Below are 56,878 nucleotides of genomic sequence, written 5' to 3' on the forward strand. Positions count from 1 at the left end.
GCGGGGAACTGCGCGACCGGCCACACGAGGCCCGCAGCGGAAGTCCCGGCCGGTTTCCCGTCGCACGGACGCCGCTGAGCTTGGAAGTCCACGGCACGGTGACCTGCCCGGGGGCGGGGAACTGCGCGACCGGCCACCGCGCGCCCGCAGCGGACGTCCCGGACGCGCCCCCCAGTACTGTCATCCCGTGGATAACGACGACATCACGCTGACCGCAGGAGAAGCGGAAGCACGCGTCAGCCCCGCCAACGGCGGCCGTGTCAGCGGCCTCAGGATCGGCGACCTGGAACTGCTGAGGCAAGGGCACCGCTACGGCTGCTTCCCCATGGTCCCCTGGTGCGGCAGGGTCCGCGACGGCCGTTTCCTGGACGGCGCCACCGTGCGCCAGATGCCCCTCAACGCGCCGCCGCACGCGATCCACGGCACCGCACGCGACGGCGCCTGGCGCACCGCCCGCACCTCCGCCGGCGAGGCGGTCCTCACCTACGACCTGACCGACCCCTGGCCGCATCCCGGCCGGGTCACCCAGATCGTCGCCCTGGCCGAGGACAGCCTGACCCTGACCATGTCCGTGGAGACGTACGGCGACTCCTTCCCGGCCCAGATCGGCTGGCACCCCTGGTTCCACCGGAACCTGGGCGGCGCGGACGTGACCCTGGACTTCGAGCCCGCCTGGCAGGAGGAGCGCGGCCCCGACCACCTGCCCACCGGCAACCGGGTCGCGCCGAAGCCCGGCCCCTGGGACGACTGCTTCGGCATGCCCGGCGGCGTCGACGTCACCCTCACCTGGCCCGGACAGCTGGAGCTGAAGGTGACCAGCCGCGAGGAGTGGGTGGTCGTCTACGACGAGCAGGCCGAGGCCGTCTGCGTCGAGCCGCAGACCGGCCCGCCCGACGGGCTGAACACCCTGCCCCGCCTGGTCACGCCCCTGGAGCCGCTGGAGGCCACGACCGTCTGGAGCTGGCGGCGCCTCTAAGCTGGCTGCCATGACGGACGTGCGTGCTCAGCTGCTGCAGCAGATCAAGGACAAGGCCGTGGTGCACGGCAAGGTGACCCTCTCGTCGGGTCTGGAGGCGGACTACTACGTCGACCTGCGCCGCATCACCCTGGACGGCGAGGCCGCGCCGCTGGTCGGCCAGGTGCTGCTGGACCTGACCGCGGACCTGGAGTTCGACGCGGTGGGCGGGCTCACCATGGGCGCCGACCCGGTCGCCGCCGCCATGCTGCACGCCGCCGCCGCGCGCGGCCGGAAGCTGGACGCCTTCGTCGTGCGCAAGGCGGCGAAGGCGCACGGGCTGCAGCGGCGCGTGGAGGGCCCGGAGATCGCCGGCCGGCGGGTGCTGGTCGTCGAGGACACGTCCACCACCGGCGGTTCGCCGCTCACCGCGGTGGAGGCCGTGCGCGAGGCGGGCGCCGAGGTCGTCGCCGTCGCGACCATCGTGGACCGGGCCACGGGTGCCGCGGAGAAGATCGAGGCCGGCGCGGGCGTCCCGTACCGGTTCGCCTTCTCGAAGGATGAACTGGGTCTGGACTGACACGCCGGTTTGGCCTGGACTTGGGGGGCACCGACCAGCACCCCGTGTCTGGAAGGATGGGGGCGACGATGACGTCACCCACCAGGTCTAGGTCAGGGCCGTAACGCACGAACCCAACCCGCAACAGCAACACGAGGAGCGGACAGATGCCCATCGCAACCCCCGAGGTCTACAACGAGATGCTCGACCGGGCGAAGGCAGGCAAGTTCGCCTACCCGGCCATCAACGTCACCTCGAGCCAGACCCTGAACGCGGCGCTGCGCGGCTTCGCGGAGGCGGAGAGCGACGGCATCGTCCAGATCTCGACCGGCGGCGCCGAGTTCCTCGGCGGCCAGTACAGCAAGGACATGGTGACCGGCGCGGTCGCGCTCGCCGAGTACGCGCACATCCTCGCCGAGAAGTACCCGGTCAACGTCGCGCTGCACACCGACCACTGCCCGAAGGACAAGCTCGACGGGTACGTACGCCCGCTGATCGCGCTCTCCAAGAAGCGCGTCGACGCCGGTCTCGGCCCGCTGTTCCAGTCCCACATGTGGGACGGCTCCGCCGAGACCCTGTCCGACAACCTGGAGATCGCGCAGGAGCTGCTGGAGCAGGCCCGCGCCGCCCAGATCATCCTCGAGGTCGAGATCACCCCGACCGGCGGCGAGGAGGACGGCGTTTCGCACGAGATCAACGACTCCCTGTACACCACGGTCGAGGACGCGATCCGCACCGCCGAGGCGCTCGGCCTGGGCGAGAAGGGCCGCTACCTGCTGGCCGCCTCCTTCGGCAACGTGCACGGCGTGTACAAGCCGGGCAACGTCGTGCTCCGCCCCGAGCTGCTGAAGGAGCTGGCCGACGGCGTGTCCGCCCGGTTCGGCAAGCAGTCGCCGTTCGACTTCGTCTTCCACGGCGGCTCCGGCTCCACCGAGCAGGAGATCCTGACCGCGCTGGAGAACGGCGTCGTGAAGATGAACATCGACACGGACACGCAGTACGCCTTCACCCGTCCGGTCGCCGACCACATGTTCAAGAACTACGACGGCGTCCTGAAGGTCGACGGCGAGGTCGGCGACAAGAAGACCTACGACCCGCGCACCTGGGGCAAGCTGGCCGAGGCTTCCATGGCCGCGCGCGTCGTGGAGGCCACGCAGAACCTGCGCTCGGCTGGCAACAAGATCAAGTAAGCGGTGCCTTCCGCGGGCCCGGCGCTGTCCGCAGCGCCGGGCCCGCTGTATACCTGAGGGCATGCCCGACGTCCGGCTGGCATCACCCCGCGGCAAGTGGATCCTGCTGACCACCGTCCTCGGCTCCAGCATGGCCATGCTGGACTCCACCGTCGTCAACGTGGCGCTCCCGCGCATCGGCCGCGACCTGGACGCGAACCTGTCCGCGCTGCAGTGGACGGTCAACGCCTACATGGTCACGCTCGCCGGGCTGATCCTGCTGGGCGGTTCGCTGGGCGACCGCTACGGCCGCCGCAGGATCTTCGTCCTCGGCGTCGTGTGGTTCGCGGCCGCCTCGCTGCTGTGCGGGCTGGCCCCGACGTCCGGCATCCTCATCGCTGCCCGCGCGCTGCAGGGCGTCGGCGGCGCGCTCCTCACCCCGGGCTCCCTGGCGCTCATCCAGGCCTCCTTCCACCCCGACGACCGCAGCCGGGCCGTCGGCCTGTGGTCCGGCTTCGGCGGCATCGGCGCGGCCGTCGGCCCGTTCCTGGGCGGCTGGCTGGTGGACGGCCCCGGCTGGCGCTGGGTGTTCCTGCTCAACGTGCCGCTGGCCGCGGTGTGCGTGCCGGTCGCGCTGCGCCACGTGCCGGAGTCCGCCGACGGCGGCTCCCACGGCCGCTTCGACGTCCTCGGCGCGACTCTGGGCGCCCTGGCCCTGGCCCTGCTGACGTACGCGCTCATCGAGGCCCGCGGCGGCACCTGGGCGGTGGTCGTGAGCGGGATCGCGGGCCTGGCGGCGGCGGTGGCCTTCGTGCAGGTCGAGCGGCACCGCGCGGACCCGATGCTGCCGCCGGACATCTTCGCCTCGCGCCAGTTCACGGCCGTCAACCTGGTCACCCTGTGCGTGTACGCGGCCTTCGGCGGCTTCTTCTTCCTCACCGCGCTCCAGCTCCAGGTCGTCGCGGGCTACTCACCCCTCGCCGCCGGCACGGCCCTGCTGCCCACGACCGCGCTGATGCTGCTGTTCTCCGCCCGCTCCGGCGCGCTGGCCGACCGCACGGGCCCGCGCCTGCCGCTCACCGCCGGGCCCCTGATCTGCGCGGTGGCGATGCTGCTGATGCTGCGGGTGGGCCCGGACGCCGACTACCTCACGGACGTCCTGCCCGCGCTGCTGGTGATGGGCGCCGGCATGGTCACGCTGGTCGCCCCGCTGACCGCCACCGTCCTCGCCTCCGTCGACACCGCCCGGGCGGGCCTGGCCAGCGGCATCAACAACGCGGCGGCGAGGGCGGCGGGGCTGGTGGCGGTGGCCGCGCTGCCGCTGCTGTCGGGGATGACACCGGACGCGTACCGCTCGCCGGCCGCCTTCGACGCGGCGTTCGACCGGGCGATGCCGATCTGCTCGGCGGTGCTGGTGCTCGGCTCGGCCCTGGCCTTCCTCCTGGTCCGCCCCACGGCCCGGGGATGCCGCCGCCTGGAGTGCCGGACCCACGGCAACGTCACGGCACCACCGCTGGAACCCGAGCGCCGGACGTAGGGTCCCGTCGCCGCACGTGGCTCCGGGCAGGCGGGTGCGCGAGACTGTAGCCATGACGATGCACGAGAACCTCCTCGGCGGCCCGCCCCCGACCCACCTGCCCGACGACCCGGAGCCCCGCGAACTGCTCGCGAACGGCACCGCGCCGGCGGACGTCGCCGCCAAGTACCCCACCTCCTCTCTCGCCTGGGCCCAGCTGGCAGACGAGGCGTTCGAACGGGGCTCGGTCGTGGAGTCGTACGCCTACGCCCGGACGGGCTACCACCGCGGCCTGGACGCGCTGCGCCGCGGCGGCTGGAAGGGCCACGGCCCGGTCCCCTGGGAGCACGAGCCCAACCGCGGCTTCCTGCGCGCCCTGCACGCCCTCGCCCGCGCCGCGCAGGCGATCGGCGAGCAGCAGGAGTACGAGCGCTGCAGCCAGTTCCTGAAGGACTCCTCCCCGACGGCGGCCCAGACCCTCGGCTGACCCTCGCGGAAGAGACGCGTGTGGCCCGTCTGGCAGCAGACGGGCCTTGCCGACACAAGAGTGATTGCGGAGGATGCGGGGTGGGGACCGGGGCCCCCGTGTCGGCATCGGCAGGGGCGGACCGCTACCCGGAGTGACAACAGGAGACAGCGATGTCCCATGAGGCTCTCGAGCCCGAGACCCCGCATCTCGACTTCGCCGGCACGACACCGTACGAGGACTACGTCCGGGCGGACGTGCTCACCCACCTCCAGCACCCCCTCTCCGACGACCCCGGAGAGATGGTCTTCCTGGTCACCACCCAGGTCATGGAGCTGTGGTTCACCGTCATCGTGCACGAGTGGGAGACCGCCGCCGAGGCCCTGCGCCGGGACGACGTCCCGACCGCCGTCGCCGCGCTGAAGCGCTCGGTACGGGAACTGGAGGCGCTCAACGCCTCCTGGAAGCCGCTCGGCCAGCTCACCCCCGCCCAGTTCAACTCGTACCGCAGCGCCCTCGGCGAGGGCTCCGGCTTCCAGTCGGCGATGTACCGCCGCCTGGAGTTCCTGCTCGGCGAGAAGTCCGCGTCCATGCTCGTCCCGCACCGCGGCGCCCCGCGCGTCCACGCGGAACTGGAGAAGGCCCTGCACCAGCCGAGCCTGTACGACGAGGTCGTCCGGCTCCTCGCGCGCCGCGGCCACGCCATCCCGGACGAGGTCCTGCACCGGGACGTCACCCAGCGCCACGAGCACGCGGACGCCGTCGAGGCCGCCTGGACGGCCGTGTACTCCGGTGACGAGCACGCCGAACTGGCGCGCCTGGGCGAGGCGTTGACCGACGTGGCCGAACTGGTCTGGCGCTGGCGCAACGACCACCTGGTCGCCACCCGCCGCGCGATGGGCGCCAAGGCCGGCACGGGCGGCTCCGCCGGCGTGGCCTGGCTGGAGAAGCGCGCCCGCAAGAACGTGTTCCCCGAGCTGTGGACGGCGAGGTCCCATGTCTGAGCTCGCCGTACGCGCCGAAAAGCTGGACGGGGCCGACGAGTTGGCCCCGCTGAAGTCCCGTTTCGTCCTCGACGGCGCCGTCTACCTGGACGGCAACTCCCTGGGCGCCCTGCCCGCGCACGTGCCGGGGCGGGTCGAGGACGTCGTCCGCCGGCAGTGGGGCGAACTGCGCATCCGCTCCTGGGAGGAGAGCGGCTGGTGGACGGCGCCGGAGCGGATCGGCGACCGGATCGCCCCGCTCGTCGGCGCGGCACCGGGCCAGATCGTGGTCGGGGACTCCACCAGCGTCAACGTCTTCAAGGCCCTCGTGGCCGCGGTCCGCATGGCGGACGAGGGCCGCGACGAGATCCTGGTCGACGCCACCACCTTCCCCACGGACGGCTACATCGCCGCGTCGGCGGCCCGCCTGACCGGCCGCACCCTGCGCGCGGTGACCCCGGCCGAGGTGCCCGCCGCGCTGGGTGCCCGGACGGCGGCGGTCCTCCTCAACCACGTCGACTACCGCACCGGCCGCCTGCACGACCTGCCCGCCCTGACCGCCGCGGTCCACGCGGCGGGCGCCCTCGCCGTCTGGGACCTGTGCCACAGCGCGGGCGCGCTGCCGGTGGGCCTGGACGAGCACGGCGTCGACCTGGCGGTGGGCTGCACCTACAAGTACCTGAACGGCGGCCCGGGCGCACCGGCGTACCTCTACGTCCGCAGTGACCTCCAGGACCGCTTCGACTCACCGCTGCCCGGCTGGAACTCGCACGCCGATCCGTTCGGCATGGACCCGTCCTACGCCCCGGCGCCCGGTGCCCCGCGCGGCCGGGTGGGCACCCCGGACATCCTCTCCATGCTGGCCCTGGAAGCCGCCCTGGAGGTGTGGGACGGCGTCTCGGTCGAGGCGGTCCGCCGCAAGTCGCTGGCGCTGACGGACTTCTTCCTGGAGTGCGTCACGGCCTGCACCGAGCCCGGCCGGGTCGAGTCCGTCACCCCGGCGGCCCATGAGGAACGGGGCAGCCAGGTGGCCCTGCGCTGCGCGGACGCCGGCGACGTCATGAAGCGGCTGATCGACCGGGGCGTCATCGGCGACTTCCGGCACCCCGACGTCCTCCGCTTCGGCTTCACGCCGCTGTACGTCGGCTTCGCCGAGGTGGAGCGGGCGGCCCGGATCCTGGGGGAGGTGCTGGGCTGACGCCGGGCCGGCCGGCGTCCCCTGGAACGCGCCCGGGTCCGCCCGGCGGTCACGGGACCCGGCCGGCGGCCGCGATCCGCCGGTCCACGAGCGCGATCAGCACGTCCCGGCACGACGCCCGCTCGCGCGCGTCGCACAGCAGCACCGGCACGTCCGCCGGCAGGCTCAGGGCCTCCCGGATCTCCTCCGGCGGATACGGGTGCTCCCCGTGGAAGCCGTTGACCCCGACGACGAACGGGATGCCCCGCCGCTCGAAGAAGTCGATCGCGGCGAAGCTCGTGCGCGGCCTGCGTACGTCGACGAGGACCACGGCTCCCAGCGCGCCGAGCGCCAGGTCGTTCCACATGAACCAGAACCGCTGCTGCCCGGGCGTGCCGAACAGGTACAGCACCAGGTCGTCGCCGATCGTGATCCGGCCGAAGTCCAGGGCCACGGTGGTGGCCTTCTTGTCCTCGATGCCGTCGAGGTCGTCGACGTCCAGGCCGGCGGCGGTGAGCGGCTCCTCCGTGCGCAGCGGGGCGATCTCGCTGACCGAGCCGACCATGGTGGTCTTGCCCACGCCGAATCCCCCGGCGATGAGGATCTTCACCGCGTCGGGCGCCGGAACCGCGGGGGCGGCGGTGTCAGAGCCGGCCAAGGCCGTCCCTCACTTTCTGCAGCAGGTTCGGGTCGGGGCTGCCGGAGACGGGACGCGGCTGCCGGACGGTGATCCGGCCGGCCTCCAGCAGGTCGCACAGCAGGATGACGACCACGCTGACCGGCAGGTCGAGATGGGCGGCGAGTTCCGCCACGACGACGGGCCGCGCGCACAGCCGCAGGATGCGGGTCTGCTCCGGCTGCGGCCGCGGGCCGTGCTCCGGTGGCGGATCGACCGCGGTCACCGTGGTGATCAGGGTGAAGTCGGCGCGGCTGGGCCGGGTCCGTCCGCCGGTCAGGGTGAACGGCCGCACCAGACGGCCCCCGGCGTCATCGCCGCTCACCTCACTCGCCGGGGCCGGCCGGGGCGGCGCCGGTCCGAGGGGCCGCGCTGAGGTGCTCGCCGATCTTCTTCACCAGCATGTTCATCTGGTACGCCACCACACCGACGTCCGCGCCCTGGCTGGTGAGGACGACGAGGTGGGCGCCGGGGCCGGCGGCGGTGAGGATCAGGTAGCTGTGCGCCATCTCGATGAGCGCCTGGCGCACCGGCCCGCCGCGGAAGTCCATGCTCACGCCCCGGCTGAGGCTCATCAGACCGGACGCGGTCGCCGCCAGGCGCTCGGCGTCGTCGCGCGGGAACCCGGTGGACTTGCTCACCACCAGCCCGTCCTCGGAGAGCACGACGGCGTGGTTCACCTCGGCGACCCGGTCCACGAGTCCGGTCAGGAGCTGGTCGAGCTGGGTGTGCGTGGCGGGGGCGGGGCGTGTCATGTCACGGTCCTTCATGAGCGGTCGGCGGGCGGGGTCACGGTGACGGGCGGGCATGCGGCGGCCGGGGACCGCGGGGGGTGCGGGGCGTCTTGCGGTGCGTCCGCGGGGGCGTCTTGCGGTGCGTCGCCCGGTGCGGCTTGCGGTGCGTCTGCTGCGGGTGCGGCTTGCGGTGCCGCGTCCGGTGCGGCTGACGGCGCCTCGTGCGGTGCGTCTGCCGCAGCGTTCGCCGGTGCGGCTGACGGCGCCTCGTACGGAGCGTCCCCCGGCGCGACTGCCGGTGCGTCTGCTGCCGGTGCAGCTTGCGGCGTGTCGTCCGGTGCGGCTTGCGGTGCCGCGTCCGGTGCGGCTGACGGCGCCTCGTGCGGTGCGTCTGCTGGAGCGTCCCCCGGCGCGACTGCCGCTGCGTCTGCTGCCGGTGCAGCTTGCGGCGTGTCGTCCGGTGCGGCTTGCGGTGCCGCGTCCGGTGCGGCTTGCGGTGCCGCGTCCGGTGCGGCTGACGGCGCCTCGTGCGGTGCGTCTGCTGGAGCGTTCGCCGGTGCGGCTGACGGCGCCTCGTACGGAGCGTCCCCCGGCGTGACTGCCGGTGCGTCTGCTGCCGGTGCAGCTTGCGGCGTGTCGTCCGGTGCGGCTTGCGGTGCCGCGTCCGGTGCGGCTGACGGCGCCTCGTGCGGTGCGTCTGCTGGAGCGTTCGCCGGTGCGGCTGACGGCGCCTCGTACGGTGCGTCTGCTGCCGGTGCGGCTTGCGGCGTGTCGTCCGGTGCGTCTGCCGGCGGGGTTCCCGGTGCGGTCTCCGGTGCGGTGGCCTTCTCGTCGCCGGCGTACGGCGGCGGGGCCTCGTCGTCGCGGGCCCGGAGTGTTCCGCGCTGGAAGCCGGACAGGGAGGCCGCTGCCCGTTCCGCCGTGAAGTCCTCCTCGCCGGGCGGCCCGGTCTCGCCGGCCGGGGCCGGTTCCTCGCGCAGCTCGGCCGCGAGGCTCGTCTGCGGCACCCGGCGCGGCAGCGGCGCGAGCCCGTGCCCGGCCGTGCCTGCGCCGGAGGCCTTCGCGCCGGAGGTCTCCGCCTCGCGGGCGGGCGCCGCGGCGGGCCGGGGCGTCCGGGCGGGTGTCGCAGCGGCGGTGGCCGCCCGCGCCGGTTCCGCGGCCGGTTCGTCGGCGGGGCCGGGCGCCTCGCGGACCACGATGTCGTGCGGGATCAGGACGATGGCCGTGGTCCCGCCGTACGGCGAGGGGCGCAGCGTGACGGCGATGCCGTGCCGGTTGGCGAGCCGGGCGACCACGAACATGCCGAGCCGCAGGTCGTCGCCGAGCGCCACCACGTCGAACTGCGGGTGCACCGCCAGGTGGGCGTTGAACGCGGCGTAGTCCTCCTCGGACAACCCGAGGCCGCGGTCCTCGATCTCGATCGCCAGCCCCTTGGCCACCAGCGCGGCCCGCACCCCGACCGGGCTGGGCGCGGGGGAGTAGGCGGTCGCGTTGTCGATGAGCTCGGCCAGCAGGTGGATCACGTCCGCCACCGCCGGCGGGGCGATCCACAGCTCCTCGTCGGTGTGCACCTCCACCCGCTGGTACTCGGCGACCTCGCCGACCGCACTGCGCAGGATGTCGATCAGCGCGACCGGTTCGCTCCAGCTGCGCCGGGGCTGCTCGCCGCTGATGATGACGAGGTTCTCCTCGTAGCGGCGCAACTGGCTGGCGGTGGAGTCCAGTTCGTACAGACCGGCCAGGACGTCCGGGTCCTGGTGCGCGCGCTCCAGCGCGTCGAGCTTGCTGAGCTGCAGGTTGACCAGGTTCTGGCTCTGCCGGGCGATGCCCAGGATGACCTTCTGGAAGCCGCGCCGGGTGTCGGCGAGTTCCACCGCGGTGTGCACCGCCGTGCGCTGGGCGGTGTTGAACGCCTGCGCCACCTGGCCGAGTTCGTCGCCGCCGTAGTCCAGCGGCGGGGCCGCGAGGTCCACGTCGACCTTCTCGCCGCGGTCCAGCCGGGCCACCACGTCGGGCAGCCGTTCCTCGGCGAGGCTCAGCGTGGCCTCGCGCAGGCCGCGCAGCCGCCGGGACAGGGAGCGGGTGATCCGCCAGGACATGACGACGCACACCAGCAGGGCGAGCAGCCCGCCGGCGCTGAGCGAGGCGGCCGTGATCAGCAGCCCGCTCGCCTCGTCGGCGCTGCGGGCGAGCAGGTCCGCCGTCTGCTGCCGGATCAGGGCCGAGTACTGCTGCGAGACGCGCTCCAGCGCGGCCGTCCACTGCTGCCGCGCGTCCGGCAGCGCGACCCCGCGCGCCCCGTTCCCGGCCGCGCGGGCCGCGAGCACCCGGCTCTCGACGCGCTCCAGGGTGGCCCAGTCGCCGCCCTGGAGGATGCGCTCGGTCTGCGTCTTGGCGGTGCCGCGCAGCGAGGGGACGATCTGGTCCTCGACGAGCCAGCGGCGCGCGTGGACCAGTTGGGCGAACTCCTCCCGCCGCGCGTCGTCGAGGTGCCCGGCCGGCCAGGCCAGGGTGAGCAGCGCGTTCTCCTGGGAGACCAGCTCGGCGGCGTGCTCCAGCGCGACCAGCGGGCCGGCCTGCGAGGTGAGGTCGCCGTCGTCGACCTGGGACAGCTCCTGGAAGGCCTGGATCTGGTCGTCGATGATCGAGGTGTACTGGTCGAGGGCCTGCCCGGCGGTGATGTCGGTGGGATCGTCGACCTGGTCGCGGTAGTACTCCAGGCTGCCCACCGAGGCGACGACCGAGTACATCCGGTCCCTGATGCGGGCGGGCGCCCGGCGGATCGCCGCCGACCGGCCGACCAGCTTCGCGACCGCGGCGTCCGTCTGCCCGCGCGCCGCGTCCAGGGCGGTCCGGGCGCCCTGCGCCCGGGTGGCCAGCCACGCGGCCGACAGGCTGCGCTCCCGCTGCAGCGCGAGCGTCGCCTCGGTGCCCATGGCGCCGGTCGACCGGCTGAGGGCCGTCTGCGACCTCAGCCGCAGGCCCTCGGAGAACATCTGCGTCGTCGTCACGCCCCACACCGCGGCGAGGGTCACGCTGGGGACCAGCGCCAGCAGGATCAGGGAGAGACGTATGGAGCCGAGGCGGCGCCGGGCACCTGTCCGTGGAGGCATCGTCGTCCTAGGCGGTCATCGTGGGCGGGGGCGGTCAGCGGGTGCCGTGGGCGGCGAACCGCGCCACCGAGGAGACGTTCGCCTTGGTGACGAACGCGGGGCCGGTGAGCACCGGAGCCGTCCCGCCGCCGCTGAGGTTGCCGTTGGTCCGGTAGAGCCAGAGCGCGTCCACGGCCAGATAGCCCTGGAGGTAGGGCTGCTGGTCCACCGCGAACTGCACGTCGCCCTTCCGGACGGCGGTCACGAGGTCCTCGTTCAGGTCGAACGTGGCGATCCGGGCCCTGCTGTCCGCCTGCCGCACGGAGGTGACCGCGGTCAGCGCGTACTGGGCGCCCAGCATCACCACCTCGTCGATGCCCGGGTCCTGCCGCAGCCGGGCCGTGATCGCGTCCCGTACGGCGGTCATGTCGGTGCCGTCGACGTAGAGCAGGTCGGTCCGGCCGCCGAACGCCTTCTTCACGCCCGCGCAGCGCGCCTCCAGGGCGACGTTGCCCCGCTCGTGGATGACGCACAGGGCGTGGTGGGCCTTCAGATCGTCCAGCTTCTGGCCGACGGCGCGGCCGGCGACGCTCTCGTCCTGCCCGAAGTACTCCAGCACGCCCTCCGAACGCCAGGCGTCGATACCGGAGTTGAGGCCGACCACCGGGATGTCCGCGGCCTTGGCGCGGGCGATCGGGTCCTTCATCGCGCTGGGCTTGGCCAGCGTGAGGGCGATGCCGTCGGCCTTGTTCCGGATGGCGTCCCGGACCAGTTCCGCCTGGCCCGCCGGGTCGGGATCGCTGGCGTAGGTCAGCTCGACGCCGTCCTTGGCCGCGGCCGCCCGGGCCCCCTTGCGCACCAGTTCCCAGAAGGCGTCGCCGCCGGCGCCGTGCGTGACCAGGGTGACCTTCATCCGGGCGGCGCCCGCCCCGTCGGAGGCCTCCGTGCCGTCGGTGCCGGTGGCACCGGAGCATGCGGCCAGGAGCAGGCAGACGGCGGCGGCCAGGGCCGTGCCCCGCGCGCGTCTTGGTGTGCTGTCGGGCGGGGGAGTGTTCATGAGGAGCGGACCTCGCTGTGCGGCCGGGCCGGTGGTACGGGGAGAGCGGCCGGCGCGCGTGGCGGACGCGACGGCCGGGTGGCTTTCACTGGCTCGGAGCCAATCGCGTGTCACCCCCCGTAGTCAAGGGAGTGGCCACGTCAGGTGAGATGCCGCTGCCGCATCGTGATGATCCGTCCGACCGGTCGAACGCCGGTCCGTGGACTGCGACTTCGCGGGCGCCGGGAAGGTGACCGACGGTGAACCGCACACGTCACCACCCTGATACCGTCCCCGCCAACGGCCGACGGAAGAATCCCTGGTCCGCCACCCCCGTCCCGCCCCTGGAAGGTTGGAGCATGCCGGACGACGCCGCAGCAGCCCGCGCCGCCGCCGAAGAGGAATCGGCCTTCTCGCACCCCCCGGTGGACCCGGACGCCACCGCGGCCTACGGCGGACACCCCGACCAGGTGATCGACTTCTACGCCCCCCGCACCACCGCGGAGTCACCCCTCGCCCCCCTGGTCGTCGTCCTGCACGGCGGCGCCTGGCGCGCCCGCTACGACCGCCGCCACATCACCCCCTTCGCGGACCACCTCGCCCGCGCGGGCTTCGCCGTGGCCAACGTCGAGTACCGGCGGGGCGGCGCCCCGGGCACCGAGGCGGCCGGCCGCTGGCCCGACACCCTCGACGACGTGGCCGCCGCCCTGGACGCCCTTCCCGCCCTGGTCCGCGAGGCCCTGCCGCAGGCCGACTCCCGCCGCACGGTCCTCACCGGGCATTCGGCCGGCGGCCACCTCGCCCTGTGGGCCGCGGCCCGCCACGTCCTGCCCGCCGACGCCCCCTGGCGCACGGCCGGTCCCGCCCCCCTGCGCGGTGTGGTCGCCCTGGCCCCCATCGCCGACTTCGAGGTGGCGGGGAAACTGAACGTCTGCGGCAACGCGGCCCGCCAACTCCTCGGCGACAAGGACGAGTTCGCGGCACGACGGCCGTACGCCGACCCGGCGCTCCTGCTTCCGACGGGCATCGCCACCACGCTGGTCCAGGGCCGCACCGACCTGGTGGTGCCGCAGGCGGTGGCGGAGTCGTACGCGGACGCGGCGGCGAAGGCGGGCGAGATGGTGGGCCTGACGCTGCTGGCGGACGTGGGCCACTTCCCGCTGATCGACCCGGCGGCGGACGCCTGCGCGGTGGTGACGGAGGAGATCGCCCAACTGGCCTGGTGAATGGCGGTCGCCGATTGCCCCCGCGGATGCCTCTGCCTTGAGGGGAGTGGGAAAACGGACTCACGCGGAGCAGAGCGTCGGATCGTAGTGCCCTGACCCGCGGGTTGGCGTTTACAGGTGGCCGCACTAGTTTGTGAGCGTGACCGCGAGCCGTGTGAAGCGGGCCTTCAAGTACCGCTTCCATCCGACCGATGCGCAGGCAGCCGAGCTGTCGCGCACGTTCGGATGCGTGCGGAAGGTCTACAACCTCGCCCTCGCCGCCCGCACCGAGGCATGGGCGAGGCAGGAACGGGTCAACTACAACGCCACCTCGGCCATGCTGACCATGTGGAAGAAGACCGAGGAACTGGCGTTTCTCAGTGACGTCTCCTCCGTGCCGCTGCAGCAGACTCTGCGGCACCTGCGGTCGGCGTTCACCCATTTCTTCGCCAAGCGGGCGAAGTGTCCGCGCTTCAAGTCGCGGAAGAGGTCGCGGAAGTCCGCCGAGTACACCACCAGCGGTTTTCGCTTCCGGGACGGCGCGCTGACCCTGGCGAAGATGGCTGACCCCTTGGACGTCATCTGGTCCCGGCCCCTACCCGAAGGCGCCAGGCCGTCCACCGTGACCGTGTCGCAGGACTCGGCGGGACGATGGTTCGTGTCCCTGCTGTGGGAGGACCCGGCCGTCAAGCCCCTCCCCGTCACAGACACGGCAGTCGGGGTCGATGTCGGTCTGAACCACCTCCTGACCCTCTCCACAGGAGAAAGGGTCGCCAATCCCAGACACGAGCGCCGTGACCGCGTCCGTCTCGCCAAGGCCCAGCGGGAACTGTCCCGCAAGGCCAGGGGTGACGGAGCCAGCGTGCGGACCGCACCCAGGCGGCGGTGTTCGCCTACGAGTCGGGCCTGGTGCGGCCGTCCGGATACTGACTCCCCGCCGTCCCGTAGTACTTGAGGAGGACGGCCGAGGACCCTTCTCCCAGGTGACGACCGCGCCCCGCGCCGCGGCCTACCGTGTGGCCCGTGACCGAGACGACGCACACGCAGACGACCCCGGCGGGCGGAGCCGAGCGGCCGCGCAGCCCCGAGTGGCGGCTCACCGCGGACGCCCTGCGCGGCCTGCGGCAGGACCTGTTCGACGACGCCTTCGCCTACCGCCCGCTGCCCCGGGCGCGGTCCGGCGGCCGCTCGGGCCGTACGACGCGGTACGCGGGCTGGACACCGCACGCCGCCGTCGTCGCCCTCGGTGCGCTGGCGATGCTGGTCGCGCTGGCGAGCACGAGCGGCTCCGGACTGCCGTCGCTGCTGTGCGGGCTGCTGGCGCTGGGCCCGGTGCTGCTGACCCTGGCGCGTCCGGTGGGCGCGTTCTGGGCGTCGCTCGGCGCTACCACGGTCGCCTCCGTCGTCGGCGGGGCGACCGGCATGGACTGGCCGTGGGGGCCGGGCAGCTTCGTCTCGCACCTGGTGGTGCTCACGGTCGTGGCGATACGTACCCGCCCGCGAACCGCCGCCTGGATGTGGGTGCTCACCGCGCTCTACGGCTTCGTGACCGACACCCTCCTGGGCTGGGACCGCTACGACACGGACGTGGCCCCCATGCTGATCCTGTCGGCGCTGATCCTGCTGGCGGTCACCGTCCGGCACATCCGGCAGGAGGCCCGGCAGGAGGTGACCGCGCAGCAGACGGTGACCGCGGTGGAGCGGTCGCGGCGCACGCTGCTGGAGGAGCGCACCACCATCGCCCGCGAGCTGCACGACGTGGTCGCCCACCACATGTCGGTGGTCGCCATCCAGGCCGAGGCGGCCCCCTACCGGGTGCAGAACCCGCCGCCGGAGCTGGAGAAGGCGTTCGCCACCATCCGGGAGAACGCGGTCGCGGCCCTGACCGAACTGCGCCGGGTGCTGGGCGTCGTCCGCGCGGAGGACCAGGAGGCGCCGGACGCCCCGCAGCCCACCCTCGCCGACCTCGACGCGCTGCTCGCCAACGTGCGGGAGACCGGCCTGGACGTGGCGAAGGCGGTGACCGGCGCGGTGCGGGAACTGCCGCCGGGCGTGGAGCTGTCGGCGTACCGGATCGTGCAGGAGGCGCTCAGCAACACGCTGCGGCACGCGCCGGGGGCGAGCGCCCGGGTGGAGATCGGGTACGTCCTCGGCGGCCTGGGCCTGCGCGTGGTCAACGGCCCGCCGCCCGCCCCCGGTTCGGTGGAGCCGTCACCGGGCGCCGGGCACGGCGTCACCGGCATGCGGGAGCGTGTCTCCATGCTGAACGGTGAGATGACGGCGGGCCCGACGGCGGACGGGGGCTACGAGGTGACGGTGTTCCTGCCGGTGCCGGCGGCCGCCCCCGCGGCCGGGGACACCGGCGACGCCGACGGCATCGAGGACCGGGCATGACGATCCGCGTACTCGTCGCGGACGACCAGATGATGGTCCGCGAGGGCTTCTCCGTCCTGCTGAACGCGATGCCGGGTATCGAGGTCGCCGGCGAGGCCGTGAACGGCCGGGAGGCGGTCCGGCAGGTCCGCGAACTCGCCCCGGACGTGGTCCTGATGGACATCCGCATGCCGGAGCTGAACGGCATCGAGGCGACCCGGGAGATCGTCGCCGCCGACGCGGCCGCCAAGGTGCTGGTGCTGACCACGTTCGACCTGGACGAGTACGTCTATCAGGCGCTGCGGGCCGGGGCTTCCGGGTTCCTGCTGAAGGACGCCTCCGCGCGGCAGCTGGCGGACGGGGTGCGGGTGGTGGCGGCCGGGGAGGCGCTGCTCGCGCCGTCGGTGACGAGACGGCTGATCACCGAGTTCTCCCGGCTGGGGGAGGCCCGGCCGATGATGCCGGGGGCGCTGGCCGCGTACGGGGAGCTGACCGAGCGGGAGACGGAGGTGCTGGTGCTGATCGCGCAGGGCCTGTCGAACGCGGAGATCGCCGGGCGGCTGGTGGTGGCGGAGTCGACGGTCAAGACCCACGTGAGCAGGATCCTGGTGAAGCTGGGCCTCAGGGACCGCACCCAGGCGGCGGTGTTCGCGTACGAGGCGAGGCTGGTCACGCCGGGGTGAGCCGGGCTAGCGTCCGTCCATGGCAGCTGCTGCGGACCTCGCCTTCGACCCCTGGGACCCGGCGTTCGTCGCGGACCCGTACCCGGCCTACGCCGGGCTGCGGGCGCACGGCCGGGTGATCCGGTACGAGCCGACGGACCAGTGGCTGGTCCCGCACCACGCGGACGTCTCGGCCCTGCTGCGGGACCGCCGGCTCGGCCGCACCTACCGGCACCGCTTCTCGCACGAGGAGTTCGGCCGGACCCCGCCCCCGGCGGAGCACGAGCCGTTCCACACCCTGAACGACCACGGCATGCTCGACCTGGAGCCGCCGGACCACACCCGGATCCGGCGCCTGGTGTCCAAGGCGTTCACCCCGCGCACGGTGGAGCGGCTGAAGCCGTACGTGCACGAGCTGGCGGACGGCCTGGTGGCCGCCCTGGTCGAGGCGGGCGGCGGCGACCTGCTCGCGGACGTGGCCGAGCCGCTGCCGGTGGCGGTGATCGCCGAGATGCTCGGCATCCCCGAGGCGGACCGGGCGCAGCTGCGCCCCTGGTCGGCGGACATCTGCGGGATGTACGAGCTGAACCCGTCCGGGGAGACCGCGGCGAGGGCGGTGCGGGCGTCGGTGGAGTTCTCCGGCTACCTGCGGGAGCTGATCGCGGCCCGCCGCGCGGAGCCCGGGGAGGACCTGATCTCCGCTCTGATCGCCGCCCACGACGAGGGTGACCGGCTGACCGAGCAGGAGATGATCTCGACGGCGGTCCTGCTGCTCAACGCCGGCCACGAGGCGACGGTGAACGCCACGGCGAACGGCTGGTGGGCGCTGTTCCGCCACCCCGACCAGCTGGCGGCCCTGCGCGCCGACCACTCCCTCGTCCCCTCGGCCGTGGAGGAGCTGCTGCGTTACGACACCCCGCTGCAGCTGTTCGAGCGGTGGGTGCTGGACGACGTCGAGATCGACGGCACGACGGTCCCGCGCGGCGCGGAGATCGCCCTGCTGTTCGGCTCCGCCAACCACGACCCGGCGGTGTTCACCGACCCCGGCCGCCTGGACCTGACCCGCCGCGACAACCCGCACATCTCCTTCAGCGCCGGCATCCACTACTGCATCGGCGCCCCCCTGGCCCGCATCGAACTGGCGGCCTCGACGAGAGCCCTCCTCGACCGGGCCCCCACGCTGACCCTGACGGCGGAGCCGGAGCGCAGGCCGAACTTCGTGATGCGGGGGTTGCGGGGGCTGGGGGTGGAGGTGCGCTGACCCTCACCCCACCAGATCCCTGCGCCGCATCCCCGCGAGCCCCGCCGCCACCAGCGCCGCCGCCACTCCCGTCAGGACCAGCACCGGCGGCCACTGCATCGTTCCGCCCGGCAGCTTGGGCAGGTGGGCGAAGGGGGAGGTGCCGAGGACGGACCGGGGGAGGTCGAGGGCCGGGCCGATCCAGCCGAGCAGGAGGGCCGCGCCCGCTACGGCCCAGGCCGCCGGGGCCAGCCGGGGCAGCACGCCGTGGAGGAGGACCGCGGCCCCGCCGATCACCCACACCGCCGGGACCTGCACCAGGCAGCCGCCCAGGATCGAGCCGGCCTGCCGGCCGTGGCCTGCCGCGAAGCCCAGCCCCGCCAGCAGCATCAGCCACGCCGTGCCGGCGAAGGCGATCGTCAGGTGGCCGGCCGTCCAGCGCAGCCGGCTCACCGGCCCCGCGAGCAGGGGCTCCGCCCGCCCCGAGGTCTCCTCGGCGTGCAGGCGCAGCACCGCCGAGACGGCGAACAGCCCGGCGAGCAGTCCCATCAGGCCGGTCATCGAGGCGAGGAACGCGTCCGTGATCCCGGCCTGCCCGCCCATCCGCTCGAAGACCTGCCGCGCGCCCGGGTTGTCGCCGACCAGGCCGGCCACCCCGTCGGCCATCCCGCCGTAGACCACCCCGGTGAGGAGGAAGGCCAGCGACCAGCCGAGGACGGCGCCCCGCTGGAGCCGCCAGGCGAGGGCGGCGGCGGAGCCGAGGCGCCCGGTGGCGGGCCCCGGCCGGGTGGGCAGGAAGCTCATGCCGAGGTCGCGGCGGCCGGCGAGGACGTAGGCGGCGGCGGCCTGGACGGCGGTCGCCGCCGCGAGGAGCAGCAGCACCCACCAGCGGTCGCCCGCGAAGGCCCGCGCGTTCTCCAGCCAGCCCAGCGGGGACAGCCACGTCAGGACGGACGACCCGCCGGCCGAGGAGGCGTCGCCCGCCGCGCGCAGCGCGAAGGCCGCGCCGAGCAGCGCCGCCGTCAGCCCCCGGGCGAGCCGGGCGCTCCCGGTCAGCTGGGCCGCGACCGCCGCGGCCGTCGCGAAGACCAGCCCGACGCCCGCCACGCCGAGCCCGAACACCACCGCGCCGCGGGCGCCGAGCGCGGCCAGCCCGGCGGTGATCAGCAGGGCGAGCACGGCGTTCGCGGTGGCCGCCGTGAGCAGGGCGGCGGTCAGCGGGGCCCGGCGGCCGAGCGCGCCGGCGGACAGCAGTTCCTGACGGCCGGACTCCTCCTCGTCCCGGGTATGGCGCACGACGACGAGCAGGCTCATCACGGCCGCGAGGACGCCCGCGTAGACGCCGACGCGCCAGGCGGTCAGCGCGCCGAGGGAGTCGTCGAAGACGGGGCCGACGAGGGCGCGCAGGGAGCCGTCGGCGTTCATCTGCCGCATCAGCGCGGCGCGTTCGGGGGCGGTGCCGTAGAGGCCGGCGAGCGACTTCGGCATGGACAGGACCATCAGCGCGTTGACGGCGATCCAGACCGGGAGCAGGGCCCGGTCGCGGCGCAGCGAGAACCGCAGCAGCGTACCCGTGCCGGCGAGGGCGGTCATGCCGGAACCTCGCTGAGGTCGGTGGCCTCGTCCCGGTAGTGCCGCAGGAACAGCTCCTCCAGCGTCGGCGGGGTCGAGGTCAGCGAGCGGACCCCGGAGGCGGTCAGCGAGCGCAGGACGCCGTCCAGCCGGTCGGTGTCGACCTGGAGCCGGACCCGGCGGCCCTGGACGTCCAGGTCGTGCACGCCGGGCAGGTCCGCCAGGCCGTCGGGCGGGCCGGCGAGTTCGGCGGTCACGCTGGTGCGGGTCAGATGGCGCAGGTCGGCGAGCGAACCGCTCTCCACCGTCCGCCCCCTGCGGATGATGCTGACCCGGTCGCAGAGCTGCTCCACCTCGCTGAGGAGGTGGGAGGAGAGCAGGACCGTGCGGCCGCGCGAGCGCTCCTCCTCGACGCAGGAGCGGAAGACGTCCTCCATCAGCGGGTCCAGGCCCGAGGTCGGCTCGTCCAGGATCAGCAGGTCCACGTCGGAGGCGAAGGCGGCGACCAGGGCGACCTTCTGCCGGTTCCCCTTGGAGTAGGCGCGGCCCTTCTTGGTGGGGTCGAGTTCGAAGCGCTCGGTCAGCTCCGCGCGCCGCCGCGCGTCCAGGCCCCCGCGCAGGCGGCCGTAGAGGTCGATGACCTCGCCGCCGGAGAGGTTGCGCCACAGGGTGACGTCGCCGGGGACGTAGGCGATCCGGCGGTGCACCTCCACGGCGTCCCGCCAGGGGTCGCGGCCCAGCACCTGCGCGGCGCCCGCGTCGGCGCGCAGCAGGCCGAGCAGGACGCGCAGGGCGGTCGACTTGCCGGCGCCGTTGGGGCCCAGGAAGCCGTGCACCTCACCGGCCTCGACGGTCAGGTCGAGGCCGTCCAGCGCGTGCGTCCGGCCGAAGGACTTGTGCAGCCCGCGGACCGTGATTGCCTTCGTCATGGCTCCGAACGTACGCGTCTTTCACAAATTTGTGAAGTTACCGAAGGTCCCTAACGGTGGGTACGGTGGACCCATGACGGAAGCGGTGGGGCGGGACCCGGAGGCGGTCTCGGCGTTCGTGGAGCACTTCGCGGCCCAGCTGGTCGAGGCGGGCGTACCGCGCATGCCGGCCCGGGTCTTCGCCGCGCTGCTCGCCTCCGACACCGGCACCCTCACCTCGGCCGAGCTGGCCGGACAGCTGAGGATCAGCCCCGCCGCCGTCTCCGGCGCCGTGCGCTACCTCGCCCAGGTCCACCTGATCTCCCGCGAGCGCGAGCCCGGCTCGCGCCGGGAGCGGTACCGGGTGCACAGCGACCAGTGGTACGAGGCGCTCACCAGCCGCGAGGCGATCATCAAGCGCTGGGAGGCCGCCCTGAGCGAGGGCGTGGCCCGCCTGGGACCCGAGAGCCCAGCGGGCCGCAGACTGGCCGAGACGCTGGACTTCTTCGAGTTCATCGAGAAGGACGTGGCCGGGATGATGGAGCGCTGGCGCGCCTACCGGGACCGGAAGTACGGCTGAGCGCGCCGCGGCCCCGGCTCAGGAGGACGGCAGCACCAGTCCCCAGGCCTGCTCCGCCACCCGCCACGTCCTGCGCCGCACCGGGCCCGAGACCGCCGAGTCCGCCCGGTAGCGGAAGTCGGCGCCCACCACGGTCACCGTGCGGCCGGAGGCGTGCAGCGGCGTCGCCTCCGCGCCCACCGACACGGGGTGGACCTCCACCCGGGCCAGGCCGCCCGGGCCCGGGGTCACCGACACCGTCTCCACCGGGTGGTCCAGGTCCACCACCGTCGCGCCGTCCACCTCCACCCGGACCCGGGCCGGCCCGGGGGAGGGGATGGTCGCCAGACGGGGCGGGCGCGGGGCCAGGGTGCGCACCAGGGAGCGGTACCAGGGGCGGCCCGAGGAGACGGCCACCGGCTCGGCGACGGCCACCCGCGCCGGCGCCGGCGGAATGCCGAGCGCGCCCAGCACCACCCCGTCGCTGTCGTCCACCAGCAGGTCCAGGCGCCGCTCCGCCCCCTCCAGCACGGCCCGCGCGGCCGCCACGGCCCCCGTGGGCACGCCCAGGGACCCCGCCAGGCCCACCGCGGCGCCCACCGGCACCAGCGACAGCGCGCATCCGGCCAGTTCCCGGTGGCGGTGCAGCAGCGTCACGGCGCGGACCAGCGCCCGGTCGTCGCCGACCACGACCGGGCGCCGGGACCCGCGCCTGCGAAGCGCCCGGGCGAATTCCTCGGGCCCCTCCGGCAGGCACACCTTCATGGCCGCACCCGCGCTGAGCACGTCTTTCGCGATCCGTACGGACTCCCCGTCCCTCTGCCGGGCCGCCGGGTCGATGATCACCAGCAGCTGATCGGACGTCGCGAAAGTCGCCACCTCGGTCCTGCCTCGCTTCCTCGGGTAGCATCTTTGTGCAAGAGCCCCTTGCGCTATTGCGCCAGGGGCTTCGTCTATTCCGGGGCATCCGGTCCGACGGTTGTGCGACCAAAGGCGGTCGCGGTGGTGCGCGGCGGTGAACCTTACGCCCAAGCCCCCGACCTTGGACATGCCCCGCCCGGAAGGGGTGTACGCGCGTGCCCGCACTTGTGCTGCTCGGTGCTCAGTGGGGTGACGAAGGCAAGGGAAAGGCGACGGATCTTCTCGGTGGCTCCGTCGATTATGTGGTGCGGTACCAGGGCGGCAACAACGCCGGTCACACGGTCGTCGTCGGCGACCAGAAGTACGCACTCCACCTCCTCCCTTCCGGAATCCTCTCGCCCGGCTGTACGCCGGTCATCGGTAACGGTGTCGTCGTCGACCCGTCGGTCCTGCTCTCCGAGCTGAGCGGTCTGAACGAGCGTGGCGTCGACACGTCCAAGCTCCTGATCAGCGGTAACGCGCACGTCATCACGCCGTACAACGTGACCGTCGACAAGGTGACGGAGCGTTTCCTCGGCAAGCGCAAGATCGGCACCACCGGCCGCGGCATCGGCCCGACCTACGCGGACAAGATCAACCGCGTGGGCATCCGGGTGCAGGACCTCTACGACGAGTCGATCCTCACCCAGAAGGTCGAGGCGGCCCTCGACGCCAAGAACCAGATCCTCACCAAGCTCTACAACCGCCGCGCGATCGCCGCCGGCCAGGTGGTCGAGGAGCTGCTGGGCTACGCCGAGCAGATCAGGCCGTACGTCGCCGACACCGTCCTGGTCCTGAACCAGGCGCTGGAGGAGAACAAGGTCGTCCTGTTCGAGGGCGGCCAGGGCACCCTCCTGGACATCGACCACGGCACCTACCCCTTCGTCACCTCCAGCAACCCCACCGCGGGCGGTGCCTGCACCGGCGCGGGCGTGGGCCCGACGAAGATCAGCCGCGTGATCGGCATCCTCAAGGCGTACACCACCCGCGTCGGCGCCGGCCCCTTCCCCACGGAGCTCTTCGACGAGGACGGCGACGCACTGCGCCGCATCGGCGGCGAGCGGGGCGTCACCACCGGCCGTGACCGCCGCTGCGGCTGGTTCGACGCGGTCATCGCCCGCTACGCGACCCGCGTGAACGGCCTGACCGACTTCTTCCTCACCAAGCTCGACGTCCTCACCGGCTGGGAGCAGATCCCGGTCTGCGTGGCGTACGAGATCGACGGCGAGCGCGTCGAGGAACTCCCGTACTCCCAGAGTGACTTCCACCACGCGAAGCCGGTCTACGAGATGCTGCCGGGCTGGTCCGAGGACATCAGCAAGGCCAAGTCGTTCTCCGACCTCCCGAAGAACGCGCAGGCCTACGTGAAGGCGCTGGAGGAGATGTCCGGCGCCCCGATCTCCGCGATCGGCGTGGGCCCGGGCCGGGACGAGACGATCGAGATCAACTCGTTCCTGTAAACCCGCACCGCCTGCCGCCCGCCGCCGCGCCCCCCGGGGCGTGGCGGCGGGCGGCTCGTCGTGTGCCGCACGATCATTCCAACAATTGACCTGGACATGGCCTGTTCCTGGTTCCCGGCCGATGGGGCGCCGAGAAGCATCTACGCGGGTAGCCCCCCGCACGGCACGTCATCCACTCGCGTCCACGCCAGCCTCCCAGGAGCACCGCATGACCCACAGCCCCATGAACCGCCGGGAGTTCGTGAAGAAGTCGGCCGTCACCGGGGCGGCCGTCGCCGCCGCCGGCACCGTCGCGGCGGGCCCCGCCCAGGCGGCCGAGCAGGAGCCCGCATGCAAGCCGCGCACCTGGTCGTTCTCCGTCCTCGGCACCACCGACCTGCACAGCCACGTCTTCGACTGGGACTACTACAAGGACGCGCCCTACACCGACAAGGCGGGCAACTCGGTGGGGGTGGCGCGGGTCGCCACGCTCATCAAGCAGCAGCGGGAGGCCAAGGGCGAGGACCGGGTCCTGCTCGTCGACGCCGGTGACATCATCCAGGGCACCTCCCTGGCCTACTACTTCGCGCGCGTCGACCCCATCACCGGCGGCACCGAGCACCCGATGGCCGCCGCCATGAACCACATGCGCTACGACGCCGCCGCCCTCGGCAACCACGAGTTCAACTACGGCATCGACGTGCTGCGCAAGTTCGAGAGCCAGTGCCGTTTCCCGCTGCTGGGCGCCAACGCCCTCGACGCGAAGACGCTGCGGCCCGCGTTCCCGCCGTACACCGTGAAGACGATCCGCGTGCCGCACGCGCCCGACATCAAGGTCGGCATCCTCGGCCTCACCAACCCCGGCATCGCGCTGTGGGACAAGGACAACGTCAGCGGGAGGATGGTGTTCCCCGGCCTCGTCGAGCAGGCGAAGAAGTACGTGCCCAGACTCCGTGCGCTGGGCTGCGACGTGGTGTTCCTGACCGACCACTCCGGCCTGGACGGCTCCTCCTCCTACGGCGACGAACTGCCCTACGTGGAGAACGCCTCCAACCTCGTCGCCGAGCAGGTGCCCGGCATCGACGCGATCCTCGTCGGCCACACCCACGTCGAGGTGCCGTCGTACACGGTGAAGAACGCGGAGACCGGCGAGGACGTCCTGCTGTCGGAGCCGTACTGCTGGGGCTACCGCCTCAGCGTCTTCGACTTCGAGCTCGAACTCCACCACGGCCAGTGGAAGGTGACGGGCAAGAAGGCGCAGACCCTCAACCCGAACACGGTGGACGAGGACCCGGAGATCAGGAAGCTCCTGGAGGCCGACCACGAGCTGGTCGTGAAGTACGTCAACACGGCCGTCGGCACCTGCACCGCGGACCTCTCGGCGGCCGACTCCTGCTGGCGGGACGTGCCCATCATGGACTTCATCCACAAGGTGCAGGCGGACACGGTGAAGGCGGGGCTGTCCACCGCGGACGCCGCCCTGCCGCTGATCTCGGTCGCCGCGCCCTTCAGCCGCACCGCCGACATCCCCCAGGGCAGCGTCACCATCAAGGACATCGCCGGGCTCTACATCTACGACAACACCCTCTACGGCAAGAAGCTGACGGGTGCCCAGCTGAAGGACTACCTGGAGTACGCGGCGAAGTACTACCACCAGGTGCCGGCAGGCACGAAGGTCGACACCGCGACCCTCACCAACGCCAACAACTTCTGGGACTACATGTACGACACCGCGGCGGGCGTCGACTACGAGATCGACATCGCGCAGCCCGAGGGCTCGCGCATCAGGAACCTGACGTACGGCGGCGCGCCGGTCGCCGACGACCAGGTCTTCGTCGTGGCCGTCAACAACTACCGCGCGAACGGCGGCTCCGGCTACCCGCACATCGCCTCGGCCGACATCGCGTACAGCTCCACCAACGAGATCCGCCAGCTGATGATCGACTACGTGACGGCGAAGAAGACCCTCGACCCGGCCGACTTCGCGGTCACCAACTGGAAGCTGACCCAGGACGGGACGCCGGTGTTCTGAGCCTGCCCTGATCAGGCCCCGCCTGATCAGGAGTTCGGCCCGGTCAGCTGAACACGATCATCGACCCCTGCGCCAGGGACCGCGTCGCCGCCGCGTGCAGCCCGAGCCACACGTGCCGCTCGCGGGCGAAGGGGCTGGGGTCGTACGGCGCCGGCGCGGCCGGCTGCTCCAGCTCCGTCGGGGCGGTGGGGGGCGCCGGCGCGGCCGGGGGGTTGGCCGGGTCGATGCCGATCGTGGGGGCCACGTACTCCAGCTCGCGCAGCAGGGCCTGCGAGGAGCCCAGCGGGCCCCCGCCCTCCAGCAGTTCGTCGGTGGACAGCGGGTGCGGGAAGTCGACCGGGACGTACGCGCCCGCGTGGTCGTAGTGCCAGACCAGGTGCGACTGCTGGGCGGTGGACTCGAACATCTCCAGCAACTGCTCGTAGTCGCCGCCGAGTTCGTCCACCGGGGTGACCGGCAGGCCGCACACCTGGAGCAGGTAGACCCGGCGCAGGAAGTGCAGCGCGTCGTAGTCGAAGCCGGCCACCGGGGCGACCTCGCCGGACAGGCCCGGCATGTACTGGTAGACCGGCACCGGCGGCAGTCCGGCCGCGGCCAGCGCGTCGTTGTAGTGCGCGAGTTCCTCGGCGAACGGGTTGTCCGGGGTGTGGCACAACACGTCGACGAGCGGTACCAGCCACAGGTCACAGGCCAAAGAGGGCTCCTCGCATCGGCGGGCGCGCGGTTCACGCACGGCAGCGGGTGGTCAGGGAAGGGTAATCGGTCGGGCCCCGGCTCAGCTCCTCCCGTGCGAGCCGTGCAGGTCCCATACCCATACACCGTCGGTCCACCTGCCGTCCCGGCCGGTCAGCTTGCGCAGGGTCGTGCGCAGGGCGTCGTCGTGGGGCTGGGGGGTGAGCACCAGGGCGCCCGCCCGCCAGTGGGCGAGGTCCCGGGCGGCCCGGGCCCGCTCCCGCTCGCCGATCAGCGGGACCAGGCCGGTCCAGCCGACCTCGCGGAGCAGGCCGGAGGTGAAGCGCGGGGCGGCGCCGTAGGTGCCGGTGCGGTCCGTGCCCCGGGGGCCGTTGAAGTAGCCGCCGGGCAGCTTGAAGGCGAGGTGGGCGGCTGTCTGCCAGTGCAGCGCCTCCGCGTCGCCGGAGTCCGGCAGCGGCACGGGGACCAGGGTCTCGCCGTCGCGGACGTGCCGGCGCCAGGAGCCGTCCGCGACGAACGCCGGCACGGCCGCCCGGTCCGCGGACCGCAGCGGCGCCGGAACCAGCGGCAGCAGCGCCACGGCGACGCCGAGCAGGCCCAGGTACCGGCTGCCGGGCTGCGGGGAGGCGGCGGCGCGGTCGACGGCGAGCGCCAGCAGGATGCCGAGCGCGGGGGCGCAGATCATCGCCAGCCGGCCCTCGATGACCGACTCCAGCAGCGGCAGACGGCCGAGCAGCGCCCAGGGGCCGGGGCAGACGACTCCGGTGCCCGGCAGCGGGATCCGCGGGCCGAGGGAGAGCACGGCGGCGGCCACCGCCGTGAACGCCAGCGCCTTGACCAGGGCACTGCGCCACAGTCGCACGACGATCGCCGCGGCGACGGCGGTCAGCGGCCAGCCGTAGAAGGCGTTCTGCTCGGTGGGGTTGAGGGAGAGCGAGCCGGCGGTCGTCCGGGGGCCGCCCGCGAGCAGCGAGCGGTCGGCGAAGGCGATCAGGGACAGGGGGCTGTTGCCCGCGTCGTCGCCGTGCGCGATGCTCCCGTAGCTCTGCGGCCCGGCGAACTGCCAGTACAGCGGGTACGCCACCAGGGGCAGGCAGACCGCCGCGGCGATCAGCAGGCCCGTCAGCAGCGGCCGCCAGGCGCCGCGGGCCACGTCCCGGCGTACGGCCCCGTACGCGGCCGCGAACAGCAGCATCCCGAGCGACGCCAGCAGCAGCGGCTCCTCGCCGAGGAAGACCTGGTAGGCGCTCATCAGGCCGAGGACGATCCCGTTCCGGACCACGCCGGCGCCCGCGGCCAGGCGCAGGGCGCGATCGACGATCAGCGGGATCATGAAGAGGACGACGAAGTTGGGGTGCGCGTTGGCGTGGCTGACCATGGGCGGCGCGAACGCCGCGAGGGACGCGCCGGTGAAGGCCGCCCAGCGCCTTCGTACGACCCGCTTCACGATCAGCCAGTACCAGGCGGCGGCGGTGGCGGCCAGGCCCAGCGTCATGCACAGGCTGAGGGAGACGGCCGGGCCCCACAGCAGGGTGACCGGCGTGAGGGGCACCGACAGGCCCAGCATCACCGTGTTGGCCATCAGGTTCACGCCGTCGGGGAAGCCCTGGAGGTCGGTGAACAGGGGATCGCGCAGGTGGGCCACGTTGTCCGCGGTGACCGCGAAGAACCACTCCCACTGGTTCTGGTCCTGCAGGGAGTCGGTGAGGTACCGGTGGGCGGGGTCGAAGAAGCGGCCCGCGTACAGCGCCACCGACATGAGCAGGAACAGGGTGGCGGCCAGCAGGTCGGCGGGGCGCGGGACGCGGGCGGCCCGGAGCCGGGCCAGGTCGGTGAGGGCGCGGGCGTAGTCGAGGGGGCCGACCTTGGAGCCGGGCCGGTGGCTCCAGCGGACCGGGACCTCGGCGACGGGCCAGCCCGCGCGCTGGAAGTGGCGCAGCACCTCCACGTCGATGCCCCAGCCGTCGAGCCGGGCGGCACCGAAGGCCGCGCGGGCGCGGTCGCCGTCGAACAGCTTGAACCCGCACTGGGTGTCCCGGATGCCGGGCACGGCGGTCCGCCGTATCAGCACCTTCCCGGCCCGGCCGAGCAGCTCGCGGACCCGGTGCTGGCGGCCGGCTATGTCGGCACCGGCGACGCAGCGGGAGGCGATCGCCGCACGGGCGCCCTCGGCGAGCGCCTTGTCGAGCCGGTCGAGCTCCTCGATGGGAGCGGAGAGGTCGGCGTCCGTGACCAGCACCCGGCGCCCCCGGGAGGCGGCGACGCCGAGGCGCAGGGCGTGGCCCTTGCCCCGGTGCCGGGAACTGCCGACCAGGCGCACGCGCGGATGGCCGAGTGCCGGAAGACTCCGGGTGCCGTCGGTGGACCCGTCGTCGACGACGACCACCTCCCACGGCCGGGGCTCGTTGCCGGTCAGATGGGCGGTGATGGCGTCGAGGGTGGGGCCGAGGCGGTGTTCCTCGTTGTAGGCGGGGATGACGACGGTGAGGTCCACGGGGGCGACAGGGTCGGCCGGGTCCGCGAGGGCGTCCGGGTCTCCCGGGTCCGCCGCCGGGCCTGCCGGGACCCCAGGGGCCTCCGGGGCCTCCAGGACCCCCGTCCCCAGGCCATTCGGGTCCACCGGGTTCATCTGGCCGCTCGGGTCCACCGAACCGGCCGGGTCTCGCGGGCCGAATGGTCCGGCCGGAGCTGCCGGGGCTGCCGGGTCTGCCTGGACCGGGACCCCAGGGACCTTCAGGACCGCCGGGCCATCCGGGACCGCCGGGTTCAGCGGGTCATGCGCGTCCGCCGAATCGGCCGGGTCCCGCGGATCGACCGGGTCTTCCGGGCCCGTCGGGTCGATCGGTTCGGTCGAGTCGGACGGGCGGTCCGGAACGACCGGGTCGCCCGGGTCCGCGGGGGCCGCCCCCCTCATTCCGCCGCCACGCGTTCCAGCAGGGACAGGGAGTGGGCGTTCGCGGCGGCGACGATCGCCTGGGCCGAGGCGGTCTCGCGGTGGGCCAGGGCGTCGACCAGGTCGGTGTGGCGGGCCCACAGGCAGCCCCGGACGTCGGGCAGCCGGCGCAGGTGCTGGACCGCGCACACCCAGGACCGCACGCGCAGCCGGTCCAGGAAGTCGGCGAGGTAGGGATTGCCGAACAGGCCGCTCAGCTCGCGCCAGAATCGCAGGTCGTAGCCGATGAGCACGGTCAGGTCGCCGGACGCAGCCGCCCGCTGGGCCTCCTCGCCGCGCCGGCGCACCGCGGCGAGGGACGCCGCCGTGCGCGGGCCGCCCAGGTCGGCGAAGACCGGATGGCCCGCGGTGAGCGCCTGGAACATGCCGTCGGTGACCAGGCTGCGGGCCTCGATCATGTCCCGGTAGTCGGCGAGGGAGTACTCGGGGACGCGGAAGCCCCGGTGCTGGTCGGCCTCGAGGATGCCCTGCGCGGACAGGTCGACGAGCGCCTCGCGGACCGGGGTCGCCGAGACGCCGTACTGCTCGGCGATCTCCTTCACGGTGAACGCCCGGCCCGGCCGCAACCGCCCCGCCAGCACCTCGTCGCGCAGCGCGTCCGCGATCTGCTGGCGCAGGGTGCTGCGCGTCACGGCGCCATTGCCCGGCATCGTCGGGGCCTCTCCTCACGCGTTCGGGTGACGTACTCGCACGTACTCGCCATCTCTTACGAGCACGTCACCTTACGCGTTCGAATTACCCCGGCGGCAGGTGCCGCTCGGCTACACGGTGTAGGTGTCGGCCACACCCAGCGCGGTGTCCAGGGCGGCCAGGCCCTCCTTCAGCTCGGCCTCCGTCACGTTGCACGGCGGCACGACATGGGTGCGGTTCATGTTCACGAACGGCCACACGCCGTGCTGCTTCGCGGCGGCCGCGAACGCGGTCATGGGGGCGTTCGCCTCGCCGGCCGCGTTGTACGGCACCAGCGGCTCCCGGGTCTCCCGGTTCCGGACCAGCTCCAGCGCCCAGAACATGCCGACGCCGCGCACCTCGCCCACGCTCGGGTGCCGCTCCGCCAGCTCGGCGAGGGCCGGGCCGAGGACCGTCTCGCCGAGCCGCTTGGCGTTCTCGACCACGCCCTCCTCCGCCATCGCGTTGATCGTGGCGACGGCGGCCGCGCAGGCCAGCGGGTGCCCGGAGTAGGTGAGGCCGCCGGGGTAGGGCCGCTTGCCGAAGGTCTCGGCGATCTCCGCGGAGATGGCGACACCGCCGAGCGGGACGTAACCCGAGTTCACGCCCTTGGCGAAGGTCATCAGGTCCGGTACGACACCGGACAGGTCGGCCGCGAACCACTCGCCGGTGCGGCCGAACCCGGCCATGACCTCGTCCAGGACGAACACGATGCCGTACTTGTCGCACAGCTCGCGGACCCCGGCCAGGTAGCCGGGCGGCGGGACCATGATCCCGGCGGTGCCGGGGATGGTCTCCAGGATGATCGCCGCGACGGTGCCCGGACCCTCGAAGGCGATCGTCGTCTCCAGGTGCTCCAGCGCCCGCGCCGTCTCCTGCTCCTCGGTCTCGGCGTAGAAGCGGGAGCGGTAGAGGAACGGCGCCCAGAAGTGGACGACACCGGCGGTGGCGCTGTCGGAGGCCCAGCGGCGCGGGTCGCCGGTGATGTTCACGGCCTGCTGGGTGCCGCCGTGGTACGAGCGGTACGCCGAGAGCACCTTCGGGCGGCCCGTGTGCAGCCGGGCCATGCGCACCGCGTGCTCGACGGCGTCCGCGCCGCCGTTGGTGAAGAAGATCTTGTCCAGGTCGCCCGGCGTCCGCTCGGCGATCAGCCGGGCCGCCTCCGAGCGCGCCTCGACGGCGAACGCGGGCGCGAACGTCGTCATCCTCGCGGCCTGCTCCTGGATCGCGGCGACGACCTTGGGGTGCTGGTAGCCGATGTTGGTGTAGACGAGCCCGCTGGTGAAGTCCAGGTAGCGCTTGCCGTCGTAGTCCCAGAAGTACGAACCCTCGGCGCCGGCGACGGCGAGCGGGTCGATGAGGTCCTGGGCGGACCAGGAGTGGAAGACGTGCGCACGGTCCGCGGCCTTCACCGCGGCGCCGGCTTCGGGATGGGGCTGAGGGGTCATGCGGGCGAGCGTAGGCGGACGCGGCCCCGGCGCGACATCGGCGTCCTGTTCCGTGGGCGGGGGGAAATCGCGACAGGTTGTCGAAGGGGAGCGGCTCCGCGGGGACTGGGCGCCGCGCGCGAGGGCGCGAATGGCGCGACCGCGTGCCCCGTGCGCGCCGGGCGCGAGCCGCGGAACCGCCCTGTTACGGAACCGTAGACGCGGGCCCGCGCGGCGCCGCCCGCGACCGCACTATCCTCGGTCCGTTGCAGACCTATGGGGGGAAGGCGGCGCGGGGATGGAGAAGCTGGGACCGGGGGATCCGCCCCGGATCGGGGCCTACCGGCTGCTGGCGCGGCTCGGCGCGGGCGGCATGGGGCACGTCTATCTGGCCCGGTCGGACCGGGGCCGCACCGTCGCCGTGAAGCTGGTCCGGGAGGAACTGGCCGCGCAGGAGGAGTTCCGGGCGCGGTTCCGGCAGGAGGTGCAGGCCGCGCAGCGGGTCGGCGGGTACTGGACCGCGCCCGTCCTCGACGCGGACACCGAGGCCGCGGTGCCCTGGGTCGCCACCGGGTACGTCGCCGGGCCCAGCCTCCAGCAGGTCGTCGGCCACGACCACGGGGCGCTGCCCGAGCGGTCGGTACGGATCCTCGCGGCGGGCCTCGCGCACGCGCTGCGGGACATCCACGCGGCGGGGATCGTGCACCGCGACCTGAAGCCGTCGAACGTGCTGGTGACCATCGACGGGCCGCGGGTGATCGACTTCGGGATCGCGCGGGCGATGGAGACGCTGGCGGGGGACGGGCTGACCCGGACCGGGTCGCTGGTGGGGTCGCCCGGGTTCATGGCGCCGGAGCAGGTGCGGGGGGACCGGATCACCCCGGCGTGCGACGTCTTCTGCCTGGGGTCCGTGCTGGCCTACGCGGCGACCGGGGTGCTGCCGTTCGGGGGTGCCAACAGCGGGGTGCACGCGCTGATGTTCCGGATCGCCCAGGAGGAGCCGGACCTGGCCGGGGTGCCGGAGGGCATCGCGGACCTGGTGCGGGACTGCCTGAAGAAGGACCCCGCCGCGCGGCCCTCGCTGAACCGGATCCTGGAGCTGACGGGCGCGGAGGACACGGTCGCCGGGGGACGTTCCCGGGACCCCTGGCTGCCGGGCGCGCTGGTGGCTCAGCTGGGGCGGCACGCGGTGCAGCTGCTGGAGGTCGAGAACCCGTCGGAGGGGGCCGCGGATCCGGGGCCGGACACGACGCCGGGCGCGGGTGGCACGGGACCCGGCGGGGCGGCCGAACCGCCGGCCGCTGCGGGTGCCGCGGGGACCGAGGAGGCGGGGCCGGTGCCGGCGCCCGCCTGGGTCCAGCCGCAGCGGGGCGGGGCGACGCCTCCGCCCTCCTCACCCCCGCCCGCTTCGTTCTCGCCGGAGCACGCGGCGGTGGCCGACGGGGGTGCGGTGCCGCCTCCGCCGGGCGGGGCCGCGGGCCCCGGCGCGAGCGGGCCGGCCGTCAACCACGCCCCCACCATGGTCTCCGGGCAGACCCCGCCGCCCGGGATGCCGCCGGCGGCTCCCGGATTCGGGGCGCCCGGCGCGTACGGGACCGGCGGTGCCTACGGGCCGCCCGGCGGGTACGGCTACCCGCAGCAGGCCCAGCAGCACCCGCAGCCCCATCCCCACTCCGCGCCGTACGGCTACCCGCAGCAGTCGTACCCCCCGTACGGCGGCGGCCTCGGCGCCACCCCGCCCTACGGGCCACCGGTCGGGACGGCGCAGGAGCCGGAGCGGGGGAACCGGCGGTCCACCGTGCTGCTCGTCGTGATCGCGCTGGTGGTGGCGCTGGGCGCGGGCGGGTCGGTGTACGCGCTGATGAGGAGCGGCGGCACGGACGACAAGGGCGACCGTACGGTCAGCCCGGCGCCGACCGCGTCCAGCGCCCCGGCGTCCCGGGAGTCCGCCTCGCCCACACCCTCGGCGTCGCCCTCGGGGTCCCCCTCGGCGTCCCCGTCCTCCGACGGCGCGATCCCGGACGCCTACCTGGGCACCTGGGAGACGTCCATCGAGAACGCCAACGGCTCCAACAGCCGTGAACTGACCATCAGCCAGGGCAAGGTCGGCGACACGGTCCTCACGCTCGTCGCCGACGGCCCCACCGACGGCGGCGGCACCTACCACTGCGTGTTCGAGGCCGAGCTCGCCGAACAGCCCAGTGCCGACGGGCCGTTGGAGATCGGCCCGTCGAAGGTGACGAGCGGCGACCCGATGTCGTCGTGCTCGCGCGGCGAGGCCAGCGAGGTCACACTGCTGCCGGACGGGCGCCTGCGGCGCGCGAAGACCACGGGCGGCGAGAGCCTGACGTACACCAAGCAGTGACCCTCCAGGGACGCGGAGAACCGCGCGACCGGCCACGACGGCGCGCCACCCGGCTGGTCTGCCGCGGCCCGCGAAGGGACGCGGGGAACTGCGCGACCGGCCAAGACGGCGCGGCACCCGGCTGGTCTGCCGCGGCCCGCGAAGGGGCGCGGGGAACCGCGCGACCGGCCACGACGGCGCAGCACCCGAACGACGGCCCGGCCCGGCCCGCCACGCCACGGCATCGGCATCGGCACCGAACACCATCGGCACCGAACACACGGACGACGACACATCACGGCACCGCTCCCCGCGGAGCGCTCAGCGCGGCTCCGGCGGCCGCTGGCGCGGCATGTTCGGGCGGGTGCCGCCCGCCGGGGGCAGCGGGAACCTGCCGACGGAGCCGGCCGGGTCCGGGCGGGAGCCGGAGGCCACCGTGGCCTGGATGCCCATCGGTGCCGGACCCGTGCGGAACTCCACCATCCAGTCCGCCGTCTCCGTGCGGACCAGCTCCAGCACGTCCTCCGAGAACCGCCGCAGCACCCCCAGGCACCGCTCGGTGGCCTCCGCGGCCGTGCCCTCCGTCGGCCCCAGGACCTCCCGCACGCACTCCGAGGCCCAGTCGAACTGCAGCACCTGCAGCCGCCGCTGCACGGCCTGGGCGGTGGCCACGTCCCTTATCCAGCCGGAGGTGACCCCGAAGAACCGGTCGATCCCGACGCACGCCACCGCGAGCAGCAGCGCCAGGTACCCCCAGGGCGCGACCCCGCCGACGACCCCGGTCAGGTCCAGCAGCGGCAGCGCGGCCCCGGACACCGCACCCGCCGCCGCCCCGGCCCGCAGCGCCCGGGCTCCCCGCCGCTTCCACACCCGGTCCCCGAGGTACCAGGCCGCCGTGCTCAGGGCTCCCCGCTCCACCCACCGGTACAGCTCGTCCAGCCGCTCGGCGGGCTCACCCCAGTCGCCGAGCGGGAACGTCCGCGCGGTCAGGTCGCCCGGCCGGAGTCCGGCCGCGCCCTCGCCCCACCCGTCCTGAGGCGGACCCTCGGGCTGCATCTCCGGCTGACCCACCCGGCACTCCCTACTGAACGACGGCTGTACCCCGACGATCACAGTGCGTGACACCGCACGTCGAGGCGCGGCCCCCTTCCTACCGCCCAATGGGTGGCCCGGTCGCGACTTTCCCGGCTTTTCCGCCCGGACGGGCGCCTTGGTCAGGTATAGGGCGCCCACACAACTCACTCGAAAGAGTGGCGGGGCGATGGCCGCCTGGACCACGTAGGCTCGTGCCAAGGAGAAGGACGTTAAGGAGCTGATCGTGATCCCCGGTGGTGGCCAGCCCAACATGCAGCAGTTGCTCCAGCAGGCCCAGAAGATGCAGCAGGATCTGCAGCGGGCGCAGGAGGAACTGGCGAACACGGAGGTCGACGGGCAGGCGGGCGGCGGTCTGGTGCAGGCCACCGTCACCGGCTCCGGCGAGCTGCGCGCGCTGAAGATCGACCCGAAGGCGGTGGACCCGGAGGACACCGAGACCCTCGCCGACCTGATCGTCGCGGCCGTGCAGGCGGCCAACGAGAACGCGCAGGCCCTCCAGCAGCAGAAGCTGGGCCCGCTGGCGCAGGGTCTGGGCGGCAGCGGCATCCCCGGTCTGCCGTTCTGACGCCGGGCCAACTACCGTACGTTCCGAAAGGTCTCCAGGAAGGGCAGTCCGTTGTACGAAGGCGTGGTCCAGGACCTCATCGACGAGCTGGGGCGGCTGCCCGGCGTCGGTCCGAAGAGCGCGCAGCGGATCGCCTTCCACATCCTGCAGGCGGAGCCGGCGGACGTGAAGCGGCTCGCGCAGGCGCTCCTGGAAGTGAAGGCGAAGGTCCGCTTCTGCGCGACGTGCGGCAACGTGGCCCAGGAGGAGCTGTGCAACATCTGCCGCGACCCGCGCCGCGACCCGACCGTCATCTGCGTGGTGGAGGAGCCGAAGGACGTCGTCGCGATCGAGCGCACCCGTGAGTTCCGCGGGCGCTACCACGTCCTGGGCGGCGCCATCAGCCCCATCGAGGGCGTCGGACCCGACGACCTGCGTATACGGGAACTTCTCGCCCGGTTGGCCGACGGGACGGTCACGGAGCTGATCCTGGCCACGGATCCCAACCTGGAAGGCGAGGCCACGGCGACGTACCTCGCCCGCATGATCAAGCCCATGGGCCTGAAGGTCACCCGCCTGGCCAGCGGCCTCCCGGTGGGTGGCGACCTGGAATACGCGGACGAGGTCACACTCGGCCGCGCCTTCGAGGGGAGACGACTCCTAGATGTCTGACGCCACGCTGCACGACACGACGCGGGACCCGGACGACTTCGCGGTCCAGATCGCCGACCAGATCGAGAGCTTCCTGGTGGCAGTCACGGAGGTGGCGCGGGGCGACGAGCCCGGCTCGACCGTCCCCTTCCTCCTCCTGGAGGTCTCCCAGCTCCTGCTGGCCGGCGGCCGGCTGGGCGCCCACGAGGACATCGTCCCCGACGAGCGCTACGAGCCCGACATCGGCCCCGAGCCGGACGTCGACCTGCTGCGCGAGAACCTGGGCCGCCTGCTGGAGCCGGTCGACGTGTACTCGGAGGTCTTCGACCCGTACGAGCCCCGCACGGCGCCCGTCCCCGCCCGCATCTCGGACGACCTCGCCGGCGTCATCACCGACCTGCGCCACGGCATGTCCCACTACCGCGCGGGCCGCACCACGGAAGCGCTGTGGTGGTGGCAGTTCTCCTACTTCTCCAACTGGGGCCCGACGGCCTCCGCCGTCCTGCGCGCCCTCCAGTCGGTCCTCATCCACGTCCGCCTCAACCAGCCCCTGGAAGAACTGGACGGCCTCGACACCGACCAGCCCGCCCTGGGCGACGAGACCCTGGAGTTCGAGGCGGGCCGCGTCATGGCCCAGGAGATCGGCGGCCGGCTGGGGAGCAGCCAGGCGAAGTGACCGCGAGCAGCGCCTCCGCGTCGACGTACGGCGCGGTCGGCGTCGGCTCGCTGTACCAGCGCAGCGGCCAGGTCTCGCCCTCCAGCGCCGGCACCCCGACGTAGGTGACGGTCCGGTCCGCCCGCAGGCCGAAGTGCTGCACGCCGAGCGGCCAGTCGTAGCGGTGCACGACCCCGGGCGGCAGCAGGAAGTACACCCACCGCGTGCGGCCCCCGCCCTCGCACACGATCGGCCCGGCGTCCCCGTCCCCGCGCTCGACCACCCGGTCGGCGACGGCCTCGCCCCTTCGTCCCTCGATCCGCACGGCGTCGAAGTGCACGCCGGCCACGCGCAGTCGGTGCCCGCGGACGGGCACCCAGGCCGGCCGGTGAATTGCGTTCGTCATGGTCACACAGTGACGTCGAGGTGGCTACCCTCGGTAGTGACCCGGGTGCTACACGCCCGGGTGTACCGGTCGGAGGTGCGAGCTGTGTCCCAGTCGCCGCCCATGTGGCGCTTCAGCGGCAACCAGATGAAGCGCTGGCGCACCAAGGCCAACGTCAGCCGCGAGCAGCTCGCCGCCGCCTCCCACTACTCCCCGGACACCATCAAGGCGATGGAGCAAGGGGTACGCATGCCGACGCCCCGAGTCCTCGACGCGGCCGACGAGTTGTGCCGGGCGGAGGGGCTGTTGAGCGCGGCGAAGGACTACTTGAGCCGGGAGAAGTTCCCGCCGAGGGCTCAGGAGTTCATGGAGCGGGAGAGGGAGGCGATCGGTCGCTGGTCGTACGACGCCACGTACATTCCAGGGCTGTTGCAGACGAGGGGATACACGCGGACACTCATCGAGAACCGCTACCCGCCCTTGGACGAGGAGACGGTCGAGGAGCGGATCACCGGCCGTATGGAGCGACAGGCGATCCTCACCGAGCGGAAGCCGCCCGTGGCCCTGAGCTTCGTCGTCTACGAGGCCGCGCTGCGCAGTCCTCTTGTGGACGCCGGGCAACTGCGCCGTCTGCTTGAGGTCTCCCTCTTGCGGAACGTCGCGTTGCAGGTGCTCCCTTTCTCAAGGGCCGTTCCGGCGGCATTGCTGGGTCCCATGGTGTTGCTGGAGACGCGCGACCACGAGCGGTTCGCTTACGCTGAGGGCCAGTTGGGGAGCCAACTGTCGGCCGAACCAGATGTCGTGAGCCGTACGATCGAGCGGCTCAGCATGATCCGCGCAGAGGCCCTCAGCCCGGCAGAGTCGGCCCGTTTCATCGAACGGATGAAGGATCAGCCATGAGCGACCAGCTGAACTGGTTCAAGTCGAGCTACAGCGACGACGAGGGCGGCGACTGCGTCGAAGTCGCGTTCGCCACCCGCATCCACATCCGCGACTCCAAGAACCCCACCGGCCCGGACATCCGCGTCCCCGCCCCCGCCTGGTCGGCCTTCATCGCCGCACTTCAGCCCGGGGCTTGAGCCTCGGGCCCCGAGCCCTTCCCTGGGTTTCTGGGCTGGGTGAAAACCTCCCAACCAACCAAGCGCGTACCTGAGTTAAGGCCGCCTACCTCGAAAGAGTGACGTTCCGTGATCAGCTTGCGCCGGAACGTAAAGCGGCCCTAGGTTCGCGGCACATAGATCGGCCCCGGTCGGTGCGCCAACACCGGCTCCGGGGCCTGGACCTACGGATCGAAAGAGACTCGATCGTGGCTTACTCCCACCCTAGTCCTGTCCTGCCCTCCCCGTCCCACCCGATGGCCAAAACGGGTTACGGCAAGCGCTCCGCAGGTGACGAAGACTCGCACGCGGAGGCGGACTTCGCACACCTGAGCCCTCGTGAGCGCGACGTCGCCGTCTTCGTCGACAACCTGGAAGACGGCCACGCGATGGGCTATAAGGCGATCGCGGCAGTACACCCCCGCTACGGCCAGCAGGCCACCCGCATGGCGCTGAAGGGCCTCTGCGACGCCGGTCATCTGTGCCGGATCCGCGAGCACATCACCGTCGAGGACAACTCGATGCGCTGGGTGACGCGGACGTACTGGTCGCGTACCCGCAGGTCGAAGGAGTGGTGGGCGGACTTCGCGCGGGCGCGCAAGGGTCGGATCGTCACGGACGAGTACCGGCCGGGGCTGGCCCGTACCGACGACCAGGGCGTTCCCGAGGAGCCGGCCGAGGAGGCTGCGGAGGCCACGGAGGAGTCCGGCAGCACCGCCTACCGCACCCTCGCGGACCTCGGTGAGGCGGATCGTCGCATGCCGTTGTCCGAGTCCGACTGCCGGTCCCTGGAAATCCTCGCCGCCGAGTGGCTGTCCCGCGGCGCGACACCGAACGACATCACCCGTGCCCTGACCGACGGACTGCCGTCCGCCGTGACCAATCCGGGCGGACTCGCCCGCAAGCGACTGGAGAGCAAGATGCCCCCGAAGAAGGCCAGGATCCGGCAGAAGCCCGCACCCCGGCGGGCCCGAGTGGACCGCGTGATCATGTGTTGCATGTCCTGCGACGCGGACGAGCGGACGACGACGATCGACGGAGGGATGTGCCCGGACTGCCGCGCGGAGTACGAGGCGGACCTGGCCGCCGAGGCGGCCGGTGAGCTGGACGCCGGATACGTGCCGGAGACGTTCCTCGCCGACCCGTACCCCGTGTACGAGGTGGTGGACGTCGCCCGCCGTGCGGCCGAGGCGCGGGCGGCCGGCGGCCTGCGCACGAAGAGCGGGCGCGCGCTGTGAGCGTGCAGGACGTGCCGGTCCGGGCACCATGGAGTCGAGGAGGCGACACCATGACCCCCAGGACTGAGGACCGGCCGCAGATGACCGCCGAGGAGTTCGAGGAGTTGGAACGCCACGCCCCGGAGACCGTGTGGCTGGAGTTCGTCAACGGGAAGATTGTCGTAAAGCCCATGCCGGACGGCAATCACAGCGAGATCTACATGTGGCTGCTGGAGCGCTGCATGCACCTGCGACCGGATCTGCGGCTCCATCCTGAGCGGGGACTCAAGACCGAGGCGTACCGCAAGGGACGCGCTCGCGCCGACGGGGTGCTCGTGCCCAAGGGCAGCCTCAAGGGAAAGGGCGAGTGGTCGGAAGCCACCGGTGTGCTGATGGCCGTGGAGATCACCTCTTGGGATCACGACACGGCACGTCGAGACCGCGTCGAGAAACCCGACGGCTACGCGGCCGCCGGTATCCCCGTCTACCTCCTCATCGACCGTGACGACTGCTCCGTCGTGGTCTTCGACCAGCCGGAGGACGGCCGCTACCGCCACGAGGAGAAGCTGCCCTTCGGCGCCTCCGTCAAGCTCCCTGACCCCGTGAACATCACCCTGGACACCGAGCCGCTCAAGGAGTTCGCCGACTGAACCCGGTAAGGCACCGCGGGCGCCCCACTGTGACCCGTCGCACGTTCCGCGTGCCGGGCCCCCCGCTGGGCAGGTTCCCGGGGCGAGCGGACGATGTCTCACCATGCGGGAGCAGGGTGGTCGATTTCGGACGCTCGTTAGACTGAGCCGACACAAACGAACCGAGCGAGGAGCGCACGTGGGCCTTGTCGTGCAGAAGTACGGAGGCTCCTCCGTAGCCGATGCCGAGGGCATCAAGCGCGTCGCCAAGCGGATCGTGGAAGCGAAGAAGAACGGCAACCAGGTTGTCGTCGTCGTTTCCGCGATGGGCGACACGACGGACGAGCTGATCGATCTCGCCGAGCAGGTATCGCCGATGCCTGCCGGACGTGAGTTCGACATGCTGCTGACCGCCGGAGAGCGTATCTCCATGGCCCTGCTGGCGATGGCGATCAAAAACCTGGGCCACGAGGCCCAGTCCTTCACCGGCAGCCAGGCCGGCGTCATCACCGACTCGGTCCACAACAAGGCCCGGATCATCGACGTCACGCCGGGCCGGATCCGCGAGTCCCTGGACAAGGGCAACATCGCCATCGTCGCCGGGTTCCAGGGCGTCAGCCAGGACAAGAAGGACATCACCACGCTCGGCCGCGGTGGCTCCGACACGACGGCCGTGGCGCTCGCCGCCGCCCTCGACGCCGAGGTCTGCGAGATCTACACCGACGTCGACGGCGTGTTCACCGCCGACCCGCGTGTGGTGAAGAAGGCGAAGAAGATCGACTGGATCTCCTTCGAGGACATGCTGGAGCTGGCCGCGTCCGGTTCCAAGGTGCTGCTCCACCGCTGTGTGGAGTACGCCCGCCGCTACAACATCCCGATCCACGTCCGGTCCAGCTTCAGCGGGCTGCAGGGCACCTGGGTCAGCAGTGAGCCGATTGGGGACAAGCAGGTGGAGCAGGCCATCATCTCCGGTGTCGCGCACGACACCTCCGAGGCCAAGATCACGGTCGTCGGCGTGCCGGACAAGCCGGGCGAGGCCGCCGCCATCTTCCGGACCATCGCCGACGCCGAGATCAACATCGACATGGTCGTGCAGAACGTGTCCGCCGCCTCCACCGGCCTGACGGACATCTCCTTCACGCTGCCGAAGACCGAGGGCCGCAAGGCCATCGACGCGCTGGAGAAGAACCGCTCCGGCATCGGCTTCGACTCGCTGCGCTACGACGACCAGATCGGCAAGATCTCGCTGGTCGGCGCGGGTATGAAGACCAACCCCGGGGTCACCGCGTCCTTCTTCGAGGCGCTCAGCGACGCGGGTGTGAACATCGAGCTGATCTCGACCTCCGAGATCCGCATCTCGGTCGTCACCCGCAAGGACGACGTGGCGGAGGCCGTGCGCGCGGTGCACACCGCCTTCGGACTCGACTCCGACACCGACGAGGCCGTCGTCTACGGAGGCACGGGCCGGTAATGGCACCGACCGGGAAGCCGACGCTCGCGGTCGTGGGAGCGACCGGGGCCGTCGGCGCGGTCATGCTCCAGATCCTGTCCCAGCGCGCGGACGTCTGGGGCGAGATCCGCCTGATCGCCTCCCCGCGCTCGGCCGGCCGCAAGCTGGCCGTGCGCGGGGCGGAGGTCGAGGTGACGGCCCTCGGCGAGGACGCCTTCGCCGGGGTCGACGTGGCGATGTTCGACGTGCCCGACGAGGTGGCCGCCGAGTGGGCGCCCCTCGCCGCCGCGCGCGGCGCGGTCGTCGTCGACAACTCCGGCGCGTTCCGGACGGACCCGGACGTGCCGCTCGTGGTGCCCGAGGTCAACGCGCACGCGGTGCGCAACCGGCCGCGCGGCATCGTCGCGGGCCCCGGCTGCACGACCCTGGCGATGATCGTCGCCCTGGGCGCGCTGCACGCCGAGTTCGGGCTGCGCGAGCTGGTGGTGTCGTCGTACCAGGCGGTGAGCGGGGCGGGCCGGGCCGGGGTGGAGACCCTGCGGTCCCAGCTGTCCCTGGTCGCCGGGACCGAGCTGGGGACCAAGCCCGGTGACGTACGGCGGGCCGTCGGCGACGACACCGGGCCGTTCCCGGAGCCGGTCGTGCTGAACGTGGTCCCGTGGGCCGGCTCACTCAGGGAGGACGGCTGGTCCTCCCAGGAGATGCAGGTCCGGGACGAGGCCCGCAAGGTCCTCGGACTGCCGAGGCTGCCGATCGCCGTGACCTGCGTCCGGGTGCCGGTGATCACCGGCCACTCGCTCACCGTCCACGCCCGCTTCCAGGGCGAGGTCAGCGTCGACGGTGCCCGCGAGATCCTCGCCACCGCCCCCGGCGTCGTGCTGTGCGACGACCCGGCCGCCGGGGAGTTCCCCACGCCCGCCGACGTGGTGGGCACCGACCCCGCCTGGGTCGGGCGGGTGCGGCGGGCGCTCGACGACCCGACCGCGCTCGAGTTCTTCGTGTGCGGCGACAACCTGCGCAAGGGCTCCGCGCTGAACACCGCGCAGATCGCGGAACTCGTGGCCGCGGAGATCACGGGCGAGGCCTCTACACGCGCGTAGAACTGTTTGTAGGATCCAGGTAAGAAATACCCCCCGTCCCCCGCAACCGTGCGGGGGGCGGGGAGCGTCTTTGCGGTCACCCTTGCGGGGCTGCGGACTTGTGGATCCCGGCGTGGGGACGCCGTGATCCGGGCGCGGGGACGTCCGTTCAAACAGGACATAGGGGAAGAGCGGGACGCATGACGGTAATTGAGGCACCGTCGGCCGTCGCACATGTGACGCCCGGCACGTACAACCCTGACGGGGTCAGACGTGTCCAACTGGCGTGGCAGAGGTACTCGAACTCACTGCGGCCCGCGGCACCGCGGCGCTCCGGCCGCCCCGTGCGGCGCTCCGGCCGCGCGTTCCCGGCGGCATGCCGGTGATCGCGCCCATGCCCGCAGCGCGGCCCGCCCGCATACCCAGTCAGCGTGACGGCTCCGACGACACCCCGGCCGCCACCACCGCCCTCGCGGACGCCGCGGCCCTCGGCACCACCGTCGACCACCTCACCGAGACCTACCGGGCGCACTACCGGTCGCTCCTCGGTCTCGCCGCCCTCCTCCTCGACGACACGGCCTCCTGCGAGGACGTCGTCCAGGAGGCCTTCATACGCGTCCACTCGGCCCGCAAGCGCGTCCGCGACCCCGAGAAGACCCTCGCCTACCTCCGCCAGACCGTCGTCAACCTCTCCCGCTCCGCCCTGCGCCGGCGCATCCTCGGCCTGAAGCTGCTCTCCAAGCCGATGCCCGACATGGCGAGCGCGGAGGAGGGCGCCTACGACCAGCTGGAGCGGCGCGACCTCATCAAGGCGATGAAGGGACTGCAGCGCCGCCAGCGCGAGGTCCTGGTGCTGCGCTACTTCGCGGACATGACCGAGGCGCAGGTCGCCGAGACGCTCGGCATCTCGCTGGGCTCGGTGAAGGCGTACGGCTCGCGGGGCATCGCCGCGCTCCGGATCGCCATGGAGACGCCGGCATGAGCGAACGCGCAGAAGGGGGCGACGCCCGTGGCCGCCCCTCCCACGAACGCCACGAACCCTTCGCCTGGCACGAGCCGACGAAGGACGAGCAAGAGCACACGCCATCGCACGCTGGGAACGGAACTGTGAACCACGGCCCCGACGCACAGGGCCCCGAGGGGTCCGAGCCGGGTCTCGACGGCCTCGCCCCGGACCTCGACGGCCCCGCACCGGATCCCGACGGCCTCGAACGGGATCTCGACGGCCTCGCACCGGACGAGCTGGCCCTGCGCCGGATCCTGCACGCCGCGGTCGAGGACATCGAACCGCGCACCGGCACACTCGACCACCTGCGCCGCGCCGTGCCCGCCCGGCGGGCCCGCAAGCGCCAGGCCGTCGTCGGCATGGCGGCCGCCGCCCTGTTCATCGGCACCGCCATCCCCGCTCTCATCCACGTCTCGGCCGCCGGCGGCTCCGACCCGAACACCGCCATGGCCGGGCAGACCTCCCAGACCCAGGGCGGAGCCGACCAGGGCAAGCAGGAGGACGGCGGCTCCAGCGGTCCCGCCGACTCCCACGGCAAGACGCCCGGGCACGGCAAGGGCAGCGGCAAGCCCGGCGAGCGGGGCGGGACCGGCGGCAGCGGCACCGGCTCGTCCTCCGGCGCCAACCCGTCCGCCACCCTGGCCACGGGCGCCCCGCTGTGCACGGCGGCCCAGCTGGGCTCCGCCACGCAGAGCGTGAACGCCGCCGACACCGCGGGCGTGGTCTACGGCGTCTTCCGCGTCACCAACATCTCCACCAGCAGCTGCACCGTCGGCGGCGCGGGCACCGTCGCGGTCGCGGCGCAGGGCGCGGCCGACCCGGCCAAGGTGGGCGCTGCCCGGCACGCGGCCGGGGACGCGGCGGCCGGGCTGCCCGACCCCTCCCTGGAGGCGACAGGGCTGGTCCTGCAGCCGGGCGCGGCCTACGAGGAGAAGTTCGCCTTCGTGCCCTCCGAGACCTGCCCCACCACCGGCGGGACCGACACCACCAGCGGCGGCACGACCGGCGGCGATCCCTCACCCGCCCCCTCGCCCAGCCAGGACGCCGGAGCCTCCGGGACCACCGACACCGGCACCGGCACGTCCTCGGGTGTCACGACCCAGCTCGTCACCGAGGACGGGGGCACGGCCGACGGCAGCGTCCTCGTCACCCACACCGCGCAGCCGGGCTCGCCGAGCGTGTCGGCGACGGTGCCGGGCGCGTGCGCCGGGACGGTGTACTACACCGGGGTGCTGGCGGCGTCGTAGCGCCTGCCGGGCCTGCCGGCCCGGACGGCCCGGACGCTCAGACGGCGGCCGGCTGGTCGGGCCGGTCGGTCTGGTCCGGCTGGTCCGGCTGCGCGGACACCAGGCCCAGCGCCGCGTCCCGGTGGAACTCCACCTCGCGGCGCAGCAGCCGGAACCACATGAAGACGACGAAGCCGGCGAAGACGAACCACTCGCCGGTGTAGCCGAGGTTCTGGAACGCCTTCAGGTCCAGGCCGGTGCCGTCCGGCGCGGTCGCGGGGACGGCCTTCATCCCGGAGTCGGCCCGGTCCAGGGTGACCCAGGCGTCGTACAGCCGGTACGGCACCAGGTTGACCAGGGAGGCCGAGCTGATCGCCCCGGTCTGCCCGGCGGGCAGGCCGCTCTGGGCGCCGACCCCGTTGTCCCCCGGGGTCTCCGAGGCCTGCAGCGCGCCGGTGACGGTGACCTCGCCGGCGGGCGGGGCGGGGGCCTTCGCCGCGTCCGGGTGGCCGGGCAGCCAGCCGCGGACCACGGGCAGGGCGCGCCCGGAGTCGGTGCGCAGCAGCGTCAGCACGTAGAAGCCGCTCCTGCCGTCCAGCTCCCGGCCGGGCACCAGCAGCTGCGCGCCGTACCGGCCGGTCGCGGTGACCCGCCGTCCCGAGGTGGCCTTGTCCACCGGGAGCATGGAGGCCAGCGGACGGGCCTTCTCGTGCCGGTCGGAGGCGGCCTGCTCGGTGGCGGCGCGATGGTCCTGCACCCGCCCCTCGAACCGGCTCAGCTGCCACGACCCCATGAAGATGCAGAAGGGGATGGCGAGCAGCACGAAGACGTTGATGCCCCACCAGCGGGGTGTCAGCAGAAACCGGTACACGCCCTCAACGGTACGGCGCCCGGCGCGCGAGGCCGTCGCGGGGCCCCGAACCGGACAGGTGTGCGGACGCGGTGGCGGTGATCGGGAATTGGGCGGGAGTTGTCCACAGGCTGGGGACGCCCGCCAGCACGTTGCCGGCCCGGCCAGGCACTATGGGCGCATGACTGGGGCGATGAGTGAGAGCAGGGCGCCGGGGACTCCGGGCGCCGACGACATGCCGGACTGGGAGAAGCGCTTCCGGGCGCCGCGGGTCTCGCTGCCCGACTGGGCGGAGGACGCGCCGGACCGCTCCCTGTTCGTGTCGAACGCGACGGGCACGTACGAGCTGTACGCCTGGGACCGGGGCACGGGCGAGCAGCGGCAGGCCACGAACCGGCCGAACGGCACGACGGACGGCGTGCTGTCCCCGGACGGCGCCTGGATCTGGTGGTTCGACGACAAGGACGGCGACGAGTTCGGCGTCTGGCGCCGCCAGCCCTTCACCGGCGGGCCGGACGAGACGGCCGTGCCCGGACTGGCCCCCTCCTACCCGGCAGGCCTGGCCCTGGCCCGCGACGGCCGCACGGCCGTGGTCGGCCGCTCCACCGACGAGGACGGCACGACCGTCCACCTCGCCCGGGCGGGCGAGGACCCGGTCGAGATCTACCGGCACCGCGAGTCGGCGGGCGTCGGCGACCTCTCCCACGACGGCTCCCTGATCGCGATCGAGCACACCGAGCACGGCGACGCCATGCACGCGGCCCTGCGCGTGCTCCGCCCGGACGGCACGACGGTCGCCGAACTGGACGACACCAAGGGCGGCACCGAGGAGCTGGGCCTGGAGGTGCTGGGCTTCGCCCCCGTCGACGGCGACCCGCGGCTGCTCATCGGCCACCAGCGCCGGGGCCGCTGGGAGCCCCTGGTGTGGGACGTGGCGACGTGCGAGGAGACCGACCTCGCCCTCGACCTCCCCGGTGACGTCGGCGCCGAGTGGTACCCGGACGGCGGCGCGCTGCTCATCGTCCACAGCCACGAGGCCCGCAGCGAGCTGTTCCGCTTCGACCTGGCCACGCACGCGCTGACCCGCATCCCCACGCCGCCGGGCTCGGTCTCCGGGGCGACGGCACGCCCCGACGGCAGCGTGGAGTACCTGTGGTCGTCGGCCGCCGAGCCGCCCGCCGTCCGCTCGACCGCCGGCGGGGTCGTCCTGGACCCTCCCGGCATGAAGTGCCCGCCGTCGGTCCCGGTGGAGGACGCGTGGGTGGAGGGCCCCGGGGGCATCGTCCACGCCCTGGTGCAGAAGCCGGCCGGTGCCACCGGCCCCCTGCCGACGGTCTTCGACCTGCACGGCGGCCCCACCTGGCACGACAGCGACTCCTTCGCCGCGGGCCCGGCGGCCTGGCTGGACCACGGGTACGCGGTGATCCGCGTCAACTACCGCGGCTCCACCGGGTACGGCCGCGCCTGGACGGACGCGCTCAAGCACCGGGTCGGGCTGATCGAGCTGGAGGACGTCGCCGCGGTCCGCGACTGGGCCGTCGCCTCCGGCCTCGCCGACCCCGCCCGCCTCGTTCTCACCGGCGGCTCCTGGGGCGGCTACCTCACCCTCCTCGGCGTCGGCACCCAGCCGGAGGCGTGGGCGGTGGGCATCGCGGTCGTGCCGGTCGCGGACTACGTGACGGCCTACCACGACGAGATGGAGGCCCTGAAGGCCATGGACCGCACGCTCCTGGGCGGCACCCCGGAGGAGGTCCCCGAACGTTTCGAGGCGTCCTCCCCGCTCACCTACGTCGACCAGGTCAAGGCCCCCGTCTACATTTCGGCCGGCGTCAACGACCCCCGCTGTCCGATCCGCCAGATCGACAACTACGTCAAGCGCCTGGAGGCCCGCGGCGCGGCCCACGAGGTCTACCGCTACGACGCGGGCCACGGCTCCCTGGTCGTCGACGAGCGCATCAAGCAGGTCCGGCTCGAACTGGACTTCGCCGCACGCCACCTCACCGGGGCGTGAACGGCACCCCCGGGGCCGGGCGGCCGGGCGTCAGCCCAGGTCGGCCAGGCCCCGGCGGGTCGCGGCGACGACGACGCGGTCGCCCGGCCGCAGCGCGTAGGACGCGGGGACCGAAGCCTGCCGCTCCACCGCCAGCACCCGCCAGGCGCCGGCCCGGAACGCCTGGCCCACGGTCCGCCCCTCCAGCTCCGGATGCCCGGCCACGTCCACCGACGCGAACAGCAGCACCCGCCGCTCCACCGACAGCGCCCCCAGCACCCGCCGCCCCAGCATGGCCCCCGCGAACGCCGGCGCCGCGAGGTGCGACACGCTCCGGCTCCGCGTCGACGCCTGCGGGTGCGCGGCCCGCAGCGTCCGGTACACCGCGGCCGCGAAGTCGTCGTCGTACAGCCGTAAGACCACCCGCAGATCCGGCCGCACCGACCGCGCGTACAGCACGGCCTCCAGGTTCGTCGTGTCCGCGCTGGTCACCGCGAGCAGCGCGTGCGCCCGGTGGATCTTCGCCGCCTCCAGCACCCCTTCCTGCGTGACGTCCCCCAGCACCACCGGCACCCGCAGCCGCCGCGCGGTCGCCAGCCCCCGCGCCTCCGGGTCGGACTCCACGCACACCACCGAGACGTGCAGCTCCCGCAGCCGGGTCAGCACCCGTGTGCCGATCTTGCCGAGCCCGAGCAGCACCACGTGCCCGCCGAGCCCGCGCGGCGGCTTGCGCAGCGCGGAGGCGGTCCGGAAGGTGCCGAGCGCCTCGAGCACCGCCGCCAGCAGCACCGGCAGCAGCAGCAACCCGACCAGCCCGGACAGCAGTTGCAGGACCTGCCGCCCGACCGGCTGCCCCAGCGCCGGATTGTCGATCGCGAACAGGTCCAGCAGCGTCAGATAGAAGGCACTCAGCGGATGCACGTCGGCGACCACCCACAGCGCCACGGCGAGCGCGACCACACAGCCCACGAGCCCCGCCAGCGACCACCGCAGCCGCCGGGAGAACAGGGAGGCGAGCGGCGGCACGACCCCCATCCCGCGCCCGGCCATGTCCGACGCCGGCCCGCCGGGCGCGGCCGACACGTCCTCCAGCACCACGGCGGCCCGCCCGCCGGCCCGGCGCACCTCGTCGTCGTCCGGCAGCAGCCGGGGCCCGGCCTCGTCGCCGTCACTGGACCCGTCGGCCCCCGCGGGACCGGTGCCGTTCGCCGAGAGCAGGGCGAGCGTGCACAGCCCCCGGTCGGCGATCCGCCCGTCCCGCGACGGCACCCGCTCCACCGCCCGCAGCAGCAGGCTGTCGGTCTGCACGACCTTGGTGGTGCCGGCGACCGCGGCGGCGGCCAGCGCGGGCGCGGCGGTGTCGGCGTCGGACAGGACGGTCGTGGACGCCTCCACCCCGTCCGCCGCGCCCTCGCCCGATCCGGCGGCCAACGCGGCCGCCTGGTCCAGGAGTTCCTCGATGTGCTGGCCCAGCCGCCGGTTGTAGAGCCGCAGGACCAGCCGCAGCCGCGGGTTGAGCCGGCGGGCGGTCAGCGCGGCCCGGATGTTGGTCTCGTCGTCGTCGTACACGAGCGCCAGCGCGGCGGCCCCCTCCACCCCGGCCTCGGCGAGCACCGCCTCGGTCGGATCGGCGGCCTCCAGCAGCCGCTCCTCCACGGCCCGTTGCGCGCTCGCGCCGCCGCTGCCGGTACCGCCGGCGGGGACGTTCCCGGTGCCCCGGCCGACGGCGGCGCTGACCACCCGGTCGAGCAGCGCCGAGGCGGCCCGCGCCCGGCCGGCCACCGGGGTCCGCGCCGTGCGCTCGTCGGGCGGCACCACCAGGGTGACCTGCTCGCCGTGGACCCCGCGCAACTCGGCCGCCAGCCGGTGCGCCAGCCCGTCGTCACCGCACACCACCATGTGCGCCACCGGGGCGCCGGCCCCACCCTGATTCGGAACGCTCGCCACGAAGGGAAAGACTGCCCCAAGGAAACGGGTGGTTCCACCAGGGAGGTGAACACCCGTCACCCCGGCCCCGTACGCAGGGGCAAGGGAGCACGCAGCCGGAGGTACCTTCCCGTGGCCATCACCGAAGACGCCCCGCCCGGCCCCGCCGAGCGGACCGCGCCGGCACCCCCTTCCGGGGCGGTCGCCCGCGAACGGGAGGGCCGCGGGCTCAGCTCCCCGCTGCTCCTCACCCTGGTCCTGCTCCTGGCCGTGCTCGCCCAGTCCCCGCTGCGCGGAGCCCTCGGCACCCCGCTCATGCAGAGCTGGATGACCGTGTTCGTCGCCGTCACCGTGCAGGCGCTGCCCTTCCTCGTCCTCGGCGTCCTGCTCTCGGCGGCGATCGCGGTCTTCGTACCCCCCTCCTTCTTCGCCCGCGCCCTGCCGAACCGCCCCGCCCTGGCCGTACCGGTGGCCGGGCTCGCGGGCGCGGTGCTGCCGGGCTGCGAGTGCGCCTCCGTCCCGGTGGCGGGCGCGCTGGTGCGCCGGGGGGTGACCCCCGCGGCGGCCCTGGCCTTCCTGCTGTCCGCCCCGGCGATCAACCCGATCGTGCTGACCGCCACGGCCGTCGCCTTCCCGCGCGACCCGGAGATGGTCCTGGCCCGCTTCCTCGCCAGCCTGCTGGTGGCCTGCGCGATGGGCTGGCTGTGGCAGCGCCTGGGCCGGACCGACTGGCTGCGCCCGCCGGCGCACGGCGCGCACGAGGGCGCGACCCGGGGCGAGGCGTTCTGGAACTCGGTCCGGCACGACACCATGCACGCGGGCGGCTTCCTGGTGCTGGGCGCGATGGCCGCGGCCACGCTGAAGGCGGCGGTCCCGGCGACCTGGCTGCGCACCGCGGCCGACCAGCCCCTGCTCTCCGTGCTCGCCCTCGCCGTCCTGGCCGTGCTGCTGTCCATCTGCTCCGAGGCGGACGCGTTCGTCGCCGCCTCCCTCACCCAGTTCTCCCTGACGGCCAAGCTGGTGTTCCTCGTGGTGGGCCCGATGATCGACCTCAAGCTCTTCGCCATGCAGGCCGGCACCTTCGGCCGCGGCTTCGCCCTGCGCTTCGCCCCCGCCACCTTCGCGCTGGCCGTCGGGGGCGCGGTGCTGACCGGGGCGGTGCTGCTGTGAACCGCCAGGCGCAGGCGGCGGTGATGTTCCTGCTCGGCGCCGCCCTGCTGCACGCGGGCACCACCGGCCTCTACCTGCGCTACGTCAAGGCCGGTCTGCAGCCCCTGCTGCTGGCGTCGGGCGTGGTCCTGATCGCGGCGGCCGCGGCGACGGCGTGGTACGAGCGCAGAGCCGCGAAGGCGGCCGGGGCGGCCGAGCCGGCGACGGCCGAGGCGCAGGCCCACTCCCACCCCGAACCGCGCATCTCCTGGCTGCTGCTCCTGCCCCTGCTGTCCCTGATCCTCGTCGCCCCGCCGGCCCTGGGCTCCTACAGCGCCCTGCGCGCGGGCACGGCCCTGCAGAAGCCGTACGGCTACGGCAGGCTGCCCGGCGCGAACCCCGCCCCGCTCAGCGTGGTGGACTACGCCTCGCGCGCGGCCTACGACCACGGCCGCTCACTGCACGGCCGCCCGGTCCGCGTCACGGGCTTCCTCGCCCTGGACCACTCGGGCGCCCCGTACCTGGTCCGCATGGCCCTCAACTGCTGTGCGGCGGACGCCCAGCCGGTGAAGATAGCCCTGACGGGCACGCTGCCCCCGGTGCTCCGCCCGGACGCCTGGCTGGAGGTCACCGGCACCTACACCCCGAAGCTGACCCACGACCCGGTCAACAACGGCCCGATCCCCTACCTGAAGGTGACCTCGGCGAGACCGGTACCGACCCCGCACGACCCGTACGACGAGACCTGGAACAACTGAAAAGGGTTCAGCCCAGGCACACCACGAGCAGGCAGAGGTGGGACGGGGAGGTGGGGTCCGAGGAGGGGCTCGTCGTGGAGGTGGACGGGGACGTGGTGGTCGGCGTACCCGTGTCCGACCCGGTGCCGGTGGACGGCGCGGGGGCGGGGTCGGCCGGCTGCTGGGCCGACGTGCCCGAACCGGCGGTGTCGTTACCGCCCGAGGCCGTGCCGCCCGTGTTGGTGCTGCCGGAGGCCGGAGCGGCGCCCTGCCGCGTGGCCGGGGTCCGGGCGGGCAGCGGAGCGGTGGCCGCGGCGTCGGTACGGGTGTTCGGCGAGGCGGTGTGGGGTGCGGCGGCGAGGGACTGCCGGCCGGAGCCGGCCGACGCGGGCTGCCGCGCGTGCCGGGGTGCGGTGCCGTGCGAGGAGCGGTGCGTGCCCGACTCGGGGGTGGCCGGGCCGGTGTCGGCGGAGGCCTCTCCGTCCCGGGCGCCCATGCTGTGGTCGTCCGGTGCCGCGGCCGCCTGGGCCCGGTCGCCGGACTGCCGGTCCATCGAGGCCAGCGTGAGCCCGCCGCCGACGAGCGCGACGGCGGTCGCGACCGCGGCCCTGCGCTTGTTCTTCTTCCAGCGCGCCAGCTGGCGCCGCCGCGCCGCCCGGCCCCGCGGCGCGGGCGGGGCACCGTCCACGTCACCGGAGGGCTGGAAGCGCGGAGCCCCGTCGGCGGCGGTGGCCGCCGCCTCGGCGGGGGCGTCGTCGTACCAGGAGTCCTCCGCCGTAGCTATGCCCATACCTGTGCCCGTCCCTGTGCCCGTGCTCCTGCCCATGGCCGTCGGGGGAGCGATGTCCGGGGCGTAGGCGCCGCATCCGGGGCACACCAGGGCGCCGTTCAGGTGGCGGCGGCACGAGGAGCAGTAGTCCATTCGCGGTCTTCCTCAGTCGGCGGCTCCAGCTGCCTGGGCCGGGGCCTGGCCACGTTCGCACGTGGGGTCGAGCGGCCAGCAACGCTAACGAGGCTTTCGGAAGACTGTGTGCACCCCGTGTGGCTCTCCTGCACACATTCCCAGCGGATTCCTGGATCAGGAGTCATGGGGGATGCGCGCCGACGGCGTCAGCCCTTCGCCGCGTCCTCGCTCCCGGCGGCGCGGGCGCGCGAAGCCTCGATCTCCTCGTACGCCGCGTCCCGGCCCTCCCAGTGGGAGCCCTCGACGGACTTGCCGGGCTCGAGGTCCTTGTAGACCTCGAAGAAGTGGGTGATCTCCAGCCGGTCGAACTCGGGGATGTCACCGATGTCCTGCTGGTCCGCGTAGCGCGGGTCGTGGGCGGGCACGCACAGCACCTTCTGGTCGGGGCCCTGCTCGTCGCGCATGCAGAACATGCCGACGGCCCGGCACTCCACGGTGCAGCCGGGGAAGGTGGGTTCGCCCGTCAGCACGAGGGCGTCGAGCGGGTCGCCGTCCTGGCCGAGGGTGCCGTCGATGTAGCCGTAGTCGGCCGGGTACTTGGTGGAGGTGAACAGCAGACGGTCCAGCCGGATGCGGTGCAGCCGGTGGTCCATCTCGTACTTGTTGCGGGAACCCTGGGGGATCTCGACGGTCACGAGGAACTCCACGACGCCCTCCTTGCCTCGTCGCGGGCGACGAGCCGTTGCCCTGCCTGCCTCTCCCGCCCCTCCAGTGTGGGCGCCCCGCCCGGTTCCGGGCCAGTCCGGCGGAGGGGGACCGGTGGCGACGGTCCCCCTCCGCCGGGGCGTCACCGCAGGCGCAGCGCCTCGCGGAGGGTGGTGAACAGGTCGGTCTGGTCGGTGACGCCGAGCACGCGGTACGCCTGCGGACCCTGGGCGGCGATGCGGACCTCGGTGCCGGTGTGCTCCTGGGACTGGCCCGGGGTGTTGGTCGAGTAGTTGACCTTGAGCTGCTGGCCCTCGTCGGTGACGAGCGTGGAGGACAGGCCGGGCGGGGTGGCCTCCAGGGGGACGATCTGGCTGGTGTGGCCGTGGTCGGCGGTGGTGACGACCAGGGTGTCGGGGTGCTTGGCCGCGTAGGCGCGGGCGACCTTCACCGCGCGGTCGAAGGCCGCGGTCTCGCCGATCTGGCCGCAGGGGTCGGCGGCGTGGTCCTGCTTGTCGATCGAGGCGCCCTCGATCTGCAGGAAGAAGCCCTGCTTCGCGTGCCTGGCCTTCTGCTTGGCCTCCAGCAGCTGGATCGCCTTGGTGGCGGAGTCCGCGAGGCTCGGGGTGGTGGAGGGGCGGTTCGGGTTGGAGGTGACGCACCGCTGCGGGTCCGTGCCGCCGACCGCGGCCGCCCTGCCGGTCCACTCGGTGGGCACGTTGCCGCCGGCGAACAGACCCAGCACCGGCTTGCCGGGCTTGGCGCTCTTCAGGCCGGCGTCGTCGGTGACGACCTGGTAGCCGAGCTGCTGCGCCTGCTGGGTGACGGTGAGGCCCTTGTACCTGCCGTCGGTGACCTTCTGCTCGAAGCGCTGCCTGCCGCCGCCGAGGAGGACGTCGACCTTGTGGTTGACGGACTGCTCGGCGATCGAGCCCGGCCCGCCGGCCGCGAGGGTGTCGGTGGGGCACTTCGCCATGTCGGCCGGGCCCTGGCAGGAGCGGTCGGTGACGTGGGAGGCGAGCACCGCCGGGGTGGCGTCGGTGACCTCGGCGGTGGTGACGCTGCCGGTGGCGTACCCGTTCTTCTGCGCCAGCTCCAGGATGGTGCGGACGGCCTTGTCGGTGCCCGGCGTCTTGGAGATGCGGCCGTTGACCGTCTTCGTGCCGGTGGCCCAGCCGGTGCCGCTGGCGGCGGAGTCGGTGACGTAGTCCGGGGTGCCGTCGGCGTGCACCGCGTAGGTGGTGTACGCGCCGGTGAGCGGGAACCTGTCCATGTTCAGCCGGCCGCGGGCGCCGACGGTGTAGTCACGGGCCAGCGTGATCTCCGAGTCGCCCATGCCGTCACCGATGAGCAGGATGACGTTCTTCGCCTTCCCGCCCTGGATCGCGCTCTTCGCCTGCTTCTCGCCGTCGAAGGCGCCGGCGGTGGTGGTGACCGCCACGGCGGCGGTGGTGGCGGCGACCAGCGCGGTGGCGACCGTGAGGTGACGGCGGATGGGTCTGGGCATGAAACGACTCCTTGGGGCGCCCGGCGGGCGGGTGCGGGGAACGGAACGGGAGTCAGATCACCAGGTGTTGGCAAAGCACGGGTAAATGGCTGGTCGAGGAGGCGTATCCAGTACATGACACGCCTGAGCGGCCGGGACCCCCGTGAGCCGGGGGGCGGTGAGGCGATGGGGTACCGAGCGGCCCGGGAGCCGAGGCCGAAGGGCCCTGCGCTACGCGTCCGCGCGCGCGGAGAGTGGAGGGAGAGTCCTCCCGAGGAGGTGAGCCCGGTGATGTACTGGAACGGCGGCGGCTGGGCGTGGATGGCCCTCATGCCCCTGGTGTGGATCGCGCTGATCGCCCTGGCCGTGTGGGCGGTGATCCGCCTCACGCACGGCCCCTCCTCCGACCGCGGTGACCGCGGCGAGCGCGGCCACGGCCGGAACGGCTGGGAGCACTGGGAGGCTCCGGGCCGGGAGCAGGGGCACCGGGAGACCCCGGAGGAGATCCTCGACCGCCGCTACGCCTCCGGCGAGATCGACACCGACACCTACACCCAGGCCCGCGAGCACCTCGCCGCCCACGCGCCGAGGCCGCGCTGACCGAAGGGTCCCGACCGCCGGCCCGTCCGGGGCGGAGGGGGCCACGCCACCGTGGCCCACCGTCGAAGAGCCGCCCCGGACGGGACCGTCACTGGCCGGTGCGCGTCCTCGGGGTGGCGCGACGGTTCCGCGAACCGCCTCGACCGCCCCGGCCGCGACCGGCCCCTGCCGGGCGTTCACGCCGCTCGGCGGCGGCCGGCGCGGGGACCGGGATGGTGACGGGCACGCCGGAGGGCATCCGGGCGCCGGTGATGCGGCCGAGTTCGGCCTCGCCGGGACGGACCCGTGCGCTCGCCGCGGTGATTCCGGCGTCGGCCACCATGCGGTCCACCGCACGCCGCTGGTGCGGCAGGACCAGGGTGACGACGGTGCCGGACTCACCGGCGCGGGCCGTACGGCCGCCTCGATGCAGGTAGTCCTTGTGGTCGGCGGGCGGGTCGACGTTGACGACGAGGTCGAGGCCCTCGACGTGGATGCCGCGCGCGGCGACGTTGGTCGCGACCAGGACGGTGACGTGGCCGTCCTTGAACTGGGCGAGAGTCCGGTTCCGCTGCGGCTGGGACTTGCCGCCGTGCAGCGCCGAGGCGCGCACCCCGACGGACAGCAGGTGCTTGGCCATCCGGTCCACGGCGTGCTTGGTGTCCAGGAACATGATCACGCGTCCGTCGCGGGCGGCGATCTCGGTGGCGGTGGCGTGCTTGTCGGCGTCGTGCACGTGCAGCAGATGGTGCTCCATGGTGCTGACGGCCCCGGCCGAGGGGTCGACCGAGTGCACGACGGGGTCGTGCAGGTAGCGGCGCACCAGGAGGTCGATGTTGCGGTCCAGCGTGGCCGAGAACAGCAGCCGCTGCCCGCCGGACGCGACCTGGTCGAGCAGTGCGGTCACCTGGGGCATGAAGCCCATGTCGGCCATCTGGTCGGCCTCGTCCAGGACGGTGACACCGACCTGGTCGAGCCGGCAGTCGCCCCGCTCGATGAGGTCCTTGAGCCGTCCGGGGGTCGCGACGACGACCTCGGCACCGCCGCGCAGCGCACTCGCCTGCCGGCCTATCGACATGCCGCCCACCACGGTGGCGAGGCGCAGCCGCAGGGCGCGGGCGTAGGGGGTGAGGGCGTCGGTGACCTGCTGGGCCAGTTCCCGGGTGGGGACGAGGACCAGGGCGAGCGGCTGCCGGGCCTGGGCCCGCTGCCCGTGCAGCCGGGCGAGCACCGGCAGGCCGAAGGCGAGCGTCTTGCCCGAGCCCGTGCGACCGCGCCCCAGGACGTCCCGGCCCGCGAGCGCGTTCGGCAGTGTGGCCGCCTGGATCGGGAAGGGGACGGTCACGCCTTCGCTGCGCAGGGCGGTCAGCAGCTCCGCGGGCATGTCCAGTTCGTCGAACATCTCGACCGGCGGGAGCGGTTCGGTGAGGGTGACCGGCAGGGCGAATTCGCGGGGGCGCGCGGCGGAGCGCGACGCTCCCTGGCCGCCCGCGCGGCTGTCGGCCGAACGGGGGTTTCGGCGTCGTGTCTCCTGTGCCCGGGAGTGGCCGAAACGGGTGGATGAGCGGGTGCGGCTGATGGGGGGAACCCTCCTCGATGCGGCACGTATCGAGGAATTCCTCGGGGCGGTACGGAGCCGCGCGAGGTTCACGAGGATTCGCAAGAGCGAGCCGAACGGAATACGGAAACGGGCTGGGACCCGCACCCCAAGAGTGCGGGCCCCAGCCACGTGATGCGCGAGCCGCGGGGCTCGCGACGATCGCGTCAGATCAGGCGGGAACGATGTTCTCGGCCTGCGGGCCCTTCTGGCCCTGCGTGACGTCGAAGGTAACCTTCTGGCCTTCCTGAAGCTCGCGGAAGCCGGAGGTGGCGATGTTCGAGTAGTGGGCGAACACGTCAGCGCCGCCGCCGTCCTGCTCGATGAAGCCGAAGCCCTTTTCCGCGTTGAACCACTTCACGGTGCCAGATGCCATATTGAATCTCCCTTGGGGGGCAGTGCCGGATTCCGCACTTTACGGATCCGAGTCGCCGCGATGATCACCCCTCCGGAAAGATCCGGAAAGCTCTGCAAAGAAACAAGTAGCAAGTACGAGTCTCTGGTAACCAAAACTGCAACTGCTATCACGCTAACACAGTCCCGCTGCAAACCCCACGGGTTTCAGGCGTACGTGGGAAACAC

At 73.2% G+C, this 56,878-nt stretch carries 50 protein-coding genes and 2 pseudogenes; 31 read left to right on the forward strand and 21 right to left on the reverse strand.

The window, feature by feature from the left end:
- Positions 1–187: 187 nt before the first annotated feature.
- The 7 genes from AQJ66_RS27685 to kynU all read left to right on the forward strand — a co-directional run bounded on the left by AQJ66_RS27685 (position 188) and on the right by kynU (position 6,846).
- Positions 188–976, forward strand: coding sequence for an aldose epimerase family protein (locus AQJ66_RS27685; protein WP_061927495.1), 789 nt, complete (start codon positions 188–190; stop codon positions 974–976).
- 10 nt (positions 977–986) lie between these two features.
- Positions 987–1,535: an orotate phosphoribosyltransferase gene (gene pyrE, locus AQJ66_RS27690; protein WP_061927497.1), complete on the forward strand. Its 549-nt coding sequence runs from the start codon at positions 987–989 to the stop codon at positions 1,533–1,535.
- 146 nt (positions 1,536–1,681) lie between these two features.
- Positions 1,682–2,704 (forward strand): class II fructose-bisphosphate aldolase, encoded by a 1,023-nt coding sequence (gene fbaA, locus AQJ66_RS27695; RefSeq protein ID WP_061927499.1) that lies wholly within the window; start codon positions 1,682–1,684, stop codon positions 2,702–2,704.
- A gap of 61 nt (positions 2,705–2,765) precedes the next feature.
- Entirely contained in the window at positions 2,766–4,220 is a 1,455-nt protein-coding gene (locus AQJ66_RS27700) for an MFS transporter (RefSeq protein WP_061927501.1), read from the forward strand.
- A gap of 52 nt (positions 4,221–4,272) precedes the next feature.
- A complete protein-coding gene (locus AQJ66_RS27705; protein ID WP_061927503.1) occupies positions 4,273–4,686 on the forward strand; it encodes a DUF3151 domain-containing protein in 414 nt (137 codons plus the stop codon).
- A gap of 152 nt (positions 4,687–4,838) precedes the next feature.
- Complete coding sequence (locus AQJ66_RS27710; RefSeq protein ID WP_061927505.1) at positions 4,839–5,669, forward strand: tryptophan 2,3-dioxygenase family protein; 831 nt, start codon at positions 4,839–4,841, stop codon at positions 5,667–5,669.
- Positions 5,662–6,846 carry a kynureninase gene (gene kynU / locus AQJ66_RS27715; protein ID WP_061927507.1) on the forward strand — a complete coding sequence of 395 codons (1,185 nt, stop codon included), beginning with the start codon at positions 5,662–5,664 and terminating at the stop codon, positions 6,844–6,846. Before AQJ66_RS27710 ends, kynU begins: the two co-directional genes overlap by 8 nt.
- A 49-nt stretch (positions 6,847–6,895) precedes the next feature.
- On the opposite strand, the gene AQJ66_RS27720 is transcribed toward kynU, so the two are convergent.
- From AQJ66_RS27720 to AQJ66_RS27740, 5 genes and pseudogenes are all read right to left on the reverse strand, one after another.
- Entirely contained in the window at positions 6,896–7,483 is a 588-nt protein-coding gene (locus tag AQJ66_RS27720) for a GTP-binding protein (RefSeq protein ID WP_061927509.1), read from the reverse strand.
- Complete coding sequence (locus tag AQJ66_RS27725) at positions 7,470–7,826, reverse strand: DUF742 domain-containing protein (protein ID WP_061927511.1); 357 nt, start codon at positions 7,824–7,826, stop codon at positions 7,470–7,472. The genes AQJ66_RS27720 and AQJ66_RS27725 overlap by 14 nt, the downstream gene beginning before the upstream one ends.
- 1 nt (position 7,827) lies before the next feature.
- The gene (locus tag AQJ66_RS27730) at positions 7,828–8,256 is read right to left on the reverse strand and encodes a roadblock/LC7 domain-containing protein (RefSeq protein ID WP_061927513.1); all 429 of its coding nucleotides are present in this window, start codon (positions 8,254–8,256) and stop codon (positions 7,828–7,830) included.
- A gap of 725 nt (positions 8,257–8,981) precedes the next feature.
- Positions 8,982–11,348 (reverse strand): annotated as a pseudogene (locus AQJ66_RS27735) (sensor histidine kinase); the annotation flags it as partial.
- A 34-nt stretch (positions 11,349–11,382) separates the two neighbouring features.
- The gene (locus AQJ66_RS27740; protein ID WP_061927515.1) at positions 11,383–12,384 is read right to left on the reverse strand and encodes a substrate-binding domain-containing protein; all 1,002 of its coding nucleotides are present in this window, start codon (positions 12,382–12,384) and stop codon (positions 11,383–11,385) included.
- 338 nt (positions 12,385–12,722) lie between these two features.
- Here AQJ66_RS27740 and AQJ66_RS27745 point away from each other — a divergent pair, with 338 nt between their 5' ends.
- The 5 genes and pseudogenes from AQJ66_RS27745 to AQJ66_RS27765 all read left to right on the forward strand — a co-directional run bounded on the left by AQJ66_RS27745 (position 12,723) and on the right by AQJ66_RS27765 (position 17,864).
- Entirely contained in the window at positions 12,723–13,589 is an 867-nt protein-coding gene (locus AQJ66_RS27745) for an alpha/beta hydrolase (RefSeq protein ID WP_061927517.1), read from the forward strand.
- A gap of 139 nt (positions 13,590–13,728) precedes the next feature.
- A pseudogene (locus AQJ66_RS27750) lies at positions 13,729–14,451 on the forward strand (RNA-guided endonuclease InsQ/TnpB family protein); the annotation flags it as partial.
- A 140-nt stretch (positions 14,452–14,591) separates the two neighbouring features.
- Positions 14,592–15,962 (forward strand): sensor histidine kinase, encoded by a 1,371-nt coding sequence (locus AQJ66_RS27755; RefSeq protein WP_208611473.1) that lies wholly within the window; start codon positions 14,592–14,594, stop codon positions 15,960–15,962.
- Positions 15,959–16,624, forward strand: coding sequence for a response regulator (locus AQJ66_RS27760; RefSeq protein WP_061927521.1), 666 nt, complete (start codon positions 15,959–15,961; stop codon positions 16,622–16,624). Before AQJ66_RS27755 ends, AQJ66_RS27760 begins: the two co-directional genes overlap by 4 nt.
- 19 nt (positions 16,625–16,643) lie before the next feature.
- Positions 16,644–17,864 carry a cytochrome P450 gene (locus tag AQJ66_RS27765; RefSeq protein WP_061927523.1) on the forward strand — a complete coding sequence of 407 codons (1,221 nt, stop codon included), beginning with the start codon at positions 16,644–16,646 and terminating at the stop codon, positions 17,862–17,864.
- 3 nt (positions 17,865–17,867) lie between these two features.
- Here AQJ66_RS27765 and AQJ66_RS27770 read toward each other — a convergent pair whose 3' ends face one another.
- Entirely contained in the window at positions 17,868–19,436 is a 1,569-nt protein-coding gene (locus AQJ66_RS27770) for an ABC transporter permease (protein ID WP_061927525.1), read from the reverse strand.
- Complete coding sequence (locus AQJ66_RS27775) at positions 19,433–20,344, reverse strand: ABC transporter ATP-binding protein (protein ID WP_061927527.1); 912 nt, start codon at positions 20,342–20,344, stop codon at positions 19,433–19,435. The genes AQJ66_RS27770 and AQJ66_RS27775 overlap by 4 nt, the downstream gene beginning before the upstream one ends.
- A gap of 73 nt (positions 20,345–20,417) precedes the next feature.
- Between AQJ66_RS27775 and AQJ66_RS27780 the strand changes: the two genes are divergently transcribed.
- Positions 20,418–20,903: a GbsR/MarR family transcriptional regulator gene (locus tag AQJ66_RS27780; RefSeq protein ID WP_061927529.1), complete on the forward strand. Its 486-nt coding sequence runs from the start codon at positions 20,418–20,420 to the stop codon at positions 20,901–20,903.
- A gap of 18 nt (positions 20,904–20,921) precedes the next feature.
- Here AQJ66_RS27780 and AQJ66_RS27785 read toward each other — a convergent pair whose 3' ends face one another.
- Positions 20,922–21,761: a diacylglycerol kinase family protein gene (locus AQJ66_RS27785; protein WP_061927531.1), complete on the reverse strand. Its 840-nt coding sequence runs from the start codon at positions 21,759–21,761 to the stop codon at positions 20,922–20,924.
- A gap of 197 nt (positions 21,762–21,958) precedes the next feature.
- On the opposite strand from AQJ66_RS27785, the gene AQJ66_RS27790 reads away from it, so the two are divergent.
- The gene (locus AQJ66_RS27790) at positions 21,959–23,242 is read left to right on the forward strand and encodes an adenylosuccinate synthase (RefSeq protein ID WP_061927533.1); all 1,284 of its coding nucleotides are present in this window, start codon (positions 21,959–21,961) and stop codon (positions 23,240–23,242) included.
- A gap of 208 nt (positions 23,243–23,450) precedes the next feature.
- Positions 23,451–25,253, forward strand: coding sequence for a bifunctional metallophosphatase/5'-nucleotidase (locus AQJ66_RS27795; protein WP_061927535.1), 1,803 nt, complete (start codon positions 23,451–23,453; stop codon positions 25,251–25,253).
- 43 nt (positions 25,254–25,296) lie between these two features.
- On the opposite strand, the gene AQJ66_RS27800 is transcribed toward AQJ66_RS27795, so the two are convergent.
- The 4 genes from AQJ66_RS27800 to AQJ66_RS27815 form a co-directional block, all read right to left on the reverse strand.
- Positions 25,297–25,947: a hypothetical protein gene (locus tag AQJ66_RS27800; protein WP_061927537.1), complete on the reverse strand. Its 651-nt coding sequence runs from the start codon at positions 25,945–25,947 to the stop codon at positions 25,297–25,299.
- A gap of 81 nt (positions 25,948–26,028) precedes the next feature.
- Positions 26,029–28,440: a dolichyl-phosphate beta-glucosyltransferase gene (locus AQJ66_RS27805; protein ID WP_061927668.1), complete on the reverse strand. Its 2,412-nt coding sequence runs from the start codon at positions 28,438–28,440 to the stop codon at positions 26,029–26,031.
- A 416-nt stretch (positions 28,441–28,856) separates the two neighbouring features.
- Complete coding sequence (locus AQJ66_RS27810; protein ID WP_061927539.1) at positions 28,857–29,549, reverse strand: GntR family transcriptional regulator; 693 nt, start codon at positions 29,547–29,549, stop codon at positions 28,857–28,859.
- 111 nt (positions 29,550–29,660) lie between these two features.
- Complete coding sequence (locus tag AQJ66_RS27815) at positions 29,661–31,016, reverse strand: aspartate aminotransferase family protein (RefSeq protein WP_061927541.1); 1,356 nt, start codon at positions 31,014–31,016, stop codon at positions 29,661–29,663.
- 277 nt (positions 31,017–31,293) lie between these two features.
- Between AQJ66_RS27815 and AQJ66_RS27820 the strand changes: the two genes are divergently transcribed.
- The gene (locus AQJ66_RS27820; protein ID WP_061927543.1) at positions 31,294–33,360 is read left to right on the forward strand and encodes a serine/threonine-protein kinase; all 2,067 of its coding nucleotides are present in this window, start codon (positions 31,294–31,296) and stop codon (positions 33,358–33,360) included.
- A gap of 300 nt (positions 33,361–33,660) precedes the next feature.
- Here the strand turns inward: AQJ66_RS27820 and AQJ66_RS27825 are convergent, their stop codons facing one another.
- The gene (locus tag AQJ66_RS27825) at positions 33,661–34,410 is read right to left on the reverse strand and encodes an SLATT domain-containing protein (RefSeq protein WP_061927545.1); all 750 of its coding nucleotides are present in this window, start codon (positions 34,408–34,410) and stop codon (positions 33,661–33,663) included.
- A gap of 247 nt (positions 34,411–34,657) precedes the next feature.
- Here AQJ66_RS27825 and AQJ66_RS27830 point away from each other — a divergent pair, with 247 nt between their 5' ends.
- The 3 genes from AQJ66_RS27830 to AQJ66_RS27840 are packed head-to-tail and all read left to right on the forward strand — an operon-like array spanning position 34,658 to position 36,305.
- Positions 34,658–34,999: a YbaB/EbfC family nucleoid-associated protein gene (locus AQJ66_RS27830; RefSeq protein ID WP_079060472.1), complete on the forward strand. Its 342-nt coding sequence runs from the start codon at positions 34,658–34,660 to the stop codon at positions 34,997–34,999.
- A 51-nt stretch (positions 35,000–35,050) separates the two neighbouring features.
- Positions 35,051–35,650 carry a recombination mediator RecR gene (gene recR / locus AQJ66_RS27835; protein WP_061927549.1) on the forward strand — a complete coding sequence of 200 codons (600 nt, stop codon included), beginning with the start codon at positions 35,051–35,053 and terminating at the stop codon, positions 35,648–35,650.
- The gene (locus AQJ66_RS27840; protein ID WP_061927551.1) at positions 35,643–36,305 is read left to right on the forward strand and encodes a DUF5063 domain-containing protein; all 663 of its coding nucleotides are present in this window, start codon (positions 35,643–35,645) and stop codon (positions 36,303–36,305) included. The genes recR and AQJ66_RS27840 overlap by 8 nt, the downstream gene beginning before the upstream one ends.
- Here AQJ66_RS27840 and AQJ66_RS27845 read toward each other — a convergent pair.
- The gene (locus AQJ66_RS27845; RefSeq protein ID WP_341849430.1) at positions 36,256–36,690 is read right to left on the reverse strand and encodes a hypothetical protein; all 435 of its coding nucleotides are present in this window, start codon (positions 36,688–36,690) and stop codon (positions 36,256–36,258) included. The genes AQJ66_RS27840 and AQJ66_RS27845 overlap by 50 nt on opposite strands.
- A 102-nt stretch (positions 36,691–36,792) precedes the next feature.
- Between AQJ66_RS27845 and AQJ66_RS27850 the strand changes: the two genes are divergently transcribed.
- From AQJ66_RS27850 to AQJ66_RS27885, 8 genes are all read left to right on the forward strand, one after another.
- Positions 36,793–37,569: a helix-turn-helix domain-containing protein gene (locus AQJ66_RS27850; protein ID WP_061927670.1), complete on the forward strand. Its 777-nt coding sequence runs from the start codon at positions 36,793–36,795 to the stop codon at positions 37,567–37,569.
- Entirely contained in the window at positions 37,566–37,748 is a 183-nt protein-coding gene (locus tag AQJ66_RS27855; RefSeq protein ID WP_061927555.1) for a DUF397 domain-containing protein, read from the forward strand. Before AQJ66_RS27850 ends, AQJ66_RS27855 begins: the two co-directional genes overlap by 4 nt.
- A 275-nt stretch (positions 37,749–38,023) precedes the next feature.
- A complete protein-coding gene (locus AQJ66_RS27860; protein WP_061927558.1) occupies positions 38,024–39,004 on the forward strand; it encodes a hypothetical protein in 981 nt (326 codons plus the stop codon).
- Between the two features lie 50 nt (positions 39,005–39,054).
- Entirely contained in the window at positions 39,055–39,633 is a 579-nt protein-coding gene (locus AQJ66_RS27865) for a Uma2 family endonuclease (RefSeq protein WP_061927560.1), read from the forward strand.
- Positions 39,634–39,811: 178 nt separating this feature from the next.
- On the forward strand, positions 39,812–41,083 hold the full coding sequence (locus AQJ66_RS27870; RefSeq protein WP_061927563.1) for an aspartate kinase: 1,272 nt from the start codon (positions 39,812–39,814) through the stop codon (positions 41,081–41,083).
- Positions 41,083–42,162, forward strand: a complete 1,080-nt coding sequence (locus AQJ66_RS27875) for an aspartate-semialdehyde dehydrogenase (protein WP_061927565.1) — start codon at positions 41,083–41,085, stop codon at positions 42,160–42,162. Before AQJ66_RS27870 ends, AQJ66_RS27875 begins: the two co-directional genes overlap by 1 nt.
- A gap of 265 nt (positions 42,163–42,427) precedes the next feature.
- Complete coding sequence (locus AQJ66_RS27880) at positions 42,428–43,123, forward strand: SigE family RNA polymerase sigma factor (protein ID WP_079060474.1); 696 nt, start codon at positions 42,428–42,430, stop codon at positions 43,121–43,123.
- Positions 43,120–44,394: a hypothetical protein gene (locus AQJ66_RS27885; protein WP_107119066.1), complete on the forward strand. Its 1,275-nt coding sequence runs from the start codon at positions 43,120–43,122 to the stop codon at positions 44,392–44,394. The genes AQJ66_RS27880 and AQJ66_RS27885 overlap by 4 nt, the downstream gene beginning before the upstream one ends.
- Before the next feature lie 37 nt (positions 44,395–44,431).
- Here AQJ66_RS27885 and AQJ66_RS27890 read toward each other — a convergent pair whose 3' ends face one another.
- Positions 44,432–45,244 (reverse strand): SURF1 family protein, encoded by an 813-nt coding sequence (locus tag AQJ66_RS27890; protein WP_061927568.1) that lies wholly within the window; start codon positions 45,242–45,244, stop codon positions 44,432–44,434.
- A gap of 172 nt (positions 45,245–45,416) precedes the next feature.
- Between AQJ66_RS27890 and AQJ66_RS27895 the strand changes: the two genes are divergently transcribed.
- Positions 45,417–47,234 carry a S9 family peptidase gene (locus AQJ66_RS27895; RefSeq protein WP_061927570.1) on the forward strand — a complete coding sequence of 606 codons (1,818 nt, stop codon included), beginning with the start codon at positions 45,417–45,419 and terminating at the stop codon, positions 47,232–47,234.
- Between the two features lie 30 nt (positions 47,235–47,264).
- On the opposite strand, the gene AQJ66_RS27900 is transcribed toward AQJ66_RS27895, so the two are convergent.
- Complete coding sequence (locus AQJ66_RS27900) at positions 47,265–49,112, reverse strand: NAD(P)-binding protein (protein WP_061927572.1); 1,848 nt, start codon at positions 49,110–49,112, stop codon at positions 47,265–47,267.
- A 159-nt stretch (positions 49,113–49,271) separates the two neighbouring features.
- Here AQJ66_RS27900 and AQJ66_RS27905 point away from each other — a divergent pair, with 159 nt between their 5' ends.
- Complete coding sequence (locus AQJ66_RS27905; RefSeq protein WP_061927574.1) at positions 49,272–50,309, forward strand: permease; 1,038 nt, start codon at positions 49,272–49,274, stop codon at positions 50,307–50,309.
- On the forward strand, positions 50,306–51,046 hold the full coding sequence (locus AQJ66_RS27910; RefSeq protein ID WP_061927576.1) for a TIGR03943 family putative permease subunit: 741 nt from the start codon (positions 50,306–50,308) through the stop codon (positions 51,044–51,046). Before AQJ66_RS27905 ends, AQJ66_RS27910 begins: the two co-directional genes overlap by 4 nt.
- A gap of 7 nt (positions 51,047–51,053) precedes the next feature.
- Here the strand turns inward: AQJ66_RS27910 and AQJ66_RS27915 are convergent, their stop codons facing one another.
- The 3 genes from AQJ66_RS27915 to AQJ66_RS27925 form a co-directional block, all read right to left on the reverse strand.
- Positions 51,054–51,947, reverse strand: coding sequence for an SCO2400 family protein (locus tag AQJ66_RS27915; protein ID WP_063804097.1), 894 nt, complete (start codon positions 51,945–51,947; stop codon positions 51,054–51,056).
- Positions 51,948–52,135: 188 nt separating this feature from the next.
- Complete coding sequence (locus AQJ66_RS27920) at positions 52,136–52,636, reverse strand: inorganic diphosphatase (RefSeq protein ID WP_061927580.1); 501 nt, start codon at positions 52,634–52,636, stop codon at positions 52,136–52,138.
- A gap of 140 nt (positions 52,637–52,776) precedes the next feature.
- Entirely contained in the window at positions 52,777–54,141 is a 1,365-nt protein-coding gene (locus AQJ66_RS27925; RefSeq protein ID WP_061927582.1) for an alkaline phosphatase, read from the reverse strand.
- A 267-nt stretch (positions 54,142–54,408) separates the two neighbouring features.
- Here AQJ66_RS27925 and AQJ66_RS27930 point away from each other — a divergent pair, with 267 nt between their 5' ends.
- Positions 54,409–54,720, forward strand: a complete 312-nt coding sequence (locus AQJ66_RS27930) for an SHOCT domain-containing protein (protein WP_167359190.1) — start codon at positions 54,409–54,411, stop codon at positions 54,718–54,720.
- 88 nt (positions 54,721–54,808) lie between these two features.
- Here the strand turns inward: AQJ66_RS27930 and AQJ66_RS27935 are convergent, their stop codons facing one another.
- Both AQJ66_RS27935 and AQJ66_RS27940 read right to left on the reverse strand, forming a co-directional pair.
- Positions 54,809–56,308 carry a DEAD/DEAH box helicase gene (locus AQJ66_RS27935; protein ID WP_061927674.1) on the reverse strand — a complete coding sequence of 500 codons (1,500 nt, stop codon included), beginning with the start codon at positions 56,306–56,308 and terminating at the stop codon, positions 54,809–54,811.
- A gap of 160 nt (positions 56,309–56,468) precedes the next feature.
- Positions 56,469–56,672, reverse strand: a complete 204-nt coding sequence (locus tag AQJ66_RS27940; protein WP_007383480.1) for a cold-shock protein — start codon at positions 56,670–56,672, stop codon at positions 56,469–56,471.
- Positions 56,673–56,878: the final 206 nt, after the last annotated feature.

This window comes from Streptomyces bungoensis (genome assembly GCF_001514215.1).
GTDB classification, from domain to species: domain Bacteria; phylum Actinomycetota; class Actinomycetes; order Streptomycetales; family Streptomycetaceae; genus Streptomyces; species Streptomyces bungoensis.

Coding starts and splice junctions, on each gene's coding strand:
- AQJ66_RS27895 (WP_061927570.1), top strand. CDS start 45,417: ATGAGTGAGAGCAGGGCGCCGGGGACTCCGGGCGCCGACGACATGCCG.
- AQJ66_RS27810 (WP_061927539.1), bottom strand. CDS start 29,549: ATGCCGGGCAATGGCGCCGTGACGCGCAGCACCCTGCGCCAGCAGATC.
- AQJ66_RS27740 (WP_061927515.1), bottom strand. CDS start 12,384: ATGAACACTCCCCCGCCCGACAGCACACCAAGACGCGCGCGGGGCACG.
- AQJ66_RS27865 (WP_061927560.1), top strand. CDS start 39,055: ATGACCCCCAGGACTGAGGACCGGCCGCAGATGACCGCCGAGGAGTTC.
- AQJ66_RS27745 (WP_061927517.1), top strand. CDS start 12,723: ATGCCGGACGACGCCGCAGCAGCCCGCGCCGCCGCCGAAGAGGAATCG.
- AQJ66_RS27860 (WP_061927558.1), top strand. CDS start 38,024: ATGGCCAAAACGGGTTACGGCAAGCGCTCCGCAGGTGACGAAGACTCG.
- AQJ66_RS27855 (WP_061927555.1), top strand. CDS start 37,566: ATGAGCGACCAGCTGAACTGGTTCAAGTCGAGCTACAGCGACGACGAG.
- AQJ66_RS27900 (WP_061927572.1), bottom strand. CDS start 49,112: ATGGTGGTGTGCGGTGACGACGGGCTGGCGCACCGGCTGGCGGCCGAG.
- AQJ66_RS27710 (WP_061927505.1), top strand. CDS start 4,839: ATGTCCCATGAGGCTCTCGAGCCCGAGACCCCGCATCTCGACTTCGCC.
- AQJ66_RS27730 (WP_061927513.1), bottom strand. CDS start 8,256: ATGACACGCCCCGCCCCCGCCACGCACACCCAGCTCGACCAGCTCCTG.
- AQJ66_RS27770 (WP_061927525.1), bottom strand. CDS start 19,436: ATGACCGCCCTCGCCGGCACGGGTACGCTGCTGCGGTTCTCGCTGCGC.
- AQJ66_RS27915 (WP_063804097.1), bottom strand. CDS start 51,947: ATGGACTACTGCTCCTCGTGCCGCCGCCACCTGAACGGCGCCCTGGTG.
- pyrE (WP_061927497.1), top strand. CDS start 987: ATGACGGACGTGCGTGCTCAGCTGCTGCAGCAGATCAAGGACAAGGCC.
- AQJ66_RS27940 (WP_007383480.1), bottom strand. CDS start 56,672: ATGGCATCTGGCACCGTGAAGTGGTTCAACGCGGAAAAGGGCTTCGGC.
- fbaA (WP_061927499.1), top strand. CDS start 1,682: ATGCCCATCGCAACCCCCGAGGTCTACAACGAGATGCTCGACCGGGCG.
- AQJ66_RS27775 (WP_061927527.1), bottom strand. CDS start 20,344: ATGACGAAGGCAATCACGGTCCGCGGGCTGCACAAGTCCTTCGGCCGG.
- AQJ66_RS27875 (WP_061927565.1), top strand. CDS start 41,083: ATGGCACCGACCGGGAAGCCGACGCTCGCGGTCGTGGGAGCGACCGGG.
- AQJ66_RS27705 (WP_061927503.1), top strand. CDS start 4,273: ATGACGATGCACGAGAACCTCCTCGGCGGCCCGCCCCCGACCCACCTG.
- AQJ66_RS27840 (WP_061927551.1), top strand. CDS start 35,643: ATGTCTGACGCCACGCTGCACGACACGACGCGGGACCCGGACGACTTC.
- kynU (WP_061927507.1), top strand. CDS start 5,662: ATGTCTGAGCTCGCCGTACGCGCCGAAAAGCTGGACGGGGCCGACGAG.
- AQJ66_RS27765 (WP_061927523.1), top strand. CDS start 16,644: ATGGCAGCTGCTGCGGACCTCGCCTTCGACCCCTGGGACCCGGCGTTC.
- AQJ66_RS27795 (WP_061927535.1), top strand. CDS start 23,451: ATGACCCACAGCCCCATGAACCGCCGGGAGTTCGTGAAGAAGTCGGCC.
- AQJ66_RS27820 (WP_061927543.1), top strand. CDS start 31,294: ATGGAGAAGCTGGGACCGGGGGATCCGCCCCGGATCGGGGCCTACCGG.
- AQJ66_RS27780 (WP_061927529.1), top strand. CDS start 20,418: ATGACGGAAGCGGTGGGGCGGGACCCGGAGGCGGTCTCGGCGTTCGTG.
- AQJ66_RS27850 (WP_061927670.1), top strand. CDS start 36,793: ATGTGGCGCTTCAGCGGCAACCAGATGAAGCGCTGGCGCACCAAGGCC.
- AQJ66_RS27700 (WP_061927501.1), top strand. CDS start 2,766: ATGCCCGACGTCCGGCTGGCATCACCCCGCGGCAAGTGGATCCTGCTG.
- AQJ66_RS27760 (WP_061927521.1), top strand. CDS start 15,959: ATGACGATCCGCGTACTCGTCGCGGACGACCAGATGATGGTCCGCGAG.
- AQJ66_RS27815 (WP_061927541.1), bottom strand. CDS start 31,016: ATGACCCCTCAGCCCCATCCCGAAGCCGGCGCCGCGGTGAAGGCCGCG.
- AQJ66_RS27885 (WP_107119066.1), top strand. CDS start 43,120: ATGAGCGAACGCGCAGAAGGGGGCGACGCCCGTGGCCGCCCCTCCCAC.
- AQJ66_RS27845 (WP_341849430.1), bottom strand. CDS start 36,690: ATGACGAACGCAATTCACCGGCCGGCCTGGGTGCCCGTCCGCGGGCAC.
- AQJ66_RS27925 (WP_061927582.1), bottom strand. CDS start 54,141: ATGCCCAGACCCATCCGCCGTCACCTCACGGTCGCCACCGCGCTGGTC.